Annotated in this window: 52 protein-coding genes (2 of these 52 cut by a window edge); 22 read left to right on the top strand and 30 right to left on the bottom strand. The window is 68.6% G+C overall.

What is annotated here, in order from left to right:
• The 4 genes from EV657_RS10935 to EV657_RS10920 all read left to right on the top strand — a co-directional run.
• On the top strand, positions 1–289 hold the 3' end of the coding sequence (locus EV657_RS10935; RefSeq protein WP_075783854.1) for a branched-chain amino acid ABC transporter permease. 788 nt of this gene lie to the left of the window's left edge; only the last 289 of its 1,077 coding nucleotides appear in the window; its start codon lies beyond the left edge, outside the window; it ends in the stop codon at positions 287–289.
• Between the two features lie 64 nt (positions 290–353).
• Positions 354–1,634, top strand: a complete 1,281-nt coding sequence (locus EV657_RS10930) for an ABC transporter substrate-binding protein (protein ID WP_075783855.1) — start codon at positions 354–356, stop codon at positions 1,632–1,634.
• A gap of 58 nt (positions 1,635–1,692) precedes the next feature.
• The gene (locus EV657_RS10925; protein WP_075783856.1) at positions 1,693–2,517 is read left to right on the top strand and encodes an ABC transporter ATP-binding protein; all 825 of its coding nucleotides are present in this window, start codon (positions 1,693–1,695) and stop codon (positions 2,515–2,517) included.
• A gap of 64 nt (positions 2,518–2,581) precedes the next feature.
• The gene (locus tag EV657_RS10920; RefSeq protein ID WP_134077890.1) at positions 2,582–3,805 is read left to right on the top strand and encodes a phenylacetate--CoA ligase family protein; all 1,224 of its coding nucleotides are present in this window, start codon (positions 2,582–2,584) and stop codon (positions 3,803–3,805) included.
• Positions 3,806–3,971: 166 nt separating this feature from the next.
• On the opposite strand, the gene EV657_RS10915 is transcribed toward EV657_RS10920, so the two are convergent.
• Complete coding sequence (locus EV657_RS10915; RefSeq protein WP_075783858.1) at positions 3,972–4,307, bottom strand: TIGR02300 family protein; 336 nt, start codon at positions 4,305–4,307, stop codon at positions 3,972–3,974.
• A 119-nt stretch (positions 4,308–4,426) separates the two neighbouring features.
• Between EV657_RS10915 and EV657_RS10910 the strand changes: the two genes are divergently transcribed.
• The 4 genes from EV657_RS10910 (at position 4,427) to EV657_RS10895 (ending at position 7,151) form a co-directional block, all read left to right on the top strand.
• A complete protein-coding gene (locus EV657_RS10910; RefSeq protein WP_165828088.1) occupies positions 4,427–5,113 on the top strand; it encodes a M48 family metallopeptidase in 687 nt (228 codons plus the stop codon).
• 33 nt (positions 5,114–5,146) lie between these two features.
• The gene (locus EV657_RS10905; RefSeq protein ID WP_134077889.1) at positions 5,147–5,797 is read left to right on the top strand and encodes a GntR family transcriptional regulator; all 651 of its coding nucleotides are present in this window, start codon (positions 5,147–5,149) and stop codon (positions 5,795–5,797) included.
• A gap of 110 nt (positions 5,798–5,907) precedes the next feature.
• Entirely contained in the window at positions 5,908–6,783 is an 876-nt protein-coding gene (gene serB, locus EV657_RS10900) for a phosphoserine phosphatase SerB (protein WP_134077888.1), read from the top strand.
• A gap of 80 nt (positions 6,784–6,863) precedes the next feature.
• Positions 6,864–7,151, top strand: a complete 288-nt coding sequence (locus EV657_RS10895) for a hypothetical protein (RefSeq protein ID WP_134077887.1) — start codon at positions 6,864–6,866, stop codon at positions 7,149–7,151.
• 30 nt (positions 7,152–7,181) lie between these two features.
• Here EV657_RS10895 and arfB read toward each other — a convergent pair whose 3' ends face one another.
• From arfB to EV657_RS10865, 6 genes are all read right to left on the bottom strand, one after another.
• A complete protein-coding gene (gene arfB / locus EV657_RS10890; RefSeq protein WP_108028290.1) occupies positions 7,182–7,604 on the bottom strand; it encodes an alternative ribosome rescue aminoacyl-tRNA hydrolase ArfB in 423 nt (140 codons plus the stop codon).
• A gap of 304 nt (positions 7,605–7,908) precedes the next feature.
• Entirely contained in the window at positions 7,909–8,529 is a 621-nt protein-coding gene (locus tag EV657_RS10885) for a queuosine precursor transporter (protein WP_134077886.1), read from the bottom strand.
• Positions 8,530–8,598: 69 nt separating this feature from the next.
• On the bottom strand, positions 8,599–9,516 hold the full coding sequence (locus tag EV657_RS10880; protein ID WP_134077885.1) for an esterase-like activity of phytase family protein: 918 nt from the start codon (positions 9,514–9,516) through the stop codon (positions 8,599–8,601).
• Positions 9,489–10,400 (bottom strand): penicillin-insensitive murein endopeptidase, encoded by a 912-nt coding sequence (gene mepA / locus EV657_RS10875; RefSeq protein ID WP_075783866.1) that lies wholly within the window; start codon positions 10,398–10,400, stop codon positions 9,489–9,491. The genes EV657_RS10880 and mepA overlap by 28 nt, the downstream gene beginning before the upstream one ends.
• Positions 10,385–11,749, bottom strand: coding sequence for an MFS transporter (locus EV657_RS10870; RefSeq protein WP_243837555.1), 1,365 nt, complete (start codon positions 11,747–11,749; stop codon positions 10,385–10,387). Before EV657_RS10870 ends, mepA begins: the two co-directional genes overlap by 16 nt.
• Before the next feature lie 87 nt (positions 11,750–11,836).
• Complete coding sequence (locus tag EV657_RS10865; RefSeq protein ID WP_134077884.1) at positions 11,837–12,370, bottom strand: acyl-CoA thioesterase; 534 nt, start codon at positions 12,368–12,370, stop codon at positions 11,837–11,839.
• Positions 12,371–12,522: 152 nt separating this feature from the next.
• On the opposite strand from EV657_RS10865, the gene EV657_RS10860 reads away from it, so the two are divergent.
• The 3 genes from EV657_RS10860 to yaaA all read left to right on the top strand — a co-directional run bounded on the left by EV657_RS10860 (position 12,523) and on the right by yaaA (position 15,816).
• On the top strand, positions 12,523–12,810 hold the full coding sequence (locus EV657_RS10860; RefSeq protein ID WP_075783868.1) for a YggT family protein: 288 nt from the start codon (positions 12,523–12,525) through the stop codon (positions 12,808–12,810).
• A 126-nt stretch (positions 12,811–12,936) separates the two neighbouring features.
• Positions 12,937–14,979, top strand: a complete 2,043-nt coding sequence (recQ, locus tag EV657_RS10855; protein WP_208323255.1) for a DNA helicase RecQ — start codon at positions 12,937–12,939, stop codon at positions 14,977–14,979.
• A gap of 60 nt (positions 14,980–15,039) precedes the next feature.
• Positions 15,040–15,816 (top strand): peroxide stress protein YaaA, encoded by a 777-nt coding sequence (gene yaaA / locus EV657_RS10850; RefSeq protein WP_134077882.1) that lies wholly within the window; start codon positions 15,040–15,042, stop codon positions 15,814–15,816.
• 13 nt (positions 15,817–15,829) lie between these two features.
• On the opposite strand, the gene EV657_RS10845 is transcribed toward yaaA, so the two are convergent.
• On the bottom strand, positions 15,830–18,400 hold the full coding sequence (locus tag EV657_RS10845; protein ID WP_134077881.1) for a response regulator: 2,571 nt from the start codon (positions 18,398–18,400) through the stop codon (positions 15,830–15,832).
• A gap of 137 nt (positions 18,401–18,537) precedes the next feature.
• Here EV657_RS10845 and EV657_RS10840 point away from each other — a divergent pair, with 137 nt between their 5' ends.
• Both EV657_RS10840 and pbpC read left to right on the top strand, forming a co-directional pair.
• Entirely contained in the window at positions 18,538–24,045 is a 5,508-nt protein-coding gene (locus EV657_RS10840; protein WP_134077880.1) for an alpha-2-macroglobulin family protein, read from the top strand.
• Positions 24,042–26,075 (top strand): penicillin-binding protein 1C, encoded by a 2,034-nt coding sequence (gene pbpC, locus EV657_RS10835; RefSeq protein ID WP_134077879.1) that lies wholly within the window; start codon positions 24,042–24,044, stop codon positions 26,073–26,075. Before EV657_RS10840 ends, pbpC begins: the two co-directional genes overlap by 4 nt.
• Positions 26,076–26,172: 97 nt before the next feature.
• On the opposite strand, the gene bktB is transcribed toward pbpC, so the two are convergent.
• Entirely contained in the window at positions 26,173–27,348 is a 1,176-nt protein-coding gene (gene bktB, locus EV657_RS10830) for a beta-ketothiolase BktB (protein WP_134077878.1), read from the bottom strand.
• A 328-nt stretch (positions 27,349–27,676) separates the two neighbouring features.
• Between bktB and EV657_RS10825 the strand changes: the two genes are divergently transcribed.
• Both EV657_RS10825 and EV657_RS10820 read left to right on the top strand, forming a co-directional pair.
• Entirely contained in the window at positions 27,677–29,227 is a 1,551-nt protein-coding gene (locus tag EV657_RS10825) for an FAD-dependent monooxygenase (RefSeq protein ID WP_134077877.1), read from the top strand.
• On the top strand, positions 29,224–29,412 hold the full coding sequence (locus EV657_RS10820; RefSeq protein ID WP_113669149.1) for a DUF2783 domain-containing protein: 189 nt from the start codon (positions 29,224–29,226) through the stop codon (positions 29,410–29,412). Before EV657_RS10825 ends, EV657_RS10820 begins: the two co-directional genes overlap by 4 nt.
• 80 nt (positions 29,413–29,492) lie before the next feature.
• On the opposite strand, the gene dxs is transcribed toward EV657_RS10820, so the two are convergent.
• The 14 genes from dxs to EV657_RS10755 form a co-directional block, all read right to left on the bottom strand.
• The gene (gene dxs / locus EV657_RS10815; RefSeq protein WP_134077876.1) at positions 29,493–31,415 is read right to left on the bottom strand and encodes a 1-deoxy-D-xylulose-5-phosphate synthase; all 1,923 of its coding nucleotides are present in this window, start codon (positions 31,413–31,415) and stop codon (positions 29,493–29,495) included.
• A gap of 182 nt (positions 31,416–31,597) precedes the next feature.
• Positions 31,598–32,665, bottom strand: a complete 1,068-nt coding sequence (gene pufC, locus EV657_RS10810; RefSeq protein ID WP_075783877.1) for a photosynthetic reaction center cytochrome PufC — start codon at positions 32,663–32,665, stop codon at positions 31,598–31,600.
• 2 nt (positions 32,666–32,667) lie between these two features.
• On the bottom strand, positions 32,668–33,636 hold the full coding sequence (gene pufM, locus EV657_RS10805) for a photosynthetic reaction center subunit M (RefSeq protein WP_075783878.1): 969 nt from the start codon (positions 33,634–33,636) through the stop codon (positions 32,668–32,670).
• A gap of 2 nt (positions 33,637–33,638) precedes the next feature.
• A complete protein-coding gene (gene pufL / locus EV657_RS10800; RefSeq protein ID WP_075783879.1) occupies positions 33,639–34,493 on the bottom strand; it encodes a photosynthetic reaction center subunit L in 855 nt (284 codons plus the stop codon).
• Between the two features lie 145 nt (positions 34,494–34,638).
• Positions 34,639–34,803: a light-harvesting antenna LH1, alpha subunit gene (gene pufA / locus EV657_RS10795; RefSeq protein WP_042458393.1), complete on the bottom strand. Its 165-nt coding sequence runs from the start codon at positions 34,801–34,803 to the stop codon at positions 34,639–34,641.
• Between the two features lie 16 nt (positions 34,804–34,819).
• Entirely contained in the window at positions 34,820–34,966 is a 147-nt protein-coding gene (gene pufB / locus EV657_RS10790) for a light-harvesting antenna LH1, beta subunit (RefSeq protein ID WP_042458389.1), read from the bottom strand.
• Between the two features lie 122 nt (positions 34,967–35,088).
• The gene (gene pufQ / locus EV657_RS10785) at positions 35,089–35,310 is read right to left on the bottom strand and encodes a cytochrome PufQ (protein WP_075783880.1); all 222 of its coding nucleotides are present in this window, start codon (positions 35,308–35,310) and stop codon (positions 35,089–35,091) included.
• Complete coding sequence (gene bchZ / locus EV657_RS10780) at positions 35,307–36,791, bottom strand: chlorophyllide a reductase subunit Z (RefSeq protein ID WP_112316501.1); 1,485 nt, start codon at positions 36,789–36,791, stop codon at positions 35,307–35,309. The genes pufQ and bchZ overlap by 4 nt, the downstream gene beginning before the upstream one ends.
• On the bottom strand, positions 36,791–38,371 hold the full coding sequence (bchY, locus tag EV657_RS10775; protein WP_134077875.1) for a chlorophyllide a reductase subunit Y: 1,581 nt from the start codon (positions 38,369–38,371) through the stop codon (positions 36,791–36,793). The genes bchZ and bchY overlap by 1 nt, the downstream gene beginning before the upstream one ends.
• The gene (locus tag EV657_RS21560) at positions 38,368–38,520 is read right to left on the bottom strand and encodes a hypothetical protein (RefSeq protein ID WP_166673692.1); all 153 of its coding nucleotides are present in this window, start codon (positions 38,518–38,520) and stop codon (positions 38,368–38,370) included. The genes bchY and EV657_RS21560 overlap by 4 nt, the downstream gene beginning before the upstream one ends.
• A complete protein-coding gene (locus tag EV657_RS10770; protein ID WP_134077874.1) occupies positions 38,513–39,514 on the bottom strand; it encodes a chlorophyllide a reductase iron protein subunit X in 1,002 nt (333 codons plus the stop codon). Before EV657_RS10770 ends, EV657_RS21560 begins: the two co-directional genes overlap by 8 nt.
• The gene (gene bchC, locus EV657_RS10765; RefSeq protein WP_075783884.1) at positions 39,504–40,451 is read right to left on the bottom strand and encodes a chlorophyll synthesis pathway protein BchC; all 948 of its coding nucleotides are present in this window, start codon (positions 40,449–40,451) and stop codon (positions 39,504–39,506) included. Before bchC ends, EV657_RS10770 begins: the two co-directional genes overlap by 11 nt.
• Positions 40,452–40,571: 120 nt before the next feature.
• A complete protein-coding gene (locus tag EV657_RS10760) occupies positions 40,572–41,717 on the bottom strand; it encodes a methyltransferase (RefSeq protein ID WP_134077873.1) in 1,146 nt (381 codons plus the stop codon).
• Positions 41,714–42,583 (bottom strand): polyprenyl synthetase family protein, encoded by an 870-nt coding sequence (locus EV657_RS10755; RefSeq protein ID WP_075783886.1) that lies wholly within the window; start codon positions 42,581–42,583, stop codon positions 41,714–41,716. Before EV657_RS10755 ends, EV657_RS10760 begins: the two co-directional genes overlap by 4 nt.
• 126 nt (positions 42,584–42,709) lie before the next feature.
• Here EV657_RS10755 and crtD point away from each other — a divergent pair, with 126 nt between their 5' ends.
• Both crtD and crtC read left to right on the top strand, forming a co-directional pair.
• Positions 42,710–44,245, top strand: coding sequence for a 1-hydroxycarotenoid 3,4-desaturase CrtD (gene crtD, locus EV657_RS10750; protein WP_113669144.1), 1,536 nt, complete (start codon positions 42,710–42,712; stop codon positions 44,243–44,245).
• Positions 44,242–45,117, top strand: a complete 876-nt coding sequence (gene crtC, locus EV657_RS10745) for a carotenoid 1,2-hydratase (RefSeq protein WP_113669230.1) — start codon at positions 44,242–44,244, stop codon at positions 45,115–45,117. Before crtD ends, crtC begins: the two co-directional genes overlap by 4 nt.
• A gap of 54 nt (positions 45,118–45,171) precedes the next feature.
• On the opposite strand, the gene EV657_RS10740 is transcribed toward crtC, so the two are convergent.
• From EV657_RS10740 to EV657_RS10715, 6 genes are all read right to left on the bottom strand, one after another.
• On the bottom strand, positions 45,172–45,354 hold the full coding sequence (locus EV657_RS10740) for a Trm112 family protein (protein WP_075783888.1): 183 nt from the start codon (positions 45,352–45,354) through the stop codon (positions 45,172–45,174).
• Positions 45,351–45,995 carry an LON peptidase substrate-binding domain-containing protein gene (locus EV657_RS10735; protein ID WP_166673691.1) on the bottom strand — a complete coding sequence of 215 codons (645 nt, stop codon included), beginning with the start codon at positions 45,993–45,995 and terminating at the stop codon, positions 45,351–45,353. The genes EV657_RS10740 and EV657_RS10735 overlap by 4 nt, the downstream gene beginning before the upstream one ends.
• A gap of 27 nt (positions 45,996–46,022) precedes the next feature.
• A complete protein-coding gene (gene trxA / locus EV657_RS10730) occupies positions 46,023–46,937 on the bottom strand; it encodes a thioredoxin (protein ID WP_113669142.1) in 915 nt (304 codons plus the stop codon).
• A 73-nt stretch (positions 46,938–47,010) separates the two neighbouring features.
• On the bottom strand, positions 47,011–47,799 hold the full coding sequence (locus EV657_RS10725; RefSeq protein ID WP_075783891.1) for an exodeoxyribonuclease III: 789 nt from the start codon (positions 47,797–47,799) through the stop codon (positions 47,011–47,013).
• A 93-nt stretch (positions 47,800–47,892) separates the two neighbouring features.
• Positions 47,893–48,705 carry a hypothetical protein gene (locus EV657_RS10720; RefSeq protein ID WP_134077871.1) on the bottom strand — a complete coding sequence of 271 codons (813 nt, stop codon included), beginning with the start codon at positions 48,703–48,705 and terminating at the stop codon, positions 47,893–47,895.
• A gap of 61 nt (positions 48,706–48,766) precedes the next feature.
• Positions 48,767–49,453, bottom strand: a complete 687-nt coding sequence (locus EV657_RS10715) for a response regulator transcription factor (protein WP_134077870.1) — start codon at positions 49,451–49,453, stop codon at positions 48,767–48,769.
• A gap of 154 nt (positions 49,454–49,607) precedes the next feature.
• On the opposite strand from EV657_RS10715, the gene ribA reads away from it, so the two are divergent.
• The 5 genes from ribA (at position 49,608) to EV657_RS10690 (ending at position 54,391) form a co-directional block, all read left to right on the top strand.
• A complete protein-coding gene (gene ribA, locus EV657_RS10710; RefSeq protein WP_134077869.1) occupies positions 49,608–50,687 on the top strand; it encodes a GTP cyclohydrolase II in 1,080 nt (359 codons plus the stop codon).
• 399 nt (positions 50,688–51,086) lie between these two features.
• The gene (locus EV657_RS10705) at positions 51,087–51,548 is read left to right on the top strand and encodes an SAM-dependent methyltransferase (protein WP_113669139.1); all 462 of its coding nucleotides are present in this window, start codon (positions 51,087–51,089) and stop codon (positions 51,546–51,548) included.
• Positions 51,545–52,585, top strand: coding sequence for an iron ABC transporter substrate-binding protein (locus EV657_RS10700; RefSeq protein ID WP_243837554.1), 1,041 nt, complete (start codon positions 51,545–51,547; stop codon positions 52,583–52,585). The genes EV657_RS10705 and EV657_RS10700 overlap by 4 nt, the downstream gene beginning before the upstream one ends.
• Positions 52,578–53,570, top strand: a complete 993-nt coding sequence (locus EV657_RS10695; protein ID WP_279587388.1) for a FecCD family ABC transporter permease — start codon at positions 52,578–52,580, stop codon at positions 53,568–53,570. The genes EV657_RS10700 and EV657_RS10695 overlap by 8 nt, the downstream gene beginning before the upstream one ends.
• Positions 53,558–54,391 (top strand): ABC transporter ATP-binding protein, encoded by an 834-nt coding sequence (locus tag EV657_RS10690; RefSeq protein ID WP_134077868.1) that lies wholly within the window; start codon positions 53,558–53,560, stop codon positions 54,389–54,391. Before EV657_RS10695 ends, EV657_RS10690 begins: the two co-directional genes overlap by 13 nt.
• On the opposite strand, the gene EV657_RS10685 is transcribed toward EV657_RS10690, so the two are convergent.
• Positions 54,379–55,639, bottom strand: partial view of a TonB-dependent receptor plug domain-containing protein gene (locus EV657_RS10685; RefSeq protein ID WP_134077867.1) — the 3' portion only. It continues 827 nt past the right edge of the window; only the last 1,261 of its 2,088 coding nucleotides appear in the window; the start codon falls outside the window, past its right edge; it ends in the stop codon at positions 54,379–54,381. The two genes, EV657_RS10690 and EV657_RS10685, sit on opposite strands and share 13 nt — an antisense overlap.

The following is a 55,639-nucleotide window of genomic DNA, read 5'->3' as shown; positions in this document are numbered from 1 at the left end:
GGCCTTCGGCATACAGAAGAGCTTTCTCATCCTCTTCATGATCATCATCGGCGGGCTCGGCTCGATCTTCGGCAGCTTCGCGGGCGCGGCCTTCCTGGTGCTGCTGCCGGTTCTGCTGAAGAACGTGCTGGTGGGCACGCTGGGATGGCCCACCGATCTGACCGCCCATGTCCAGCTGATGATCGTGGGGGCGCTGATCATCGGCTTTCTGATCGCCGAGCCGCACGGGCTGGCGCAGCTCTGGCGGATCGGAAAGGAAAAGCTGAGGCTCTGGCCATTCCCGCATTGACGGGCACGACACGCGCGACCGACCGGGCCAACCCGGCACGCATTTTCAAGGGAGGAACGACGACATGACGACACGACTGGCACCGCTTGCGCTTTGCGCGGCCCTGGCCGCGGGCCCTGCCCTGGCCGATCTGGTCTTCCCCGATCTCAGCTACCGCACCGGCCCCTTCGCGGCGGGCGGCATTCCCTTCTCGGACGGCTATCAGGACTACTTCACCCTGATGAACGAACGCGACGGCGGCATCGGCGGGGTCAAGGCCCGGGTGCCCGAATGCGAGACCGCCTACAACACCGAGAAGGGGGTCGAGTGCTACGAGGCCACCAAGGGCGACGGCGCGCTGATCTACCAGCCGCTGTCCACCGGCATCACCTATCAGCTGATCCCGAAGGTCGAGGCCGATCACATTCCGCTGCACACCATGGGCTATGGCCGCACCTCGGCCGCCAATGGCAAGGTCTTCGAATGGGTGTTCAACTATCCCGCCAATTACTGGGACGGGGCCTCGGTCGTCATCAAGTACCTGATGGACGAGAACGGCGGCAGCCTCGAGGGCAAGAAGATCACGCTGCTGTATCACAACTCGGCCTATGGCAAGGAACCGATCCCGACGCTGGAGGCGCTGTCGAAGAAGCACGGCTTCAAGCTGACGCTGATCCCGGTCGACAGCCCCGGCCAGGAACAGAAGTCGCAATGGCTGCAGATCCGGCGCGAACGGCCCGATGTCGTGGTGATGTGGGGCTGGGGCGTGATGAACCAGGTCGCGATCCAGGAGGCCGCCAACATCGGCTTCCCGATGGACCATTTCATCGGCAACTGGTGGGCCGGGGCCGAACATGACGTGACCCCCGCGGGCATGGCCGCCGACGGCTACAAGGCGCTGAACATGAACCGGGTGGTCGATTACCCGGTCTTCGCCGATATCCGCACCCATGTCGTCGACAAGGGGCTGGCGGCGGGCGACGGGTCCAATGTGGGCTCGGTGCTTTATACGCGTGGCATGTATGCGGCGATGCTGGCGGTCGAGGCGGCGAAAACCGCGCAGGAAATGACCGGCACCGCCCAGATCGACGCGGCGATGATGCGCGACGGGATGGAGCATCTGGAGATGACCGCCGCCAGGATGGACGCGCTGGGCATGCCGGGGATCGGCCCGGAATTCTCCGTGAGCTGCGCCGATCACGGCGGGTCGGGCATGGCCATCGTCCAGCAGTGGAACGCGGGCGACAAGAAATGGGTGCCGCTGACCGATTTCATCGCCCCCGATGCCGAGGTGATCGCGCCGCTGGTCGAGGCGGATTCCGCGGCCTTCGCGGCCGAGAACGGCATCGCGCCGCGCTGCGACTAAGCCCTGTCCGCCCCCGGCCGCGACCCGGCCGGGGGCTTGGCCCACAAGGAAAACGCCGATGTTCGATGCCGCGCCGCAGGGCGAGACCCTGCTTGAGGTCAACAATATCGAGGTGATCTACAACCACGTCATCCTGGTGCTGAAGGGGGTGTCGCTGTCGGTGCCGCAGGGCGGCATCACGGCGCTTCTGGGCGGCAACGGCGCGGGCAAGACCACGACGCTGAAGGCCATCTCGAACCTGCTCAGGTCGGAACGCGGCGAGGTCACCAAGGGCTCGATCCTCTATCGCGGGACGCGCGTGCAGGACCTGAACCCCGCCGATCTGGTCAAGGCGGGCGTGATCCAGGTGATGGAGGGGCGGCACTGCTTCGAGCATCTGACGGTCGAGGAAAACCTGCTGACCGGCGCCTACACGCGCACCGACGGCCGCGCCGCGATCCAGGCAGACCTGGAGATGGTCTATGGCTATTTCCCGCGCCTGAGGGAAAGGCGGAAAAGCCAGGCGGGCTATACCTCGGGCGGCGAGCAGCAGATGGTCGCCATCGGCCGGGCGCTGATGAGCCGGCCGCAGATGATCCTGCTGGACGAGCCCTCGATGGGGCTGGCGCCGCAGCTGGTCGAACAGATCTTCGAGATCGTGAAATCGGTCAACGAGAACGAGGGCGTGACCTTCCTTCTGGCCGAGCAGAACACCAACGTGGCACTGCGCTATGCCCATTACGGCTATATCCTCGAATCCGGCCGCATCGTGATGGACGGCCCGGCGGCGGATCTGCGCGAGAACCCGGACGTCAAGGAATTCTATCTCGGGATGTCAGATCAGGGCCGCAAGAGCTTTCGTGACGTACGGTCGTATCGTCGCCGCAAGCGCTGGCTGAGTTGACGAAAAGGCACTCGTCGGGCCACGCTGCCCTCGCAGACCGGAAAGAGTGACCGAAGGAGTGCTTATGTCCGTCCATTTCGACGATCTCGAAACCCGCTCGGCGGACGCGCGGGCCGCTTCGCTGGCCGAGTGCCTGCCGACGCTGATCGCGGCCGCGCGCGCGCTGCCCGGCTATGCCGCGACGCTGGCCGAGGTGAACCCGCTGACCGTGACCTCGCGCGAGGCGCTGGCGGCGCTGCCGGTCCTGCGCAAGTCCGAGCTGGTGGCCGCGCAATCGGCCGAGGCCCCCCTGGGCGGCTACACCGCCTGGGGCCAGCATCAGTTCGACCATATCTTCCAGTCGCCGGGTCCGATCTACGAACCGGGCTGCGTCAGCACCAACTGGTGGCGGCTGGGGCGCTTCCTCTATGCCGCCGGGATCGGCGAGGGCGACATCGTCCAGAACTGCTTTGGCTATCATCTGACCCCCGCCGGGATGATGTTCGAGAACGGCGCGCGGGCGGTCGGCGCGGCGGTCCTGCCCGCGGGGACCGGCCAGACCGATCTGCAGGTGCGCGCCGCCCATGACGTGGGCGTGACCGCCTATGCCGGCACCCCCGATTTCCTCAAGGTGCTGCTCGATCGGGCGGACGAGCTGGGCATGGACCTCTCGCGCATCCAGCGCGCCGTCGTGTCGGGCGGGGCGCTGTTCCCGTCGCTGCGCCAGGAATATGCGGATCGCGGCATCGCCTGCCTGCAATGCTATGCGACCGCCGATCTGGGCAATGTCGCCTATGAAAGCCCGGCGATGGAGGGGATGATCGTCGACGAGGGCGTGATCGTCGAGATCGTGCGCCCCGGCACCGGCGATCCCGTGCCCGAGGGCGAGGTGGGCGAGGTCGTGGTGACCGCGCTGAACCCCGACTATCCGCTGGTGCGGTTCGCGACCGGCGATCTGTCGGCGGTGCTGCCGGGCCTCTCGCCCTGCGGCCGCACCAACATGCGCATCAAGGGCTGGATGGGCCGGGCCGACCAGACCACCAAGATCAAGGGCATGTTCGTGCGCCCCGAGCAGGTCGCCGATCTGGTCGCGCGTCATCCCGACGTCGCGAAAGCGCGGGTCGTGGCGGGGCGCGCGGGCGAGAAGGACATGATGACGGTGCGGATCGAGACCGAGGCGACCGACCCCGCGCCCTACGCGGCCTCGGTGGCCGCCGTGCTCAAGCTGAAGGCAGAGATCGAGCTGGTCGCGCCGGGAAGCCTTCCGAATGACGGGCTGGTGATCGAGGATACCCGGAAATACGACTGACCGCCCGGCGCCTCGGGAGGCCCCTCAGGTCCGGCGGCGCAGGGATTTCGGGGGCGGAATGGTCCGGTGCAGGCAATGCCTGCCGGACGGTTCCGTCGCCCGGCCCGCGGCCCCTGCCCGTTCCGGCGGGCCGGGCGGGGCCCCGCAGGGCCGCCCGGCCGAAGGATCAGGTCTCGTCGTCGTCCTCGGAGGACATGTCGGCGATATCGTCGAGCGAGACGTTGTCGTCGTCGTCGTCCTCGAGCACATCGTCGCCCAGATCGACATCGGTGCTGTCGTCCTCGTCATCGATGATGTCGTCATCGGTGTCGATGTCTTCATCGCGCGCCTTGGCGGGCGCGGCCTTTTCGGCGATCAGCGTGCGGTGCTTGCCGGTGGTCAGGCTTTCCGCGGAAAAGCTGTGACCGCAGGAGGGGCAGGTCATCGGGTCGCGCTGAAGATCGTAAAATCGGGTAGAGCAGTGCGGGCAAACGCGCTTAACGCCCCATTCTTCCTTGGGCATGGGCATCCTCTCACAGGGGTCACGGCTTTGCGGTTGCAGCCACGTGCCATAAGTCCCCCCACGTGTCAAAGCCCTTTTCGGCTGATATGCTCGCAGGAAAAGACGAGGCAGAGATGAGCATCACCCGCATTCCCGGCGATCCGCCGCTCGAGGTCACGCTGCGCCGTTCGGCGCGGGCGCGGCGCTATTCCCTGCGCGTCTCGCAGCTTGACGGACGGGTGACGCTGACCCTGCCGCAGCGCGCGCCCGAGGCCGACGGGCTGGCCTTCGTCCGCGAGAAGGAAGCCTGGATCCGCCGGCACCTGTCGGCGCGGCCCGAGGATCAGGTGGTGCGCGCGGGCGGCACGGTGCCCTACGAGGGCCGCGCGCTGGCGCTGGTGCCCGGCAGCGGCCGGGCGCCGCGGCTGCACGAGGGGACGCTGGCCGTGCCCGGCCCCGCGGCCGAGGTGCCCGCCCGGGTGCAGGCCTTCCTGAAGACCCGGGCGCGGGCGCGTCTGGCGGCGGCGGCCGACGGCTATACCGCCGCGCTGGGGCTGTCCTACCGGCGGCTCACGCTTCGCGACGCCCGGTCGCGCTGGGGGTCCTGTTCCTCGCGGGGCGATCTGATGTTCGCCTGGCGGCTGATCATGGCCCCGCCCGAGGTGCTGGACTATGTCGCGGCCCATGAGGTGGCGCATCTGGTCGAGATGAACCACTCGCCCGCCTTCTGGGCCGTGGTCGCGCGGCTGATGCCGGGCTATGAAGCGCCCCGCGCCTGGCTGAGGGCCAATGGCGCGGCGCTTCACCGTGTGCGTTTCGGCGATTGACGCCCGGCCCCGCGCGGCAGCACTATCGCCCCCATGCTGATCCAGACCCGCCCCGGCGAGACCGTCTCTGCGGCCCATGAGCGTCTTTACCGCACGCTCCGGACCCAGATCATGCATGGCGAACTGGCCCCCGGCGCGCCCCTGACGCTGAGGGGGATCGGCAAGAGCTTTGGCGTGTCGATGACCCCTGCCCGCGAGGCGGTGCGGCGGCTCGTGGCCGAGGGCGCGCTGACGCTGTCCTCGTCGGGCCGGGTCTCGACACCCGAGCTGTCGAACGAGCGGCTGGAGGAACTGGCCTCGCTGCGCGGGTTGCTGGAACCCGAACTGGCCAGCCGCGCCCTGCCCCGCGCGCATTTCGCGCTGATCGAGCGGATGCAGAAGATCAATGCCGAAATCGGCGAGGTCGTCGCACGGGGCGATGCGGTCGCCTATATCCAGAAGAACCTGGAATTTCACCGCGCGCTTTACCTGCGCGCCCAGGCCCCCGCGATGCTGGCCATCGCCGAGACGGTCTGGCTGCAGCTTGGCCCGACGATGCGGTCGTTCTACGGACGCCTCGGCCGGACCGAGCCGCCGCAGCATCACCGGATGATCCTCGCCGCGCTTCGGGTCGGGGACGAACCCGCGCTGCAGCTGGCGGTGCGCACCGACGTGACCCAGGGGCTGAAGTTCCTCGCGACCTGATCGGCGATGCCGGGTGCGCCCCCGCCGCTCTGGCGCACGACCCGGAGCTGGGCTATTCCGGCCCGCGACCGCGCTTTTGCGGCGCCCAGCAGCCGATCGGAACCTGCCCCATGCCTGTCGTCACGCTTCTGACCAACCCCGCGCGCGCGTCCCTCGACCGCGGCACCGTCGAATCGCTTCGGGATGCCTGGGGCGGCGGCGAGGCGATCTGGCTGGCCCCCGGCATTGCCGCCGAGTTTGCCGTCGCGGCGCTGCCCGGCAATTTCCGCGAGGTCTGGGCCGACCTGCAGGGGCTGGGGATCGACCTTGTGGCCCAGCCCGCCGAGGGCCGCCGCAAGCGGCTGCTGATCGCGGACATGGATTCGACCATGATCCAGCAGGAATGCATCGACGAACTGGCCGCCGAGGCGGGGGTCGGGCCGCGCGTGGCCGAGATCACCGCGCGGGCGATGAATGGCGAGCTCGATTTCCACGGCGCGCTGCGCGAACGGGTCGGGTTGCTCAAGGGGCTCGATGCGCGCGTCATCGACAAGGTGCTGGCCGAGCGGATCACCTTCATGCCGGGCGGCCATGTGCTGGTCGCCACGATGAAGGCCAACGGCGCTTATGCGCTGCTGGTTTCGGGCGGCTTCACCAATTTCGCTTCGAAGGTCGGAGCCGCGCTCGGTTTCGACGAGTACCGCGCCAACACACTGCTGATCGAGGACGGGCACCTGACCGGCACCGTGGCCGAGCCGATTCTGGGGCGCGAGGCCAAGGTCGAGGCGCTGCGCGAGGTCACGGCCCGGCTTGGGATCGGGCTGGAGGACGCGCTGGCCGTCGGCGACGGGGCGAACGATCTGGGCATGCTGGGGCTGGCGGGCGCGGGCGTCGCGCTGCATGCCAAGCCCTCGGTCGCGGCCCAATGCGAGCTTCGGGTCAATCACGGCGACCTGACCGCGCTGCTGTACCTGCAGGGCTACGCCCGGGACGAGTTCGTTTCCTAACTCCCTCGGACCGTCCAATACCAACTCCGGCATAAGCCATCCGAATCCGGCTAGAAAGGCATAGGAAGAGGAGGCCAAGAATGAGAATTCACGCTGGACTTATAGCCCTGATCTTCCTTCAGGCACTGCCTGCGCCGGCAGACGACCAGGAAGACGACCTCGGCGCGCTCATCGCGTTTGCCCGAACCAGTCCTCTGACCGACGGAGGGTGCTGGCTGGAGATGCAGAACGTATTCGGACACTGGGAGAAGCTTGCCCTCATTTTCGGAGTCGCGGACCCCGGCGACGCCGCCGCGTGCGCTGAAATCGCAAGCCGGGCGGCAGAGACCAATCCGGCCCGGAAGTACCGGTGCAATCCGGTAGACTGAGACCAAGCCGCATCACAGCCGGGACGTAGCTCAGTCGTCCGGTGCAATGGTACCGCGCAGCGCCTTGACCGCGCCGCGTTCCTTCTTGGCCGCAAGCCGCCGACGTTGCGACCCCAGCGTGGGCCGGGTCGGCACCCGCCGTTTGGGCTTTTCCAGCGCCTTCCGGATCAGCTCGGCCAGCCGCTCGCGGGCAATCTCGCGGTTGCGGGCTTGGCTGCGGGTCTCTTCGACCCGGATCAGCACCGCGCCATCCTGGGTCCAGCGCCGCCCCGCCAGCCGTTTCAGACGCGCCTTGACCGGGCCGGGCAGGTTCGGAGACCGCTCGGCCTCGAATCTCAGATCGACCGCGGTCGAGACCTTGTTGACGTTCTGCCCGCCGGGGCCGGAGGAGCGCGAGAACACCTCGGTCAGTTCCCAGTCCGCAAGGGCGACAGTATCGGTGATGCGCAGCATGGGGGGACCCTATCGCGGTGGTCGCAGGACGCAAGAGCATGACGGCCCCGGCCTGCCCCATCATGGGCCGAGAGGACGAAACGGAAAGGGCCGTTCTTGCGAACGGCCCCGAGAGCTACGGAGATGGCCCGGTTAGAGCGTGGGCCCAATCAGAAGATTTCAGTCTCAGGGATTGCCCTCAGACCACGGCCCCCCTGACTGTTCCAAGACCCTTCTCCAATATCACTCTAGACACTGGACCACCTCCTTTCTGCTGTTGCCGTTGAGTTCAGCCTGCCACAGATCTGGTATAAGTCCAGTTAATTCACGCAAGCTGTGCGGTCATACGCCTAACAATTAAGCGAAATGGCACAAGCGCGATCAAGGCGAGGGCAAGTTTCACGCACCAATCCGCCAGCGCCAGCGAAACCCACAGCGGCACCTGCGGTCCGACCCCCAGAAGCGGCAGCATCTCACCCGCCCAGGACACGTCATTGGCGGGCTCCAGCATGCTGAGCGTTCCGGAAAACGCGACGCTGAAGAAGACCAGCGTATCGACGCTCGACCCGATCAGGGTCGAGGCCAGCGGCGCCCGCCACCAGCGGCCCGCGCGCAGCCGGTCGAACACCGCCACGTCCAGCAGTTGCGCGCAGAGGAAGGCCAGGCCTGACCCCATGACGATGCGCAGGGTGACGATCGGGCCGAACTCGCCCTGGATCTGGGTGCCGATGAAGGAGCAGATCACCCCCACCACGAAGCCCGCCAGGACCACGCGGCGGGCGGCGGCCACGCCATAGACGCGGTTCATCACGTCGGTCACGAGAAAGGCCAGCGGATAGGTGAAGGCGCCCAGCGTCAGCCATTGGCCGAACAGCACCTGGACGAGGATATTCGAGGCCACGACGATGGCGGCCATGGCAAGGATGCCGGGAAGAAGACGGGTCATGCTGCGGGTTCCGTTTTGGCAAGGTCGCGGAGACTTGGTCCGCGCGGGACGCCCGGCGGACGCGGTTTCCTACAGCCCCGCCGCGCCGCTGACAACCCGGTATTCGACGAACTGGTTGCGCTGGATCGCCAGCCCGTTGTCGTCGCTGACCAGGCTCAGCCGGATCGCCCCGGCCTTGTCGCGCCAGACCGCCAGCCCTTCCAGATTGCCGTGCCGGCCCGACCCGGTTTCCAGCAGGACGCTGTCTTCGGTCGCGCCGTCGGGTCCCAGCGCGATGCGCCGGACCCGGCTGCGAAAGCCGAACGGCCCGTCGAAGGCGCGTTCCAGAAGATAAAGCTGCCCGTCGGGGCCGAAATCCGCGCCTGAGGGGTGAAACCGCCCCTGTGGCAGCAAGCTGGCGGCGCGGGTCCAGCCCCGGGCGTCATGGCGGTGGACCGGGATCGCGCCGTCCTCCGTCCAGCGTTCGGGAATGGCGTAAAGCGCGCCGTCCGGGCCCAGCGCCAGCGCCTCGATCCCGCCATTCTCGGGATAGGCGGCGGCGTCGGGCGGCGGGTCCAGCGCCTCGGGGCGCACCGCGCCCGGCGCCCAGCGCAGGATCCGGTGATCGCCCTCGAAGGCCACGTAAAGCGTGCCGTCTGGCGCCAGGGCCAGCGCCTCGGCATCGGTCTCGGCCCGTCCTTCCAGCGGGCGCCCGTCCGGGCCGGTCAGGGGATGCGGCGCCGAGACCCGCAGTGCGACGGGGATCTCGTCCCTGCGGGCGATGGTGACATCCAGCCGCCAGCCCCGGTCGGCGACCAGACGGCTGCTTGTGCCATCGGCCGAAAGCTCGAGCCCCGAAAGCCCCTGCGTCGCGGCGGTCTTGGCGATGGCCAGCTCGGCGACCAGTTCGGCCCGCGTTCCGGGGGCGGCGCGCGGCGACAGGGCCGTCGCGCCCAAGGCCAGAAGACCGGCGGCGAGGCTCAGTCCGAGGCCAGCACGGCGCGGCATTCGCGGGGCAGGTCGGTCATGGTGAACTCGCGCGCGCCCCGCTTTCTGGGCTGGGGCTTGGCCGGTTGCGCGGGCCGGGCCGCCTTCTTCGGCGGATCGAGATAGTCGGTCACCCACCATGTCAGCGTCTCGTCGCAGCCATCCCCGCCCTTCGACAGCTCCGCTACCGTGGGCCGCTGGGTCTCGCAACTGCGCGCGCCGGGCGGACATTTCAAACGCACGTGAAAATGCGTGTCATGCCCGTAAAGCGGGCGGATCTTCTGCAGCCAGGCGCGGTCGGCCCGGGTCGCATGCTTGCACATCTCGATCTTGACCGGGGCGGTGACGAAGATCCGGTCGACCGCCGGGTCCATCGCCGCGGCACGCAAAAGTGCTGCATGCGCGGCGGTATAGTTGCCGTTCACCCGGCGCTGGTCGGCAGAGCGCACCGAGATCGACGAGATCGATTCCCGCTCGGCCCGGGTCAGGGTCAGCCGCCTGGGCGGCAACATCCAGATATCGGCGTCGAGCCCGATCTGATGCGAGGCATGCCCGCTGGTCATCGGACCGCCCCGGGGCTGGCTGATATCGCCGACATAGATGCCCTTCCAGCCGATGGCGGCAGCGTGGCCACCCAGCCGCTGGATGAAGGCGATCATTTCGGGCTGGCCCCAGTTGCGGTTGCGCGACAGCCGCATCGCCTGCCAGGTCGGGCCGGTCTCGGGCAGCTGCACCATACCGGCGCCGCAGCCCCTGGCGTAGGTGCCGATGGGCGCGGGCGCCTGCCGCGAGGCGCGTTTCTCGGCCCCGAACAGCGAGGCCGCCGTCGGCGCCGCCGAGACCGGCAGAGCGGTCGCAACCGCCAGTGCCAGCGCCAGGATCTTTCCGCTCAGGGTGTTGGCCATCGATCCGCCCGTTCGCCCTCTGCCCGGACGAAGCCTAGCAGACCGAGCCCCAGCAGGAAAAGCACAACCAGGGGGATAATGCCCGCGGGCTGCGAGCCGGTCAGGTCGGTCACCAGCCCGATCGACATCGGCGCCAGAAAGGCGGTGGCCTTGCCCGATAGCGCGTAAAGCCCGAAGCTTTCGGTCATCCGCGCCGGATTGGCCTGACGCACCATCATCGTGCGGCTCGCGCTTTGCAGCGCGCCGCCCGCCGCGCCGATCACCGCGCCGACCAGGTAATAGGCCAGATCGGGCAGGGTCGAGCCCGGCGCCACCGGCAGCCACAGAACCGTCGTCCGCGAGATCGAGATCGCCAGCACCGCCGCCGCGATCAGCGCGACAAGGCAGACGAGGATCACCGGTTTCGGCCCGAAGCGGCGGTCGGCCTTGCCGCCCAGCCAGGCGACGAGGGCCGCGGTCACCACGGCGAGGATGCCGAACAGGCCCACATCGACCACAGACCAGCCCAGCACGCCCGCCGCGTAGATGCCGCCAAAGACATACATCCCGTTCAGCGCGTCGCGGTAGACCATCGAGGACAGCAGATAGGCCGACAGGCTTGGCGTCTTCGGCAGACGTCGCAGCGTCGCCGAAAGCTCGGGCCCGACCTGGCCCAGCGCCTGGCGCAGCGTCGCGCGGCGCGGGCTTTGCGGCAGGCGCACCCAGAGAAAGAACGGAATCATCGAGACCGCATACCAGATCGCCACGAAGGGCCCGACGAACCGGGTGCCCTCGCGCGTTTCCGGGTCGAGCCCGAAGGCCGGCGCGCGCCCGAGCAGGGTCCGTCCGGCCTCGTTCTCGGCAAAGAAGGCCAGCGTGAGCACCAGCGCGATCAGCCCGCCGACATAGCCGAAGGCCCAGCCCGATCCCGAGATCCGCCCCAGCTCGTCGCGCGGCCCCAGATCGGGCAGCATGGCATTGACGAAGATCGCCGAGAATTCCATGCCGACCAGCCCGAGCCCGAAGAAGCACAGGATCAAAGGCAGGCTGAACCCCGTCGGATCGGCAAACCAGAGCCCGGCCGCGCCCAACACATAGAAGACCGAGAACAGCGCGATCCAGGGCATCCGGTGCCCGTTCAGGTCGGCGACCGCGCCCAGACAGGGGGCCAGCAGGGCGACGATCAGCCCGGCCGCGCCGACCCCGTAGCCCCAGGCCGCCTGCGCCGCCGAGCCGTCGCCCAGCAGATCCTTGACATAGGGCGCGAAGATGAAGGTCAGCAGAAGCGTCGCATAGGGCTGGCTGGCCCAGTCGTAAAACCACCAGCCCCAGATCCGCCGCTGTGCCATCCTGCCATCGATCGCCGCCATCTTGCCCCGCCATCCCGCAACCCGCTCATCTGACAGGGTTTCCGGGTCAGGCGCAATCGGTCTTCTCGGGGCGGAGGCCGGGTCCGGTCAGTCGGCCATCGGCGGCCAGGGACGTTCGGCCTCGGCCGCGATCCAAGCCTGCACCCAGTCCGGCAGGGGCGGCGGAGCGACCTCGCGTCCCATCGCCGCCATCATCCGTGCCGTCGGCACGATGCCGTTCCGGTCGGTGACCGCCGCGCGATACAGCGCGTGGTTGGCACAGTCGCCGTTTCGCCACATGCCCTGTTCGATATAGAGGAACTTGTCATCCCACCCGACGCAGCGGCTGCGGATCTCGAAGGTGTCGAACATCTTCACCCGGCGGCGGTAGCGCACCGAGACCCCGGCCATGGTCAGCGACCAGCGCTCGCGCCTGAGCACAGCGATCAGCCCGACCCGCTGCGCCAGCGGCAGCCGCCCCAGATCCAGCAGCGTGAGCGTCCGCCCGTTGTTCAACTCCATCCACATGTCCAGATCCCAGGGCCAGCAGACATGGCGCGAGACATGGATGCCGGTCAGCGGCAGCGGCTCGGCATTGCGGTGCAGGTAGAGTTCCTTGAACAGGCGGAAGAAGGGGTACATCGGCAGGCTCCGTCGCGCATGAGGCAACCCTGCCTCGCGCGGCACGGGGCTGCGGTCAAGGGACTCGCGGCGGAAAGCGTGACGGAAAGCCCGTTGCGCATGGGCGCCTCTCCGCCTACCTCTTGGGCAACCGCCCCAGGAAAGGCCTGCCCATGCTGTCTCTGTTCCAGATCCTCCTGCTGATCCTCGACATCGTCTGGTTCATCATCATCGTCCAGATCATCATGTCCTGGCTGATCAGCTTCAACGTGCTCAACGTCTACCAGCCGCTGGTGCGCCAGATCTGGTCAGGCCTGAACCGGCTGCTCGAGCCGCTCTATTCGCCGGTGCGCCGCATCCTGCCCAATACCGGCGGGCTCGATCTGGCGCCGCTGATCGTGCTGATCGCGATCTATGCGCTGCGGATCATCATCGCCAACAACATGATGGCCTTCGTCTGATCGCCTGAGGCCATCCGGAGCGCGGGCCGGGGCACCGGCGGCGCCGCGCCCCGAGGGTTGTTCACCCCGTCTTAGTATGGGATGGTCCATGGTACCGAGCAGTTTTCCTAAAATACCATGGAAACCATGGACCGCCCCCACGCCCTTTTGCAGTCGATCTTCGGCTTCGACGCCTTCCGTCCCGGCCAGCAGGACATCGTCGAGGCCGTGGCCTCGGGCCGCAACACGCTTGCGATCATGCCCACCGGGGGCGGCAAGTCGCTGTGCTTCCAGCTTCCGGCGCTGCTGCGCGATGGCGTGACCGTGGTGATCTCGCCGCTGATCGCGCTGATGCGCGACCAGGTGCGCGGGCTGACCGAGGCCGGGGTGCCGGCCGGTGCGCTGACCTCGGGCAATACCGACGAGGAAACCCGCGCGGTATTCGACGCGCTCGAGGCCGGGCGGCTGAAGCTTCTGTACATGGCGCCCGAACGGCTGGCCGCGGGCGGCACCGCCAACATGCTGCGCCGGATCGGCGTCGGGCTGATCGCGGTCGACGAGGCGCATTGCGTCAGCCAGTGGGGCCATGATTTCCGCCCCGACTACCTGCGGATCGGCGAGCTCAGGCGGGCGCTGAACGTGCCGCTGGCGGCCTTCACCGCCACCGCCGATGCCGAGACCCGGGCCGAGATCGTCACCCGGCTGTTCGACGGCGAGGCACCGGAAACCTTCCTGCGCGGTTTCGACCGCCCGAATATCCGGCTGGCCTTCAGCCCCAAGGACCAGCCCCGCCGCCAGATCCTGGCCTATGCCGCCGCCCGCAAGGGCCAGTCGGGCATCGTCTATTGCGCGACGCGGGCCAAGACCGAAAGCCTCGCCGCCGCGCTGGAACAGGCGGGCCACAGCGCCTGTTCCTATCACGGGGGCATGGAGGCCCAGGACCGCCGCGCGGTCGAGGCGCGGTTCCAGACCGAGGACGGGCTGATCGTGGTCGCAACCGTCGCCTTCGGGATGGGGATCGACAAGCCCGATATCCGCTGGGTCGCCCATGCCGACCTGCCCAAGTCGATCGAGGCCTACTACCAGGAAATCGGCCGCGCGGGCCGCGACGGAGCCCCGGCCGAGACGCTGACGCTGTATGGCCCCGACGACATCCGCCTGCGCCGGACCCAGATCGACGAAAGCCCGGCGCCGCCCGAACGCCGCGCCGCCGATCATGCCCGGCTGAACGCGCTGCTGGGGCTGGCCGAGGCGCTCGATTGCCGCCGCCAGACGCTTCTGGGCTATTTCGGCGAAGAGGCCGTGCCCTGCGGGCATTGCGATCTCTGCGACCACCCGCCCGAGCGGTTCGACGCCACCGAGGCCGTGCGCAAGGCGCTGTCGGCGATGCTGCGGACAGGCGAGTATTTCGGGACCGGCCATCTGATCGACATCCTGACCGGGGCCGCGACCGACAAGATCCGCGAGCGCGGCCATGACAAGCTGCCAACCTACGGCGTCGGGCGCGAATTCGACAAGCGCGGCTGGCAGGCCGTGTTTCGCCAGATGATGGGCCGCGATCTGGTCCGCCCCGACCCCGAGCGCCATGGCGCGCTGCGGATGATGGAGGCCGCGCGCCCGATCCTGAAGGGCGAGGCGACGATCGAGCTGCGCCGCGACACCATCGCCGCGGCCGCCGCCGCCCGGCCCGCCGTCAAGATGCTGGTCAGCGAGGAGGACGCGCCGCTGCTGTCGGCGCTGAAGGCCAAGCGCCGGGCGCTGGCCGAGGCCGCAGGCGTGCCCGCCTATATCATCTTCACCGACCGAACCCTGATCGAGATGGCCGAGACCCGCCCCGCCAGCCTCGACGCCATGGCGCGGATCTCGGGCGTCGGCGCCACCAAGCTGGAACGCCACGGCGCCGAGTTCCTGAAGGTCATCACCGGCGCCGAGGCCGACCTGCCCCACCCCGCCCGGCGCAAGCTGGCGGGCGGCGGCGCGGCCTCGCTTTACGACCGGCTGATGGCCGCGCAGAACAGGCTCGCCCGGGGCGAGGATGGCTGCGAAAAGCCGCTGAGCTGCACCGCCTCGCAGGTGGCCAAGCTGGCCGAGATCCGGCCCTCGGACATGGGCACGCTGACCCGGCTTCTGGGCGAACGCCGGGCCGACCGCTTCGGGGCGGCCTTCCTCGACGTGCTGGCCGAGGGCTGAGGCGCCTTTACCCCGGCCGCAGGGCTGCTATCAGTCGCCCGAACGTGCAGGAGGTTCCCGATGCTTGTGGTGATTTCGCCCGCCAAACGGCTTGACGAAAAGCCCGGTCCCGAGATGGCCGAGACGACGCGGCCCGAGTTTCAGGCCGAAGCCACCCATCTGGCCGGGGTGGCGGCGCGGCTGTCGCCCGAGGATCTGCGCGGGCTCATGCATATCAGCGACAGCTTCGCCTGCCTCAATGCCGCGCGGTTCGCGGGCTTTCAGGCCGAACCCGCCCCCGAGGCGGTGAAACCCGCCGTCCATCTTTTCGACGGCGACACCTATGCCGGGCTCGATGCCGGATCGCTTGATCCCGAAGACCTGCGCTATGCCCAAGGCCATCTGCGCATCCTGTCGGGGCTGTACGGGCTGTTGCGTCCGCTCGACGCGATCCAGCCGCACCGGCTGGAAATGGGCAGCCGGCTGGCGACCGAGAAAGGCGCCTGCCTGTACGACTTCTGGGGCGACCGGGTCGCCGAGGCGCTGAACCGCGCGGCAGAGGCGGCAGGCACGGACTTTCTGGTGAACTGCGCCAGCAAGGAGTATTTCACCGCCGCCGACCGGGCCGCACTAAGGCCCAAGGTCGTCACGCCGGTCTTTTTCGAGGAGCGCCCCTCGGGGCCGAAGATCGTCAGCTTCTACGCCAAGAAGGCACGGGGCGCGATGGCGCGGTTCATCGTCGAACGCCGCCTGACCGATCCCGAGGGCCTGAAGGACTTCGACGCGGGCGGCTACCGGTTCCGGCCCGAAGTTTCGGACGACAGCACGCTCGTGTTCCTGCGGGACGGCGACTCCTGACGGAACGCCCGGCTCACGCCCCCCCCGCCGCCGCACCCGGCAGGATCGGCAGGCGGCCGTCGGGGCGGTAGGCCTCCAGCGTCTCGACGATCTCGGCCTTGCGCAAGGGCTTGGTCAGGCAGCCGTCAAGCCCGGCCTCGAGGATTTCGAGAACATCGCCGCTGAGCGCATGGGCGGTCAGCGCAATCACCGGCACCGGCGCGACCCCGGTTCCGGCCTCGAGCGCGCGGATCCGGCGCGTGGCCTCCTTGCCGTCGCAGCCCGGCATCGAGATGTCCATCAGGATCAGGTCCGGTCGCGCCTCGGCGAAGGCGTCGACCGCCTCGTTCCCGTCCTTGGCAAAGCGGATCTCGAGCGCGAGCCCGCCCAGCATCTTTTCCAGAACCAGCCGGTTCGTGCGGTTGTCCTCGGCCGCGAGCACCCGCATCGGGAGGGCGCCGCCGGGTGCCGGGTCACCGGTCGAGGGGTCCGGCGCGGGCAGCGCGGCGGGGGCGGCCGCGGCCGGTCCGGGCGGCGCGAGCTTCGCCACCGCCTCGAAAAGCGCGCGCCGCAGCAGCGGCTTTTGCAGGATCAGGTCGATCCCGCTCGACTGCGGGTCGTCGGTCGCCCGCATTCGCATCGGGTTCGAGGACAGCATCAGGATCGGCCCGGCATAGCCTCCGTCGCGCAGCGCCCGCGCGAAGGACATGCCGTCCATCCCGGGCATGCGGTGATCGGTGATGACAAGATCGAAGCCCTGAGCGTCCTGAAGCGCGAGTTCGCCGCAGATGTGGCAGACGACCTCCAGCCCCAGCTGGGCCAGCTGGCGTTCGAGGATGGTACGGTTCACCTCCTGGTCGTCGACCACCAGCACCCGACGCGCGCCGATGGCGGGCGCGACCGGCAGGTCGTCGGCCTCTTCGCAGACCGGAAGCGTCAGGCGGATGCCGAAACAGGCCCCCTCGCCTTTTTCCGAGACCAGCCAGATCTCGCCCTCCATCATGCCCACCAGCCGCTTGGTGATGGCCAGGCCCAGCCCGGTCCCCTCGAACTTGCGGTTTTCCTGGTCGTCGACCTGGTTGAACTCGCCGAAGATATGCTCTTGCAGATCGGGAGAGATGCCGATGCCTGTATCCTCGACGGTCAGGTGGATCTGGTAGCTGCCGGGCGCATCCTCGATGCCAACGACACGCACCAGCACATGGCCTTCCTCGGTGAACTTGACCGCGTTGCCGACGAGGTTGGTGAGGATCTGCCGCACCCGCACCCCGTCGCCCACAAAGCGCGTGGGCAGGAAGATGTCGTAGTCGATCAGCATGTCCAGCCGCTTGTCGCGCGCAGGCGCCTGCAGCAGCATCACCACCTCGTGGATGGTCCGTTCCAGATCGAAGGGTTCGGGATGCAGGGTCAGCTTGTCGGCCTCGATCTTGGAATAATCGAGCACGTCGTTCAAAAGCCCCAGAAGCGCCTCGCCCGACTCGCGGATGGTATGGGCGTAAAGCCGCTGTTCTTCGGACATGTCGGTTTCGCACAACAGTTCGGCCATGCCGACCACCCCGTTCATCGGGGTCCGCAACTCGTGGCTCATGTTGGCGAGGAAGGCCGACTTGGCGCGGTTCGCGGCCTCGGCGGCGACGCGGGCGTGATCCAGCGCCTCTTGCTGGCGCTTCTGTTCGGTGATGTCGACCCGAAGCCCGACGATCCCGCCATCGGGGGTGCGCTGTTCGAGAATGCGCAGCCAGCGCCCGTCGGCCAGCCGCTGTTCGACCGGGGCTCCGGGCTTCTGGTGGTTGGTCATCCGTTCGGTCAGCCACTCTTCCTCGCGGCCCAGGGCCTCGGGGTACTGGCCATGCGCCAGCCCGTGACGCAGCACATCCTCGAATTTGGCCCCCGGGACCATGGCCTTGGCGCTTTCGGCATAGAACTCGCGGTAGCGGTCGTTGCACATCACCAGCCGGTCTTCGTAGTCGTACAGCACGAAGGCGTCGGGGATCGCCTCGACCGAGGCCCACATCCGCATCATGTCGGTGATGTTGATCGCCAGACAGACCATATCGCCCGAAGGCGTGCGGCGGTCGATCAGTTTCATGTATTCGCCGGTCCAGAGCCGGACGACCCGTGAGGGCACCGGATCGAGATGCCAGCGCGACAGCAGATCCTCGGCGAATGCCTGCGGACGTTCGTCGCCGATGTCGAACAGGCCCTCCTCGACCGCAAGACGGATGATCTCGTCATAACGGGCACCGGGCGCAACCGCCTCGAGCCCCTCGAACAGCTCGAAGAAGGCATTGTTGGCGATCACCAGCCGGTCGTCGGCATCGAACAGCGAAAAGCCGTCCTTGACGGTTTCGAGCGAATCCCAGAGCCGCTGCTTGGCCACGGTGAAGGCCTTCGAGACCTCGGCCAGTTCGTTCATGACCTTGTTGTTGCGGCCGCGCAGTTCCTCGGCGGTCTGGCGGGTCTGGACGATCTCTTCCGACAGGGCACGCGCATGCAGCGCCAGGCGGCGGTTCGCTTCGAACAGCTCGCGGCTTTTCTGTTCCAGCAGGCGTTCTGCTGCCAGACGGGCGCGCCGTTCCTTGGCCAGCTTGTCATGCAGATCCATTCCGGACCCCTGGGACTCGTTTCTCCGGTATTGGGCGCTTCACGGTGAACAGCCGATTAACGCGGCCGGGAATCCTTGCCAAATACGCGCGTGACGTGTCAGCATCCCGGCAATTTCAGCCTGACGAGGAGGCCTCGATGGCCCGTTCAGCCGCCCTTCTGGCCCTTGCCCTCAGCGCTCTTGCGATCCTGACGACCGGCGCGGCCACCCAGTCCTCGGCCCAGTCCTCGGCCCAGTCCTCGGCCCAGTCCGAGGGCGGCCCGCTGCCCGAGCGGCGCGCGGTGCTGTGGCGCGACATGGACTTTCCCGGCGGCGATCTTCGGACCCTTCTCGACACCAGCCTGCCGGGCTGCCTGCGCGCCTGCCTGAGCGATGCGCGCTGCACAGCCTTCACCTTCAACGCCCGCGCCGGCGCCTGTTTCCCCAAGTCCCGGGCCGACGCGCCCACGCCCTATTCCGGGGCCGTCTCGGCCCGGATCGCTGCGACCGACCCGGCGGTTCTCGCCGCAGCCCCGGCCCGCGCGGCCGAGCTTGGGTTCCTGCGCGACAGCGATCTGGCCGAGGCCCGCGAGCAGGCCGAGAAGCTGCCGCAGGACCATCCGGTCGACGGCGCCACCCTGGAGGAACTGCGCCGCGCGGCCGCCTCTGCGCGCGCCGCGAACCGCCCGGCCGAAGCCCGCCGCCAGCTGGGCGCCGCGGTCGCGCTGGGCGACGATGCCGCCGCCTGGACGGATTACGCCGCCGCCTCGGCCGCGCTGTCGCCCGAGGACAGCGGCGCCCGGCGCCGCGCCCGCGGCGACGCCCTTTCGGCGGCGGTCAACGCCTATCTGCGCGGTGGCGCCCCGGCGCTCCGCGCCCGCGCACTGGAGGTGATGGCGACGGCGCTCGAGGATCTCGGCCGTGGCCGCGACATGATCCCGGCGCTGCGACTGGCACAGACGCTCGCGCCCCGGGACGAGCTGTCCGCGCGCCTTGACGAGGCCATCGGCAAATACGGCTTCCGGATCACCGATACCGTGGTCGAAAGCGATGCCGCCCGGCCCCGGATCTGCGCCGAATTCTCAGAGGATCTGGTCAAGGCCCGGATCGACTACGCCCCCTTCGTGCAATTGCCCGACCCGGGCCTGGCCGTCACCGCCGAGGACCGGCGGCTGTGCGTCGAGGGGCTGAGCCATGGCGAACGCTACCGGCTGACCTTCCGCGCCGGTCTGCCCGCCGCAAGCGGCGAGACGCTGGCAAAGCCCGTGACGCTGACCCAGTATGTGCGCGACCGCAGCCCCTCGGTCCGGTTCCCAGGCCGCGCCTATGTCCTGCCGAAGACGGGCGGCACCGCGCTGCCCGTCGTCACCGTCAATTCGGACCGGCTTGGCCTGACGCTTTACCGGATGTCCGACCGGAACCTGCTGCGGTCGGTGCAGAGCGGCTATTTCGGCGAGGCGCTGTCGCCCTGGGAGGAGGAGACGGTCTCGACCGATCTGGCCGAAAAGGTCTGGTCGGGCCTGGCCGAGGTCGGGCGCGATCTCAACCGCGACGTGACCACCCGGCTGCCGCTCGATGAGGCTCTGGCGGGCCAGCCCGCCGGGATCTATGCGCTGACTGCCGCGATCCCGGGCGAGGACCCATATGACGTGCCCGCCGCGACCCAGTGGTTCGTGCTGTCCGACCTGGGGCTTGCCAGCATGAGCGGCACCGACGGGCTGCATGTCTTCGTGCGCGCGCTTGGCAGTGCCGAACCGAAGTCCGGGATCAAGGTCTCGCTGCTGTCCCGCGCGAACGAGGTTCTGGGCACCGCCATGACCGACGCGCAGGGCTATGCGCGGTTCGAACCGGGGCTCACGCGCGGACGCGCGGGCGCCGCGCCTGCCATGCTGACCGCCGAGGATGGGGCCGCCGAGGATGGGGCCGCCGACATCGCCTTCCTGTCGCTGACCGATCCCGAATTCGATCTGTCGGACCGGGGCGTCGAGGGCCGCGAGCCCACCCCGCCCATCGACGTCTTCCTGACCACCGATCGCGGCGCCTACCGCACCGGCGAGACCGTGCATGCAACCGCGCTGGCGCGCGACGACCGGGCCGAGGCCATCGCCGATCTGCCGCTGACCGCGATCCTGACGCGCCCCGACGGGCTGGAACATGCCCGCCAGCTGTCGCCGGGCGGCATCGCGGGCGGCCATGTCTTCGATCTGGACATCGCCGGGACCGCACCGCGCGGCACCTGGACGCTCGACCTTTACGCCGATCCCGAGGCGCCCGCGCTGGCCTCGTCCAAGATCCTGGTCGAGGATTTCCTGCCCGAACGCATCGATTTCGACCTCGGCCTGCCCGAGGCGCCCATCGACCCCGCCGCCCCGCCGCTGCTGTCGGTCGAGGCGCGCTATCTCTTTGGCGCGCCGGGGGCCGATCTGCCGATCGAGGGCGAGGTACGCCTGGCCGCCGTCTCGGGTCTGCCCGCCTATCCGGGCTTCGTCTTCGGCCGCTACGACGCCTCGGTCGCACCCGCGATGGCCGCAATCGAGGGCGCGGGCCGCACCGATGCGGCCGGTCAGGCCCGGATCGGGCTGTCGCTGCCCCCCCTCAGGACCGAGGGCCAGCCGGTCGAGGCCCGGATCACCCTGCGCCTGTCCGAAGGCTCGGGGCGCCCGGTCGAACGCAGCCTCACCCGCCCCGTCGTGCCGTCCGGCCCGATGGTCGGGATCAGGCCGCGCTTTGACGGCGACCTGCCCGAAGGCGCCGAGGCCGGGTTCGACCTGATCGTGCTGGGGGCTGACGGCCAGCCCGGGGACTCGGTGCTGCACTGGGTGCTGAACAGGGTCGAGACCCGCTATCAGTGGTACCGGGTCGATGGCGACTGGGCCTGGGAACCGATCACCACGCGCGAGCGCATCGCCGACGGCGAGGCCCGGCTCGAGAACGGCCGCGCCTCGGTCGAGGTGCCGGTGCGCTGGGGCCGCTACGAACTGGTGGCAGAACGCCGCGACGGCGCCTGGGCCGAGGCCGCGGTCGCCTTCGAGGCCGGCTGGTACGCGCCCGCCGATGCCAGCACCACGCCCGACATGCTGGAGCTGTCTCTGGACAAGCCCGCCTATCGCCCCGGCGAGACCGCGACGCTGAGGATCGTGCCGCGCGAGGCAGGCAAGGGGCTGGTCACCGTGATGTCGAACCGGCTGATCGACATGGTGCCGGTCGATCTGACCGAGGGCGAGAACGTCGTCCGCCTGCCGGTGACCGATGACTGGGGCGCGGGCGCCTATGTCGCCGCGACCCTGATCCGGCCGATGGACCTGCCTGCGGGCCATAACCCGGCCCGGGCGCTGGGGCTGGCTCATGCCGCCGTCGACCCCGGCCCGCATCGCCTCGCGGCCGACTTCGAGGTCCCGGCCGAGGCCGAGCCGCGCCAGCCGCTCGACATCGCGCTGAAGGTCGACGGCATCGCCCCGGGCGAAACCGCCTATGCCACCATCGCGGCCGTCGATCTGGGCATCCTGAACGTCACGGCCTTTGCCAGCCCCGACCCGGACAGCCATTATTTCGGGCAGAGAAAGCTGGGGATGGGGCTGCGCGACGTCTATGGGCGGCTCATCGACGGGCTGAACGGCGCCATGGGCACGGTGCGCTCGGGCGGCGACGGCACGGCCGGGATGCGCCGTCAGGCGCCGCCGCCGACCGAGGAACTGGTCGCGCTGTTCTCGGGGCCGGTGACGGTTGGCGCGGACGGCGTTGCCCGTGCCCGGCTCGACATCCCCGCCTTCAACGGCACGCTGCGGCTGATGGCGGTCGCCTGGTCGCCGACCGGGATCGGCCAGGCCGAGGCCGATATCCTGATCCGCGATCCGGTGGTGGTGACCGCCAGCCTGCCGCGATTCCTTGCGCCCGGCGATGAAAGCCGCCTGCTGCTGGAGCTGGTCCATGCCGAAGGCCCGGCCGGGCGGATGCCGCTGAGCGTCACAGCCGAGGGCGTCACCCTCGATCCGGCCGCGATCCCCGAGGCGGTCGAGCTGGCCGAGGGCGGCAAGACCGCGCTGTCGATCCCGATCACGGCGGGCATGCCGGGGGTTCACCATGTCGAGGTCGCCCTGACCACGCCCGATGGCAAGGTGCTGAGCCGGACCCTGACGCTGCCGGTCGAGGTCACCGACCCAGAAGTCGTGCGGACCTCGCGCTTTACCCTCGCCGACGGGCAGAGCTTCACCGCCGATGACGCGTTGTTCGCCGACATGCTGCCCGGGACCGGGCGCGCGACGCTGGCGCTTGGTCCGATCGCGCGGCTCGATGCGGCGGGGCTGCTGGCCGGCCTCGACCGCTATCCCTATGGCTGCACCGAACAGGTGACGTCGAAGGCGCTGCCGCTGCTCTATCTCGACCAGGTGGCCGAGGCGCTGGGGCTTGGCACCCGCGAGCGGCTGGCCGAACGGCTGGATCAGGCGGTGACCGAGGTGCTGGCCAACCAGTCGCCCTCGGGCGGGTTCGGGCTCTGGGCTCCGGGTGCGGGCGATTTCTGGCTCGACGCCTATGTCACCGATTTCCTGTCGCGCGCCCGCGCGCAAGGGGTGACGGTGCCCGACCGGGCTTTCGGAATGGCGCTCGACAACCTACAGAACCGGGTCAATTACGCACCCGATTTCGACGATGGCGGCGAGGATATCGCCTATGCGCTGATGGTGCTGGCGCGCGAGGGCAAGGCCGCGATGGCCGACCTGCGCTATTATGCCGACACCAGGGCCGGGGCCTTCGCGACACCGCTGGCTGCCGGGCAGCTTGGCGCGGCGCTGGCCGCCTATGGCGACCCGACGCGGGCCGATCTGATGTTCGCCCGCGCCGCCCGGATGATGGCCGGGCGGATGGGCCGGGCCGAGCCCCCGGTCTGGCGCATCGACTACGGCACCGACCTGCGCGACGCGGCGGGGCTTCTGACGCTGGCCCTCGCCGCCGGCAGCACCGCTGTCGACCGCGACGCGCTGACCCGCTATCTGGCGGAGACCGACCGGCCGCTCTCGACCCAGGAGGCAAGCTGGATGCTGCTGGCCACCCATGAGCTGATCGACCGTCCCGGCGCCGAGGGCTTCACGCTGAACGGCGCGCCCCTGACCGGACCGCTGGTGCGGCTTCTGGCCCCCGGCGAGGGTCCGGCGGTGCTGGGCAATGACAGTGGCCGCGCCGAGACCCTGACCGTCACCAGCTTCGGCGTGCCCGAGGTGCCGGACCCCGCGGGCGGCAACGGCTATGCCATCTCGCGGCAGCACTACACGCTGGAGGGCGATGCGGTCACGCTTGACGCCGTGCCGCAGGGCACCCGGATCGTGACGGTGCTGGAGGTGACGCCGTTCTCGGCCGATCAGGCCCGGCTGATGGTCTCGGACCCGATCCCGGCGGGCTTCGAGATCGACAACCCGAACCTGCTGCGGGCGGGCGACATCCGGGCGCTGGACTGGCTTGGCACCACCGCCGGTGTCCAGCACAGCGAGGCAAGACAGGACCGGTTTCTTGCCGCCATCGACTGGGGGTCGGCCGATCCGTTCCGGCTGGCCTATATCCTGCGCGCCACCGCGCCCGGGACCTATCGCGCCCCTGCGGCCAGCGTCGAGGACATGTATCGTCCCGACCGCCGCGCCTGGACCGATGCGGGTCGCGCCAGCGTCACGCCATGAGGGCGCTTCTGCCCGCGCTGGCGGCGGTGCTGTTCCTCGGCGCCGCCGCACGCGATGCGGTCGACGCCTGGATCGACGCGACCGTGCTGCCGCCGCTGGCCACTGAGACTTCGGTCGAGGTGCTGGACCGGCACGGCACGCTGCTGCGCGCCTATACCGTCGAGGACGGACGCTGGCGGCTGGCGGCCAGTCCCGACCGGGTCGATCCGCTTTATCTGAAGATGCTCGTCACCTATGAGGACCGCCGGTTCCGGTCCCATCCCGGCATCGACGCGCGCGCGCTTTTGCGGGCGGCGGGCCAGGCGCTGGCGCAGGGCCGGATCGTCTCGGGCGGCTCGACGCTGTCGATGCAGACCGCGCGGTTGCTGGAAGACAGCGGCACCGGGCGCTGGGCGGGCAAGCTCCGGCAGATGCGGGTGGCGCTGGCGCTGGAACGGCGGATCGGCAAGGACGGCATCCTCGCGCTTTATCTGGCCCGCGCCCCCTTCGGCGGCAATCTCGAAGGCATCGCGGCGGGCAGCCTCGCCTGGTTCGGCAAACCGCCCGCGCGCCTGAGCCCGGCCGAGGCGGCGCTGCTGGTGGCGCTGCCGCAATCGCCCGAAACCCGCCGCCCCGACCGCGCGGCCAACGCCGCCCGGGCCGCCCGCGACCGGGTGCTGACGCGGATGGCAGAGGCGGGCGTTCTGGACGCCGAAACCGCCGCCCGCGCCGCCCGAAGCCCGGTGCCCACGACCCGCCGCGCCTTTCCCGAGCTTGCGCCCCATCTGGCCGACCGCGCCCGCGCCGCCGAGCCGGGGACGCGCCTCCATCGCCTGACCCTCGATGCGGGCCTGCAGGCGCGGCTGGAAACGCTTGTCCGGGGCACCGTCCGCCCGATGGGCGACCGGCTCTCGGCCGCGCTGATCGTGGCCGACCACCGGACCGGCGAGATCCTGGCCGAGATCGGCAGCCCCGATTACACCGACACCGCCCGCGACGGCTTCGTCGACATGGCGGTGGCGACACGCTCGCCCGGCTCGACGCTCAAGCCGCTGATCTACGGCCTCGCCTTCGCCGAGGGGCTCGCCCATCCCGAAACCCTGATCGAGGATCGCCCGACCGCCTTCGGCCCCTACCGCCCGTCGAATTTCGACGGCCGCTACCGCGGCACCCTGCCGGTCCGTGCCGCCCTTCAGGCCTCGCTCAACATCCCCGCCGTGGCGCTGACCGAGGCACTCGGCCCGGCCCGGCTGCTGGCCCGGCTGAAACGCGCGGGCGCCGCGCCGCGCCTGCCCGACGGCCCGCCCGGACTTGCCATCGCGCTGGGCGGGCTCGGCCTGACGCTCGAAGACCTGGCCCGGCTCTATGCCGCCCTGGCCGAGGGCGGCCGCCCGGTGCCGCTTTACTGGCGCATCGGCGCTGCGCCCGCCGCCGACGGCCCGCCGGTGCTGACCCCCGAGGCCGCCTGGCAGGTCGCCGACATCCTGCGCGGCGTACCCGCGCCCGCCAGCGCACCGCAAGGCCGGATCGCCTTCAAGACCGGCACCTCCTACGGCCATCGCGATGCCTGGGCGGTGGGCTTCGACGGGCGCCATGTGGTGGCGATCTGGATCGGCCGCCCCGACGGGACCCCGGTGCCGGGCGCCTTCGGCGCCGACCGCGCGGCGCCGCTGCTGTTCGACGCCTTCGCCCGGCTCGGCCCGCCCGAGGCGCTGCCCCCGCCCCCGCCCGGCACGCTGATCGCGGCCAACAGCGCCCTGCCCGCACCGCTCCGCCGCTTCTTCCGGCCGGGCGAGAGCCCCGGCACCGACCCGCTGCGCCTGGCCTTCCCGCCCGACGGCGCCGATCTGGCGCTCGACGGCGCGCCCCTGGCGGTCAAGATCGAGGGCGGCACGCCGCCCTTCACCCTGCTGGCCGATGGCCGCCCCCTCGCCACCGGCCTGCGCCACCGGACCGCCGCCCTGCCCGCGCCGGGGCCGGGCTTTGTGACGCTCTCGGCCATCGACGCCGCCGGGCACGCCGCCCGCGCCCGCCTGCACCTGACCGACTGACAGCCCCTGTTTTCTTCTTGGCAAAAATACCCGAACCGGGGCGTCCGGCAGGGGCGCGCCGCAGTGAAGGAATGGCCCCGAAGGGGCCTCCGCCGGATCAGATCCGCTCCAGCGCCAGCGCAATCCCCTGACCGCCGCCGATGCACATGGTCACCAGCGCACGGCGGCCTCCGGTCCGTTCCAGCTCGTAGATCGCCTTCACCGTCAGGATCGCGCCGGTCGCCCCGACCGGATGGCCCAGCGCGATGGCCCCGCCATTGGGGTTCACCCTGGCCGGGTCGAGCCCCAGCATCCGGCTGACCGCCAGCGCCTGCGCGGCGAAAGCCTCGTTGCTTTCGATCACGTCGAACGCGTCCGGCGCCAGCCCGGTCCGCGCACACAGCGCCTCGACCGCGGGCACCGGCCCGATCCCCATCACCTCGGGCGCCACGCCCGCATGGGCATAGCCGACGATCCGGGCCAGCGGCACCAGATCGGCCGCCTCGGCGGCCGCCTCGCGTGCCAGCACCAGCGCCGCGGCGCCGTCATTGATGCCGCTCGCATTGCCCGCCGTCACGCTGCCGTCCTTGCGGAAGGCGGGCCTAAGCGCCGCCAGCGCCTCGGGGCTCGTGGCCTTGGGATGCTCATCGACCTTGAAGGCCGCGGTCTCGCGCCGCCTCTGCACGTCGACCGGCACGATCTGGGCGTCGAACCGGCCCTCGGCAATGGCCCAGGCCGCGCGCTCCTGGCTCTGCATCGCGAAGGCGTCCTGATCGGCCCGCGACACGCCATGGGCCTCGGCCACGTTCTCGGCGGTCACCCCCATGTGGCCGGTCCCGAACGGGCAGGTCAGCGCCCCCAGCATCATGTCCGCGGCGGGCGTGTCACCCATCTTCCGGCCCCAGCGCGCATCCGGCAGGATATGGGGGGCGCGGCTCATGCTTTCGGCCCCGCCCGCCAGCCCGAAATCGGCCTCGTTCAGCATCAGCGCCTGCACCACCGACACGATGGCCTGCGCCCCCGACCCGCACAGCCGGTTGACGTTCATCGCAGGCACCGTGTCGGGCACGCCTGCCTCCATCGCCGCGACCCGGCTGAGATACATGTCGCGCGGCTCGGTATTGATGACATGCCCGAAGGCCACATGCCCGACCCGGTCGGCCGGAAGCTTCGCCCGCGCCAGCGCGGCTTTGGCCACCGTCGCCCCCAGCGCAATCGGCGGCACGCCCGCAAGGCTGCCCCCGAAGGTGCCGATCGCGGTCCGCGCGGCCCCCAGGATCACAATTCCGGTCATTCTCGGCCTCCTCCCCTCATCGGCCGGTGCGGCGGGCTCTCTGCCCCGCGGCGCACCGGCCCCGCAGCCAGCCTGACCGCAGCGGGGCTGTAAATCTAGTGTGAAAAAACCGGTTGCAGTGACCAGTCGAGTAGCAGAGGTTAACGCCCGAACAGCGGATAAGAACAAGAACCGGTGTGGGAGACTGCGATGAGGAGAGGGGCCGTCCGCGGCGACCTGAGGGTCGCGCCGGAAGCGTCGCGTTCTTTCGCCTCCCGATCCGGAAAATCCGCCGACGCGTCGGCATCCCGGGCCTGTCCCTGCCCGGGCCGCCGGTGGAGGATGCGTGATGCCCTATGACTACAAGCCGCTTCCCTATTCCGCGCCGCCCGGGCTGAGCGGGCCCGAACCGCGTCACCGCGTCGTGGTGGTCGGCGCGGGGCCGGTCGGGCTGGCGATGGCGCTGGATCTTGCGCGGCTCGGCATCGCCTCGGTGGTGCTCGAGGACAAATCCTCGGTCACGATCGGCTCGCGCGCCATCGTCTGGTCCGAGCGCAGCCTGCAGCTTTTCGCGCGGCTCGGCATCGTCGATCAGGTGATGGCCCGCGCCGTGCCCTGGAGCATCGCTCGAATTAGCCATGGCGACGAAGAGATCTTCAGCTTCGACATGGCCGGGACGGCGGCTGGCCGCTTCCCGCCCTTCGCCAATCTGCAGCAATACCATATCGAGGACATCCTGATCGCGCGCGCGCTGGCCGAGCCGCTGATCGACCTGCGCTTCCGCAACCGGCTGACCGGCGTCGACCCGGACGGGACCGGTGTCGAGCTTTCGGTCAAGACGCCCGACGGCCCCTACAGGCTTTCGGCCGATTATCTGCTGGCCTGCGACGGCGCCCGGTCGCTGACGCGCGCGCTGATGGATCTGGATTTCGAGGGAGAATTCTACGAGGAGCGCTTTCTCGTCGCCGATATCGAGATGGAGGCCGATTTCCCAGCCGAGCGCTGGTTCTGGTTCGACCCCTCGTTCCATTCCGGCCAGTCGGCGATGCTGATGCCCCAGGCCGACAATGTCTATCGTATCGACCTGCAACTGGGGCGCCTGGCCAATGCCGGGGAAGAGGCGCGGCCGGACCGGGTGATCCCGCGCATTCAGGCGGTGGTGGGGCCCGATTTCGATCTGGAATGGGTGTCGATCTACACCTTCCAAAGCCGTCGGCTGGCCGAGTTCGTCCATGGCCGGGTGATCTTTCTGGGCGATGCCGCGCATCTGGTGCCGCCCTTCTCGGCCCGGGGCGCCAATGGCGGGCTGCGGGATGTCGAGAACCTGGGCTGGAAGCTGGCCGCCGTGCTGGAAGGCCGGGCCGACGAGCGGCTGCTGGACAGCTACAACCGCGAGCGGGTCCAGGCCGCCGACGAGAACCTGCGCGATTCCGCCCGGGCCGCAAGCTTCATCTCGCCCGCCCCGGGGGTCGAGCGGCTGTTTCGCGATCAGGTGCTGGCGCTGGCCCGCGAAACCGCCTTTGCCCGAGAATGGGTCAATGCCGGACGTCTGGCCGTGCCCTGCATCTATGCGACCGGCGCGCCCGACGACCTGCTCTTGCCCGACGAGGCCCGGCCCGGCGCCGCAGCGCCCGAGGCGCGGATCGGCAATGGCTGGCTGCTGGACCAGATCGGCCCCGGGCCGACGCTGCTGGCGATCAACTGCGCGGCCCCCGACGGGCTGCAGATTCCGACGCTGTCGGTGCGGGCCGATCCCACGCTTCGGACCCGCTATCTGGGCGATGCCGAGCGGGCGCTGTATCTGATCCGGCCCGATCTGGTGGTGGCCGCGCGCTGGGTGACGGCCGAGTCCCGGGCGGTTTCGGCCGCCATCCGGGCGATGTGGGAGGGACGGGAATGAAACTGATCACCGCCCCGAACCTGCCCGACCATGACGGCTTCTTGGCCGAGCTTCTGGCCGCCCATCGCGGCCTGTCCGACGCCGAAAGCCAGGCGCTGAACGCGCGGCTGATCCTGATTCTCGCCAATCATGTCGGCGACCGCGAAACCCTGACCGAGGCGCTGGACCTCGCCCGGGGCCGCTGAGGGCCGAGCCACGGTTCCCGACAGAGGAAGGGCCCCGCCCGGTTTCCCGGACGAGGCCCCTTCGCGGAGAGGTTGACGCCTTACGCGCTGGCCTGCCCGAACTGGCCGGGCGCGACACCCAGCGCCTGCAGCGCGGTCGCGGCGATGTCCTGCGCGGTCAGCTGCGCCTCGGCATACATCTCGGCCGGGCTGCCCTGTTCGATGAAGGCATCGGGCAGCGTCATGGTCCGGATCGCCAGCCCGCGATCCAGCCGGCCGGTCCGGGCCAGCCAGTGCAGGACAAGTGCGCCGAAGCCGCCCTCGGCGCCGTGCTCGACGGTGATCAGCGCCTCGTGCTCTTTCGCCAGCCGGGCGATCAGATCGGTATCGAGGGGCTTGGCGAAGCGGGCATCGGCGACGGTGACCGAGACGCCCCGCGCCTCGAGCGCATCGGCGGCCGCGAGGCAGTCGACCAGCGGCGCCCCGAAGGACAGAAGCGCGACCTTGCTGCCCTCGCGCACGACGCGGCCCTTGCCGATCTCGAGGACCTGCCCGCGGTCGGGCATCTCGACGCCCATGCCCTCGCCGCGCGGATAGCGGAACGAGATCGGACCCTCGTCATAGGCCGCGGCGGTCGCGACCATGTGGCGAAGCTCGGCCTCGTCGCCCGCGCCCATCACCACCATGCCCGGCAGGTTCGACAGGAAGGCCACGTCGAAGGCGCCCGCATGGGTCGAGCCGTCGGCGCCCACAAGCCCCGCGCGATCGACGCAGAACCGGACCGGCAGTTTCTGCAGCACCACGTCATGGACGATCTGGTCATAGCCCCGCTGCAGGAAGGTCGAATAGATGGCGACGAAGGGCTTCAGGCCCGAAGCCGCCATGCCGCCCGCGAAGGTCACCGCGTGCTGTTCGGCGATGCCGACATCGAAGACCCGTTTCGGGAAGCGATCCTGCAGGATGTCGAGCCCGGTGCCCGAGGGCATCGCGGCGGTGACGCCGACGATCTTGGCATCCCGCGCGGCCTCGTCGGTCAGGGTCTGGCCGAAGACCTTGGTGTAGGAGGGCGCGTTGCTGGAGCTTTTCTTCTGCGCGCCCGAGGCGACGTCGAATTTCGACACGCCATGGCCGCGGTCGGCCGAGCGTTCGGCCGGCTGATAGCCCTTGCCCTTGACCGTGCAGACATGGATCAGGACCGGCCCCGAGGCCCGCGCCCGGGCGGCGCGCAGCACCGTCAGCAGCTGGCCCATGTCATGGCCGTCGATCGGGCCGATATAGTCGAAGCCCAGTTCCTCGAAGAGCGTGCCGCCGCCGGGGAAGCCGGTGACCAGCTGACGCGCGCGGCGCGCGCCTTCGCGGATCGGGCCGGGAAGGGCGGCCTCGAAATCCTCGGCCATGTCCTTGAGCTTGCCCAGCGGCGTCTCGTGATAGAGCCCCGAGAGATATTTCGACATCGCGCCCACGGGCGGGGCGATGGACATCTCGTTGTCGTTCAGGATCACGAAGAGGCGGCGCTTTTCATGGCCCGCATTGTTCAGCGCCTCGTAGGCCATGCCCGCGCTGATCGAGCCGTCGCCGATCACCGCGATGGCGTCGCCCGTGGGCTGGCCCATGTCGCGGCCGACGGCAAAGCCGAGCGCGGCCGAGATCGAGGTCGAGGAATGGCCCGCGCCGAAGGCATCGTATTCGCTTTCCGTGCGCTTGCAGAAGCCCGCGAGCCCGCCGCCCTGGCGCAGCGTGTGCATCCGGTCGCGGCGCCCGGTCAGGATCTTGTGCGGATAGCACTGGTGGCTGACATCCCAGACCAGCTTGTCGAAGGGCGTGTTGAAGACCGCGTGCAGCGCGACCGTCAGTTCGACGACCCCCAGCGACGAGCCCAGATGCCCGCCGGTCTGGGCGACCACCGAGATCACCTCTTCGCGAAGGTCCCGCGCCAGCAGCGTCAGGTCGGTCTGGCTCATGCCCTTGAGATCGGCCGGACCGGCGACACGGTCCAGGATCGGGGTCGGAGGCTTGACTGTCATTGGTCGTCTCCCGCGCGTTTCCAGTTTGAAAAAAGCGCCGTGTGGTCTGTTCCCCACACGGCGCCAGTGTCCTGTGTCTGACAGGAAGGGAACCGGGGTGTGGAGGCCCCGAATACCGGGCCCCGCCAGGGACCCGATGAGGGGAAGGGGCGGCTCTCGCGCGCCGCCCCCTCGAAGTCAGATCATTCCGCCGGAGTGGCCAGTTCGGGCCATTCGGCAACCATGTTCTTGCCGTTCAGCGGGCTGATGACGCCCATGTGGCAGGTCATGCAGTCGATCTTGGCCGATTCATGCCCCAGGATCTCCGAGCGGGGCTCGTAATAGGTCTGGTTCATGTCGATCGTCATTTGCTGCGCCAGCGTCGTCACCGACCATTGCGGCGTCACCTGGGTCGGGTCGTAGAAGGCCCGGGTGTTGTGGCAGTAGACGCAGCCGACGTTCAGCGCGTTGGCCTGATGGTTCATCAGGCTGTAGGTGCGCTCGGCATCTTGCCAGGTCGGGTCGCCCGGTTGCTGGTCGACGCGGCTTTCAGTGTCGGTGACCTTGATGGTCTCGCCGTCAAGCAGCAGTTTCTCCAGCGCATCGACCGGCAGCGAGGTGAACTGGCTGTCGGTGTATTTGCGGCCCACCATCAGGCGGTTCTGCACACCGGACCAGCTTTCCATGGCGCTGTTGACGTTGCCGGACTTCATCCACGAGCCGGGAGGGGTCGGCTGACCCCGGTGGCAGGTGTAGCAGTTCACGCCCTTGCCTTCGGAGGCAAGGTTATGCGTGTCCCAGGAGTCGTTGAGATACTGGGTCGCCTCGATGCAGTTCTCGGTGATCGCCAGCGTGGTCTGATCGACCTCGCCATTGTCGTAAAGCACCACATCCATGCCGACCCAGGCGCTCATCGCCTTGGTGAGCTGGTCGAAGTTGGCCTGGTCCATGTCGCCGAAGGCGATCACGCTGTCGCCGTAGGCCTCGGCCGCGGTCGGGGTGCCTTCCGGCGCCTCGACCCGGTCGAAGACCTGATACTCGGCCTCGTAGACATCGAACTGCGGGTTGTCCTTGACGAACTTGGACACCGCCATGCCGATGCCGCGGGGGCCGGTCTGCTGGTCGATGGTGGCATTGGGGTTGCCGAAGGCCACGATGATCGCAGCCACGGCCACAGCACCGCCGACAGTCCCCACGAGGATCCCCGGCCCCATCAGGTCGGTCGGGTTCTCCTCACTCCATTTGAAGAACCATTTCGGGAACTTAAGCATGATCAGCCTCCTTGCCCGACATAGGCGTCAATGCCGTAGGGCTGGGTGTACTCCGTGACGAAGTTGTGCTCCTGGGCCCAGATATACCAGTTGTCGACGACAGTGCCCGTGAGCAGGATGCCGATCCCGCCGGTCAGCGGGGTCAGAACCGCGAACCACCAGGCCCAACGGTGAATGCCTTCCATGGTGGCGTTGAAGCCCATGGTCCAGCGCCAGAACAGGGCGGCACGCTCGGACGCGGTCCCGCGGTCGTAGATCTGCTCCAGCTCGCGGTCGCCGCCGAAGCGGGTCACGGCAAGGATGGTGCCGCCATGCATCGCGAAGAGCAGGGCAGAGCCGTAGAGGAACGCGATCGAGAGCGCGTGGAACGGGTTGTAGTAGAGGTTGCCGTACCGGATCGAGAAGGCGGTGGTCCAGTCGAGGTGCGGGAAGATGCCGTAGGGCACCATTTCCGACCAGGAGCCCATCAGGATCGGGCGGAAGAAGCCCAGCACCATGAACAGCCAGATCGCCGACAGGAACGCCCAGGCAATATGCTTGCCCATCTTGTGTTCCACGGCCAGCATGTAGGTCCGTGCCCACCAGGCCCAAACCGCGATCAGCAGGAAGAAGCTGGCGATCATGTACCAGCCGCCTTCCTTCAGCGGCGGGATTCGCAGGCCGTATTCCGGCGAGGGCGGTTCAAGCGCCAGCCAGAAGCCCTGACGCAGGAACTGCACCAGCGACCAGTCGACCTGGGCCAGCATGTTGAGCCCGATGATGAGGAACGCGAAGGCGCCCGCGATCACCGAGATCACACCGGTGTAGCCCAGATAGATCGGGCCGAGTTGCGCGTTGCCGAGCCAACCGAGGATGGAGAAGTGGCCGGTACCTGCGGCCCGCTCTTCCATCATGTTGTTCTCGTTGTCCATGCCCCAGTCGCCGGGACCCTGGACCTGCACCTGGGTGAAGATGTTCTGATATTCAGCCATGGTTACATGCTCCCCTGGACAGCCGGAATGGCTTCGGGCCAGATCGGCAGGTTGCTCCACCAAGTCCACCATTCGGGCCAGCCCTCGGTCCAGAGCGGACCGGAGATGATGATGCAGACCGCCGAGAAGAAGACCGCGTTGATGGCCAGAAGCCAGCCGGCGCGGTGGATCCCGAGCGTCCCGATCGAATACCCGATGAGGTCGCGGAAGAAGCTGTCTTCGTGATCCGGCGTCTTCGCCTCTTCACCCTTTTCGGGGTTGCAGGCCGACAGGATCAGACCACCATGCAGCGCGAGCGCCAGACAGGTGGCGAAGAACAGCGACACGCCCAGCATGTGGAACGGGTTATAGTGGAAGTGCAGATAGTGGTAGCCGGTGTTCGACACCCAGTCGAGATGGGTGAAGATGCCATAGGGGAACGCGTGCCCCCAGGCGCCCATCAACATCGGGCGGAACACTTGCAGCGTCACATAGGCAAAGATCGCCACGCTGAAGGCGATCGGAATATGGTAGCCGATGCCGAGCTTGCGGCAGATCTCCACTTCGCGCAGAGCCCAGCTCACGAACGCGCCGATAGCGCAGAGCGTGATGAATTGCCAAAGCCCGCCCTCGGCGAGCGGCGCGATGCTGAGCCCGTAGCTGAGATCCGGCGGCGCGATGTGGATCTTCAGCGGGTTGAATGTCCCCTGAAGCGCGGCGCCCCAGAAGATCATGGCGGTTCCGAGGGTGGCGAAGAAGATCGTCGTCACTCCGAAGAAGCCCACAAAGAAAGGCCCCACCCAAAAGTCGAACAGATCGCCACCGATGAGCGTCCCTCCACGGACGCGATACTTTCTCTCAAAACTGAGCAGTGCCATCGTCTGTCTCCGCAAATGGCGGCCGTGTCCGTCCGGGCCTCAGCCGTCCTTGTTCTTGAGATTGCCGCGGGCGGGAGATCGGGGCTCCCGCCCGCAGCGTTTGGTGTTACTTCCGACTGCTCACATCCGGAAGCCGCTGGGGCGCTTACGCGCCGGCGGCTTTCTCGGCGGCAATGGTCAGCCAGTTGAAGTAGTCCGTGCTGAGCAGGACGAGGTGAATCATCACAGCCAGCAGGAACAGGAAGACGCCCTGCGCAACGAGCACGCGACGGGGGTCGAAGATCATCCAGATCTTGTAGAATTTAGCCATTTCTCAGGTCCTCTTCTCAGAGCCACGGGCGCCAGATGTACACTGCCAGGTGAGCCAGCACGGCGACGGCCGAGAACAGCCAAAGCCCGCTCATGTAGACAGCGTGAATTTCTTGCGCCTGCTCGTCGGTCAGACCGGTGAACGACACGTCAGATTCAGCCATTAACTTTCCTCCGGATCGTCAGACTGATGCCGCGCACCCCGGCGGCCGGGTCCCGACAAGGTTTTATCCCTGCCGGCTATTCGCCCAACCGGGGGGTGGGCGAATTTCGGAACTCCACCTTTTCAGGCAGAGAAAATCATGGGGGTGATGATCCGCGCCTGGCTCCAGGCGCGGGCGATCGGCCCCTTGGTCTTCAGGTCGCCCTGCCGGACCATCGCCAGGAAGGAGGCGATGAAGGCCAGCGGCAGCGCGGCGATGAAGATAATTGCGAAATAGACCATGAACTCCGCTTTCGGCGGGCGATGGGCACGTACCAGGTGGACGTCGGAAGTCTGGTCAGTCATTTCGACTCTCCTTTCGAAGAAGGGCGGGCGAAGCCGGCGGGCGCAAGCGCCTCGACGGTCTCGAGAACAACGCGCTCGGCCCCTTGCTCAAGCGCAGCCTTCTCGGCGGCGTCGCGCAGGGATTTCGCGGCAGAGATGCGGGTCAGCACCGGGTGCTCGGCCACGATACGGTCGAGCAGCGCCTGGGCATCCTGGTCCCAGGGGAAGTCGCGGCGAAGCCGGGTCGGCGTTGCGGAGGCCGAGTCCATCTCGGTCCCGAGCGGAAGGATATGGAAGAGCGCGTCGAACAAGGAATTGCACACTTCCTGAACCAGATACGTCGCACCGGCGTACCCCATAAAGGGGGTGCCCGTCGCGCGCCGGATCGCCGCACCGGGGAACCCGGCGGGGATGAAGGCGGGCTTGGGGCCGTGACCGGCGGACAGCTCGGCAAGATAGATCTTCTCGTTGATCGAGCCGAAGACGACCAGCGGCCGTTTCTGCCCCATCAGCGCGCGAACCTCGGCATTGTTGGTCTTTGCACCGCGCTTGCGGGCCACCGCAAAGGCGCAGGGCAGGCCCAGATCGGCCTCCAGGAAGTGCCGGACCCCGCGCGCGTAGGTCTCGTTCGCGACGATGGCGAAGCTTGCCGTGGCAAAGAAGTCCTGCGTGACAGACCGCCACAGGTCCCAGACCGGCTTGATCGTCGAGTGCTTTTCGCGCGCGATGAAGGGCTCGGGGTCGAGCCCCAGCATCTCGCCCAGCTTGCGCAGGAACTTCGTCGTCGAATCGATGCCGATGGGCGCCTGCAGATAGGGCTTGCCCAGAACCTCGGCGAGACCCCGGCCGAACTCGCGATACATCACGACGTTCACGTCGGCATTCACCAGGTTGCGCATCTCGGCCACATGGGCGCCGAGCGGCATCACCATGTTGACCTCGGCGCCGATGCCCTCGACCAGACGCCGGATCTCGGCCAGGTCCGAAGGCATGTTGAAGACGCCATACATCGGCCCGAGGATGTTCACGCGGGGCTTTGCGCCCTCTTCGCGCGGCTTCTCGGGCGGCATCCGGCCCTTGGTCATGCCGAATTCGGTGAAGATCCAGGTCATCGCCCGGTCCGCCGCTTCCCATTGATCCTCGTCGATGGTGCGCGGCAGGAAGCGCTGGATATTGGTGCCCTGGGGCGTGACGCCGCCGCCGATCATCTCGGCGATGGACCCGGTGACGACCACCGCGGGAAGCGCGGGATCGAGCGTCTTCCAGGCGCGTTTCATCGCGCCCTCGGTGCCCTCGCGGCCCAGCTCTTCCTCACCGAGGCCGGTGACGACGATGGGCAGCTCATGCGGGGGCAGCGCGTCGGTATAGTGAAGGACGGAGGTGACCGGCAGATTCTCGCAGCCGACCGGCCCGTCGATCACCACTTGCAGGCCCTTGGTGGCACAGAACGCATAGACTGCGCCCCAGTACCCCCCTGCCCTGTCGTGATCCAAGACCAGCATCAGATCATCTCCTGCGCCTTCTCGGCGCGACGTTTCTTGTCCAGTTTCTTCTGATGGAGAGCGCGGAACTCGGGGTGGAGATTCGGATCTCCTTCCCACACACCCGCAGTGTCTCCCTCGCCGACACCTTCGAAGAATTCCTTCATCGACGCCATGCGTCCCTTGTTCGCAATGGCCGCGTTTACCACTTGCGCAAGGCTGCCAGCGCCCGCCGGACCCATCAGCGGACGGGCCGAGATGAGATTCGTGAAGTAGAGCGACGGGATGCCCCGCTCTTTGGCGTGCTGCACCACGGGCGTGGTGCCGACGGCCAGATCGGGCTTGATCGCGTCGACCGCCGCCTTGTCGTCTTCCAGAGACGCCCGGAACACGACCTTGACGCCCTTCGATTCCAGCCAGTCGCGGTCGACCTCGGCCTGCTTTGTTTTCGGGCAAGCCGTTCCGACATAAGGAATATTCGCGCCGGACTCGATCAGCAGACGCGCCACCAGCAGCTCCGATCCCTCATAGCCCGACAGCGTGATCGTGCCCTTGACCGGGGCACCCGCCAGCGCGCCCTTGATGGCGGGCAGGAACATGTTCTGGGCCTTCGCGACCTTCTCGGCCGACAGCCCGAAGGCGTCGCCGATTCCGGCCAGCCAGGCGGCTGTGCCATCATGTCCCACCGGGGCCGACCCAACTATCGGGCGACCGGCCGCGTCGAATTCACGCATCGCGGAAGTGTAGAACGGATGGATCGCCGCCACCGCGCCGCAATCGAGCGCGGCGTAAAGCTCGCGCCATTCGCGGGCGGGCACGACCGGGCCGCACGCGAGCCCCAGCGGATCGAGCATCTGCCCGATCACGATGGGATCGGCCGGGAACATCTCGCCCAGAAGGGTCACGGTCGGACGATCCGAGACGCCGCCTTCGGGGGCAGCAACGGGACCGGCCTCGATTTCCTTGCGGGCATAGTTCAGCATCGCCCCGGCCAGAACGTCCTTGGCCTCGGCATGGGTCGGCACGCCGAATCCCGGCACGTCGATGCCGACGATTCGCACTCCGTTGATCTCGTCGGGCAGAAGCCGGAGCGGCACGCCCGAGGCGGTCGGCACGCAAAGGTTGGTCACCACCACCGCGTCATAGCGGTCGGGATCGGCCAGTTCATGCACCGCGTCGCGGATATCCTCGAAGAGCTTGCCGGTGACGAGCGTTTCCGAGCTGAACGGCACATAGCCGATGGACCGCCGCGCCCCGTAGAAATGGGACACGAAGGACAGCCCGTAGACGCAGCAGGCCGAGCCCGACAGCACGGTCGCGACGCGCCGCATGCGCAGCCCGACGCGCAGGCTGCCGAAGGCCGGGCACATGCTTTGCGGGCGGTCGTGCGGGCCTTGCGGATAGTCCTTGGCATATTGGTCGAGAATGTCGGAGGCGCCCGCCGCGCGGGCCGCCTTCTCCATCTCGGCCGCTCCGGCATGGCAGCCCATGCCGTCGCCCAAACGAGGATCGGCTCCTTCAGGAGCGTTTCCGGGCTCCCGGGGCGTGCCCTCGATCACCTCTGCGGTGTGGGCTTCGTCATATCTGACCTCTTCGGTCATGCGTCCTCCAGTTCGCGCGAGGGCGCGGCCGCCTCTGCGGCGGGCGCCTCCTGGATCTCTGCGATTTCAGCGAATTCGCGGTCCTCGTCGTGATGCGAGAGGGCCTCAAGCACGTTGTCCCAGCGGGACATCTGGTTGAGATCAAACATCGTCATAGACCACTTCGAGGGATTTCTTGGGCTTGGCGTTCTTGCCCCGCATGTCGGTATCGGTCGCCGGGGTCAGCTCGAAATCGGCGCCCACATCCTCGGGCGCGAAAAGACCCAGCAGACCGTCATTGTCGAGCGGCTTCGGCCGGATCGGCGGAGCGCCCGCGACGGCTTCGGCCAGCGCGCCGAAAAGCTCGCCCCAGGGGCCGTCATTGGTGCCGACGATCTGGTAATTGGCCGATTTCCGGCGCAGATCCTCGTCCTGCGGGATCGCGGCCAGCACGGGGATATCCACCGCCTTGGCAAAGGCCTGCGCCTCGCCGGTGCCGTCATCCTTGTTGATGACCAGCCCCGCGACGCCCACGTTGCCGCCGAGCTTACGGAAATATTCGACCGCCGAGCAGACGTTGTTGGCGACGTACAGCGATTGCAGGTCGTTCGAGCCGACCAGGATCACCTTCTGCGCCATGTCACGGGCAATCGGCAGGCCGAAACCGCCGCAGACCACGTCGCCCAGGAAATCGAGCAACACATAGTCGAAATCCCAGTCGTGAAAGCCCAGCTTTTCCAGCAGCTCGAAGCCGTGGATGATTCCGCGCCCGCCGCAGCCACGGCCGACCTCGGGCCCGCCCAGTTCCATCGCGAAGACGCCGTTGCGCTTGAAGCAGACATCGCCGATGGCGACCTCTTCACCCGCGAGCTTTTTCTTGGTCGAGGTTTCGATGATGGTCGGGCAGGCCTTGCCGCCGAACAGCAGCGACGTGGTGTCCGATTTGGGATCGCAGCCGATCAACAGGACGCGCTTGCCCTGTTCGGCCATCATGTTGCTGAGGTTCGCCAGCGTGAAGGACTTACCGATGCCGCCCTTGCCGTAGATCGCGATGATCTGCGTCTTCTTGGTCGGCTCGGTTACGGGGATTTCGTCCAGCGGCTCGTTGGCTTCGTCACGCAGGCGCTGGTCGATGTCTTTGATATTCGGGACGTCAAGCGTCATGAACGGCTCCCCAGTTCAGGATCATTTTCAGACAGGCAGGATCGTTGAAGGCGGTTTCATAGGCTTCTGCGGCCTCTTCCGCCGGAACGCTGTGGGTAATGAGCCCCCCCAGCGACAACGCGCCCGATTCCACGAGCTGGCGCGTTGCAATCAGGTCCTCGCGTTCCCATTCGGCGGCGATGCGCAGCCGGGCCTCCTTCATGAAGGCCGCCGGGAAAGCGAAGGAAATCGGGTCGGTATAGAACCCGGCCAGAACCACCTCGCCGCCCTTGGCGATGCGGGTGATCAGCGTATCGAGCAGCGATCCCACGCCCGAGGCGTCGTAGATCGTGCGATAGTCGCGGCGCGGGTCGTTATCGGGGTGCAGCACCTCGTAGCCCATGGCGCCGCCCTGCCGGTCGGGATTGATTTCCCAGACGGTGGGCGCGGGGGCTCCGGCGGCGATGGTCAGCCGCGCCAGCAGGCGGCCAAGCACGCCATGGCCGACGATCAGTTCGGGCATCTTCTTGTCGACGCCCGCCAGCGCATGGCGCGCGGTCGCGGCCAGCGCCAGCAACGCACCTTCCGCCCCGAGGCCCGGGTCGATCCGGGTCACGCGGCTGGCATCGGTGACCAGGCGCCGGGCCGATCCGCCGAACAGGCCGCGCGCGCCCTCATAGCAGTTGGCGCCGGGGACGAAGATATGTTCGCCCACCTTGAAATTGGTCTCGGACCCGGCCTCGATCACTTCGCCCGCGGCCTCGTAGCCCGGGACCAGCGGATAGCCCATCCCCGGGAAGGGCGGCATGTTGCCGGTATAGAAGAGTTTCTCGGTGCCGGTGGAGATGCCGGAATGGGAAATCTCCACCACCAGGTCCTTCGGTCCGGGCGCCGTCAGGCCGAGTTTCCCGAGGCCGATTTCCCGGGGCCCCCGGAGGATGACCGCCGTCGTCTCCATGGACGTTTCCCTTCCTGACGCTTGCCCGCTTGAACGGGACTCACTCATTGGTGATTGGCTCTTGTCAGTTTATTTAGACAGGTCCAAGTGTCAACTTTTTTAGACAGCCCGGCCCGAGCATTATGTCGCCCCGGGCTTTCGCCCCACCACAACCGACGTGATATAGGAACGGCGAGTCCGGGGCATCTCAACCCCTTGGAATCCTGCCTCTTTCATCATTTCCGCCAGGCGTTCCGGGGACCGCGCACGGCCGGTTCCCATCGCCATGCAGTAGAATGCGAAATAAGCGTCGCCCGACCGGTTGGGATGCGCGCCGCCCGCCATCGGCTCGGATACGATCAGCCGCCCGCCGGGCGGAAGGGCGTCATGGATCTTGCGCATCAGCGCCCTGACCGTCTCGTCGGCATGGTCGTAGCAGACCCGCACCAGCGACACCGCATCCGCGCCCTCGGGCAGCGGATCGTCGCGGAAGCTGCCGCCCCGCACCGTCACCCGGCCGGCCATGCCCAGCGCCCGGAACCGCTCTTCGGCGGCGGGCACCACGGCGGGCAGGTCGAACAGCGTCATCTTCAGATCGGGGCAGGCCGCCCCCACCGAAGCGAGGAAGGCGCCGGTGCCGCCGCCCACATCCATCAGCCGCGTGACCCCGTCGAACCGGATCGCGCGCAGGGTCTCTTCGGCGACCAGCGCCTGGCTGTCGGCCATGAGTTTCGAATAGCGCTGGGCGGTCTCGGGGTTTTCCGCAGCCCCCGCGCCAAAGACATAGGGCCAGAATCGCGCCAGTTCGGTCTCTTTCTCGCCGCGCAGCACCGCAAGCGGGTCCTGCATGTCGCGATAGAAGACGTCGTGATGGCGGATCATGTCGACCACGCCCGGCGCGCCCATCAGCGCGGCGCCCAGCGCCGACAGCTGATAGCCGGGCCCCACCCGGTCGAAGAGGCCAAGCGCCGTGCCCGCCTGCATCAGCGCCTCCATCCGGTCGACCGGAATCGCCGCGCGATGGGCCAGCGCCGCAAGGCTTTGCGCCTCGTCGCAGGTGGCGTCCAGCAGATCAAGCTCGACCACGGTCCACAGAACCTGGCTGTAGACGAAGCCCGAGACCAGATCGAACATCCGCTCGCCCTCGCGGCGGACATGGCCCCGCGTCAGGAAAAAGCGGCTGGCCCAGCTCTGAAAGCCGCGGTCCGCGATCTTGCGGTTGCGCCAGCGACGCCAGTTGACCCCGCTGCGGCGCGCGGGTCCGGTTCCCGAAACGGCGTCGGTCATTCTGCGGGCAGACGCGCGGGTTCGGGGATCAGCCGTTCGGCCATGTGGCGCACCATCGCCGCCAGATCGGCCTCGCCCGGACAGGAGGGAATCGAGGCGATGGCGCCCGACAGGATATCGCGGAAGCGCTGCACCGCGCCCTCGACGCCCAGCTCGGTCACGGCGCTGGGGCGGCCATGGGCCTCGTCCTGACCTGCGGGCTTGCCCATCGCTTCGGCATCGAGCAGCGCGTCCTTCAGATCGTCGGCCACCTGGAAGGCCTCGCCGATGCGGTCGCCCAGCTCTTCCCAAGGCTCGGCCGGCTGGCCTGCCGCCACCGCGCCCATGCTGGTCGCGGCGATGAACAGCGCCCCGGTCTTGGCCCGGTGATAGGCGGAAAGGTCGATCTGATCCTCGCTTTCCCAGCCCTGCCCGGCGCAGATGCCATAAGGCATGCCGGTGCGCTGGCCCAGGATGCGGATCAGTTCGACCGCGCGGGCACAGTCGTGATGGGCAGCGCGCGCGATCACCTCGAAGCCCGCCACGATCAGGCTGTCGCCGGTCAGCAGTGCCAGCGGCTGGCCATAGGCCTTGTGCAGCGCGGGCTTGCCGCGGCGGATATCGGCATCGTCGAAACAGGGCATGTCGTCATGCACGAGGCTCGCGCAGTGGATCAGCTCGATGGAAATGGCTGCGGCATCGGCCAGCGCCGGGCGGTCGTCGCCGCAGGCGCGCGCCACATTGAGGCAGATCGTCGGACGAATGCGGGCGCCGCCGGGCGTCAGGGCATATTCGAAGGCCGATGCCAGTTTGCCGGGCGCGGCCCCTGCCTGCCCCTCGGCAATCGCCTGCCGCATCGCGGCCTCGATTCGCGCCGAAATGTCCATGAACGGCTCCCCAATGTCGGCCCGCCGCCCCCAAACGCAGCTGTCAGGACGGCGAGACATTCACGATTGTAAATCAGGGTGGACAGTCTATGGTCCCGAGTCAACATTCCTTGAGGTGGATCAAAAATGGCCGGATCGCCGGGAAAAGTCGTCGTGATCGGGGCGGGGATGGGCGGGCTTTCGGCCGCGATCCGGCTGGCCCATGCGGGTCTTGAGGTCGAGGTCGTCGACCGTGCGCCGGTGCCCGGCGGCAAGATGCGCACCTTTGACAGCGATGCGGGTCCGGTCGATGCCGGCCCCACGGTGATGACCCTGCGCCCGGTCTTCGAAGAGCTGTTCGACAGTGTCGGCGCGCGGCTGTCCGATTACGTAACCCTGCACCGCGAAGAGGTGCTGGCGCGGCACTGGTGGCCCGACGGCTCGACGCTCGATCTTTTCGCCTCACGCGAGCAAAGCGCCGATGCGGTGGGCCGGTTCGCGGGCACGCGGGCGGAAAAGGAGTTCCGCGCCTTCTGTCGCCGGTCCGAGCGGCTTTTTCACGCCTTCGACGCACCGATGATGCGCGCGGCCGAGCCCTCGCAAGGGGCGCTGACCCGGCATGTGGCAACCCATCCCTGGCTGGCGCTGGACATGGCGCCGCATCGCAGCCTCGCGCAGGCGCTCGGCAAGGCGTTTTCCGACCGGCGGCTCGCCCAGCTTTTCGGGCGCTACGCGACCTATGTCGGCGGCTCGCCATTCCAGTCGCCCGCGCTGCTGTCGCTGATCTGGCATGCCGAGGAACAGGGCGTCTGGCGGGTCGAGGGCGGCATGCACCGGCTGGCCCGCGCGCTGGAACAGCTGGCCCATGACAAGGGCGTGCGCTTCACCTTCGGCCACCGCGCCACCCGGGTCGAGATACAGCAGGGCGCGGCGGCCGCGGTGCATCTGGACAGCGGCGCCCGGCTTCCGGCCGATGTGGTGGTGTTCAACGGCGATCCGGCGGCACTTGCGGCCGGGCTTCTGGGCGAGGGCCTACGCGAGACCGTAGCCCCCGACGCGGTCCGCCCGCGCAGCCTGTCGGCCTATGTGTGGTCCTATGCCGCGGAACCCCACGGCCCCGAGATGGTTCACCACAACGTCTTCTTCTGCGACGACGCGCATGCCGAATTCGATCCTATCGCCCGGGGCGAGATGCCCGAGGACCCGACTCTTTACATCTGCGCCCAGGACCGCGGCACCGGCCGCAGCCCCGAGGGGCTCGAACGGTTCGAGATCATCATGAATGGCCCGCCCGCGGCAGACGGGGCGGACCCGACCGACGAGGAGAAAGAGACGTGCCGGACACGCACCTTCCAGACACTGGCCCGGTTCGGGCTGACCTTCGACCCGAGGCCGGGGGTTCAGGCGCTGACGACGCCGCGCCAGTTCGCGAAGCTGTTTCCGGCCTCGGACGGTTCCCTCTACGGGCGGAGCCCGCACGGACTGACGGCAGCGCTGAAGCGGCCGACGGCGCGGACGACGGTCGCGGGGCTCTATCTGGCGGGGGGCGGGACGCATCCCGGCGCGGGCATCCCGATGGCAACCCTCTCCGGACGGCACGCGGCCGAGGCGATCTTGACGGACCGTGCTTCGCCCTCGACGTCCCCGCGAACGGCTATGCGTGGTGGTATGTCGACGGCCTGAGTCATGACGGCGAGCGGTCGATTTCGATCATCTCGTTCATCGGCTCGGTCTTCTCGCCGTGGTACCGCTGGTCGGGCCGGAAGAGCCCCGAGAACCATTGTTGCATCAACGTCGCGACCTACGGGCCGGGCGGACGCTGGACCATGACCGACCGGGGCCGCGCCGCCCTACAGCAGACGAGAAACACCTTCCAGGTGGGGCCGTCGAAGCTGACCTGGGCCGGCGGCAAGCTGATCTTCGACATCGACGAGATGACCTGGCCGCATATGGGCCGGCTGAAGGGCCGGGTGACGGTGACGCCTTCGGCCGTGACCGGGGTCGAGCTGCCGCTCAAGGCCGATGGCACCCATATCTGGCGGCCGTTCGGCCCGTCGTCCGAGATCGAGGTCGACCTGAACCAGCCGGGCTGGCAATGGACCGGGCACGGCTATTTCGACGCGAATTTCGGCACCGCGGCACTTGAGGACGATTTCAGCTACTGGACCTGGGGGCGGTTCCCGACCAAGGCGAACGGCGCCTGGTGCTTTTACGATGCCTCGGTGCGGGACGGATCGGAACTGGCGCTGGGCGTCCATTTCGACGCGAACGGCCGCGCCGAGGTGGTCGAGGCCCCGCCCCGCACCCGGTTTGCCCGGTCGAAATGGCTGGTCCGGCGCGAAACCCGGGCCGATCCGGGCTACACGCCCCGGCAGGTGCACGACATGCTGGATGCGCCCTTCTACTGCCGGTCGGCGATCCGCACAAAGGTGTTCGGCGAAGAGATGGTGGGCGTGCACGAGGCGCTCGATCTGGACCGTTTCGCCAGCCCGCTGATCAAGCCGATGCTGGCCGTCAAGGTCCCGCGAAAGCCTGGATGGCCCAGCCCGCGATAGGGCCCGGGCGCGATTTTTCGCAGAAAAATCGGGGTCCAGACCCGGCGTGGCCGCTCAGTCGAGCCGCCGCGCCTCGTCGACCAGCATGATCGGAATCCCGCCGCGGATCGGAAAGGCCAGCCCGGCCGATTTCGACACCAGCTCCTGGCGGTCCGGATCATAGGCCAGCGGCCCGTGGGTCACCGGGCAGACCAGCGATTCGAGCATCTTCCGGTCGGCTTGGGTCACGTCGTTCATTGCATCTTCTCCTCGTCGTTGCCGCTTCGTAGGGCAAATTCGATGAGGGTCACAAGGGTTTCGCGCCGCGTCGAAAGTGACGGCGCCTCCAGCAGCGCCTGCTTGTCCTCGGGCGCGAAGGGGCAGAGCATCGACAGAGAGCTGATCAGCAACTCGTCCTCGGCCTCGCGCAGGCTGTCCCAGTCGGTCGAAAGACCGCGGCTGGCGAAGAACCGGCCGAGCAAGTTGAGAAAGGCCTCGCGGTCAAAGCCCGGATCGTCCTCCCCCGGCCCGAGATCGCGGCCGAACCCGTCCCAGGCCACTTCGGCGCGGATATAGGGCGTGAACCCGGCCTGATCGCGCGTCATCCGGAACCGCGAGATCCCGGACAGCGTGATCAGGTAGCGCCCGTCCTCGGTCTCGGAAAATGCCGTCACGCGCCCGGCGCAGCCGATCGCATGCAGCTTGCGCTCGTCCGAGCCGGGCACCTCGCGCGGCTGCACCATGCCGATCAGCCGATGCGGGGTCTTCAGCGTATCGTCAAGCATCGCCAGATAGCGCGGCTCGAAGATATGCAGGGGGAGCCGCGCCCGTGGCAGCAACAGCGCCCCTGGCAACGGGAAAACGGGAATGGTTTCGGGCAGGTCGACCGCTGAGAACATGCCCGAGAAGCTAGGCCGCGCCATCCGTCAGGCAAATATCATCGACGACAGTTTTCGGCGGCCTTTCAGGACGATGGGGTCCTGCGGCTTCAGCGCGTCGAAGATGGTGAAAAGCTGGGCTTTCGCGGCTCCGTCATTCCACTCGCGGTCGCGGCGGAACAGCTCCAGCAGTTCGTCCACCGCCGCCTCGACCTCGCCACCGGCATGCAGGGCCTTGGCCAGCTCGAATCGTGCCTGATGGTTGTCGGGGTCGTGATCGACCGCTGCCCGCAGCTCGGCCACCGGCCCGGCCTCGGCCGCCTGACGCGCCAGCGCGACCTGGGCGCGCGCGGCCTCGATCTCGGGCGCGCGGGCGATCTCGGGCTGCACCGCCTGCAGGAACTGTTCCGCCTGGTCGATCTCGCCCAGCGCCAGATGCGCGCGGGCGAGCCCGGCATAGGCGGGCGCGTTCTTCGGGTCCTCGCCGAGGATCGCGGCAAAGGTCTGCGCGGCCTCGACTGCGGCCCCTTCGGCCAGAAGCTCTTCGGCCGCGGCGACCGCTTCGGCCAGCCCGCCATCGCCCGCGATCGCCGCCACCCGGTCGACGAAAGCCTGCACCTCGGACCCGGGCAGAGCGCCCTGGAAGCCGTCGACCGGCTGGCCCTGATAGAAGGCATAGACCGTCGGGATCGACTGGATGCGAAGCTGCGCCGCGATGGTCTGGTTGCGGTCGACATCGACCTTGGCCATCCGCACCTTCCCGCCCGCCGCGGTCACCGCCTGTTCCAGCATCGGCCCCAGCGTCTTGCAGGGGCCGCACCAGGTTGCCCAGAAATCGACGATTACCGGCACCTCATGCGAGGCGTCGATCACGTCCGCCATGAAGGTCGCCTCGGTGACGTCCTTGATCAGGGCCTCAGAGGCCCCGCCCGTCCCAGCAGCCTTGCCACCCAGTTCCAGCATTGTCTCCGTCTCCGTCCGTCAGAGCGTTTCGCAATATATGAGGCGGTCCGCCGCAAAACCCAAGGGCGAAGGCCTAGAGATCGAACCGCGCCAGGACCGGCACGTGATCCGAGGGCTGGTCCCAGCCCCGCACCGGGCGCAGGATGCGGCTGTCCCCGGCCGCGCCCGCGATGTCGGGGGTCGCCCAGACATGGTCAAGCCGCCGCCCCTTGTCGGCCGCGTCCCAGTCGCGCGCCCGGTAGGACCACCAGGAATAAAGCTTGCCCTCGGGGATATGGGCGCGGGTCACGTCGACCCAGCCGCCCGCCTCTTGCGCCGCGGCCAGATGGTCGACCTCCACGGGCGTGTGGCTGACGATCTTCAGAAGCTGCTTGTGCGACCAGACATCGTCCTCGCCCGGCGCGATGTTGAGATCGCCGACCAGGATCGACCGTTCCGGGCGGCTGGCCCGGAAGGCGTCCCGCATTTCGGTGAGAAAGTCGAGCTTCTGGCCGAATTTCTCGTTGGCCGCGCGGTCGGGCACATCGCCGCCCGCAGGCACGTAGAAATTGTGCAGCAGAACGCCGTTTTCCAGCCGCGCCGCGACATGGCGGGCCTGACCGAGCCCTGCGAAATCGACCGATCCCGCATCCTCGAGCGGCAGCTTCGACAGGATCGCGACGCCGTTATAGCCCTTCTGCCCGCGCGCCACGACATGGGTGTAGCCGAGCGGCGCGAAGACCTCGAGCGGCAGCTTCTCGACCGGACACTTGCATTCCTGCAGGCAAAGGATGTCGGGCGCCTGCTCTTCCATCAGACGGGCGACCAGCGGGGCACGCAGCCGCACCGAATTGATGTTCCAGGTGGCAAGCGTGAAGGGCATCGGGGTCTCCTTGTCCGGACGGGCTTTGCGCGGGCGACGCGCCGGGCGCGACCCTAGACGGCAGCGCCCCGGGGCTCAAGCCGAAGCCTGCGCCTAGTCAGGGTCGCCGTTCTCGATCAGGACATAGGCCGAGGCGCCGGGCAGATAGCGCTGATGGGCGCAGCCCGCCTCGGTGCAGAAATCGCGATGGAGCCGCAGCCCCTCGCGGCAGGAGACATAGCCGAAATCGACCGACACCTCGGGATAATCGGACCCCGGCAGCGGCCGCTCGCGCACCGCCCCGGCCCCGATCTCGGTCCCGTCGCGACCCAGCGCCCGGCATTCGCGGTCGGTCCGCGCCTGCAGGGTCTCGTCAAGCGCGCGCCGCATTGCCGCCGGGTCTGGCCGCGCCGCATGGGGCGGCGGACAGCCTGCCAGCGCGGAATCGAGCGCCTGGGCCGCGCCGCTCAGGCGGAAATCGACCGGCGCGCCCTGATAATCGTACAGCACCAGCGTCGAACCGCTGCGCATCGCCGTCAGGAACTCGGCATCGGGGCGGGCCAGCGCAAGGCCCGCCTGCCCGGTCCAGGCAATCAGGAAATGCCGCTCGCCGATCTTGGCGGGACGTTCGAAACTGCCATCAGGCAAGGTGGTCCCGTCGGCCAGCACCCCCATTACCGGCTGTCCCTCGGGGCCGCAGGCGACCGCCAGTTCGGAAGACCCCTCGAACCCGACCTGATAGGCGCTGGGCACCTGCCAGGACTGCCAGCCGGGAAGCACGGACCAGTAGCCGGGAATGTCGGTCGCGGCCTCCGCGGCCGGACCGATCTGGCAAAGGGCATACAGAATGCCGAAAAAACAGGTCCATTGCCCCGACATGGCGCAAGAATTGCGCAACCTGCGCGCGGCCACAAGACCAAAAGCCACCGCTCCGGATGCGACAGGGGCGCCGACAGGGGCGCCGACAGGCACGCCGACCGGCCGGTCCTCAGGCAAACAGGCGGTAGCCGCCGGATTCGGTCACCAGCAACCGGGCATTGGACGGATCGGGCTCGATCTTCTGGCGCAGCCGGTAGATATGGGTTTCCAGCGTATGCGTCGTCACCCCCGCATTGTAGCCCCAGACCTCGTGCAGCAGCACATCGCGCGCCACCACGCCTTCCGAGGCGCGGTAAAGGAATTTCAGGATGTTGGTTTCCTTTTCGGTCAGGCGGATCTTGCGGTCGTCTTCGGTGATCAGCATCTTCATCGCGGGTTTGAAGGTATAGGGCCCCAGCTGGAACACCGCGTCCTCGGACTGTTCGTGCTGGCGCAGTTGCGCCCGGATACGGGCCAGCAGCACCGGAAACTTGAAGGGTTTGGTCACATAGTCGTTCGCGCCCGAATCGAGCCCCAGGATGGTGTCGGCATCGGTGTCATGGCCGGTCAGCATCAGGATCGGGCATTTGACCCCCTGCTTGCGCATCAGGCGGCACAATTCCCGCCCGTCGGTATCGGGCAGCCCCACATCGAGAATCACCAGATCGTAGATCGCCGCGCGCGCCTTCTCCATCGCCTCGACCCCGCTTCCGGCCTCGAAGACGTCAAAATCCTCCGTCATCACCAGCTGTTCGCTCAGCGCCTCGCGCAGGTCGGTCTCGTCGTCCACCAGAAGGATCTTTTTCAGAGTGCTCATCGGGTCCTCCGCAATCTCTTGGGCTCAGATGTCGCCGCCGTCGGATGGCTCAAGATTTGCGACAGGGTTCTCACGCAAGCGTGTGGCCGGGAAGGGAATTGTTTCAAATCCCCCGGAACTGTGGCTTAACCCGCCCGAAGGAAAGGAATGGCTCATGCGTCTTGGCCCCGGCAGCACCGAACGACTGGCCCGCGCCCGCGGCGATCTGAGGATGGGGGTCCCGGTCGTGGTCGGCCCGCTGGTCGTCGTCGCAGCCGAAACCCTGACGCCCGGGCGGCTGGACGCGCTGCGCGCGCTTGGCGGCAGGCCGGTTCTGGCGATCACCGCGCGCCGGGCCGAGACGCTCAAGGCGCGGCCCTATGACGGCGATCTGGCCCGGCTGCTGCTGCCGACCGAAGTCGGCACCGACTGGGTGCGCGCCGTGGCCGACCCGGCCGACGATCTCTCGAACCCGATGCTCGGCCCCTTCGCCTCGGCCCGGGGCGGCGACGCCGAGGCCCATCGCGCGGCCATCGCGCTGGCGAAATCGGCCCGGCTGCTGCCCGCGGTGCTGGCCGTCGAGGTGACCGCGCCCGACACCCTTGCCGGGGCCGAGGGACTGACCCGCGTCACCCTCGACGAGGCGGCGCTGGCCCGCGCCGAAGGCACCGCGCTGGCCGAGGTGGTCTCGGCCCGGGTGCCGCTTGAGGTGTCGAAGGCGGGACGGCTGCATGTCTTCCGCCCGGCCGATGGCAGCGAGGAACATTACGCGGTCGAGATCGGCACCCCGCCCCGTGGCGAACCGGTTCTGGCCCGGCTGCATTCGGCCTGTTTCACCGGCGATCTGCTGGGCAGTCTCAAATGCGATTGCGGCGCACAGCTTAGAACAGCGCTGGCGCAGATGGGGAAAGAGGGCGCGGGCGTGCTTTTGTACCTCAATCAGGAAGGACGCGGCATCGGGCTTGCCAACAAGATGCGGGCCTATTCGCTGCAGGATCAGGGCTTCGACACGGTCGAGGCCAATCACCGGCTGGGTTTCGAGGATGACGAGCGCGATTTCCGGATCGGCGCGGCGATCCTGCGCGAGATGGGGTTTTCGGCGGTGCGGTTGATGACCAACAACCCGACCAAGATCGAGATGATGCGCGCGCGCGGGATCGCGGTGACCGAACGTGTGCCGCTGAAGGTCGGTCACACGCCCGAGAATGCCCGCTATCTTGCCGTCAAGGCCGAGAAATCCGGACATCTGATGTGACCGGCGCCCCGCGGCGGCGGCAAAGACCCCCGGCCGGGTGAGGCCGCGCGGTCGTCCCGTCACAGGGCAAAGGCCGCGAAAAGCGCCACTGCTGCGGAGCGCATCCGCCGGGCCCTGCCGGTATGCGCCTCGGGTGGCCGGATGCCCAAAAATCAAGCAAACCCGCCGCCCCGGCCTGACAGGCCCCCGGACGCCGCAAAAGCGCCCTTGACCCTGCCGCCTTGCGCTTCGCTATATAGCCACACAACATATCGAATGGCGGGCCGTGTCGTTGGCAGGGCGGGCCTCGCCCGAACCGGCAGGACAGGCGGCAGGAGAGCGAAGCACGATGACGCAGAAAGACCATGACGGAATGGGCGGGGTCTTGTCGGCCCCCGTCGCCCGGGGGGAGCAACGTCCATGACCCTGATCGCCCCCGATCTCTTGCGCCCGCATGAGGAATGCGTAGCGGTGCCCGAGGCTTTCGATGCCGGTCTGTGGTTCATCGGCCGGATCCGCACGCCCTGGACGCAGCGGGCCGACTGCCCGAGGCGCGGCGATCCGGCGGGTGGCCCCGATTGCCGGATCGAGCTGGACGCCCGCTGGCTCTCGGCGCTGGACGGCGTCGCGGGCAAGGACCGGATGCAGGTCCTGTACTGGATGCACCTGTCGCGGCGCGATATCGTGCGGCAGAATCCCTTCTTCGGCGACGGCTCTCTTGGAACCTTCGCCCTGCGCTCGCCGCTTCGCCCGAACCCCATCGCCTCGTCACTTGTCCGGCTGTTGCACGTCGCGGGAAACGTCCTGACCGTGCGTGGCCTCGACTGCATCGACGGCACACCGCTGGTCGATCTCAAACCCGAATTCGGCATCCTGCCATGATGCGCCTTCGCCTGACCGCGCTGATGGCCGGGGCGCTTGCCCTGGCGGCGGCGGCACTGGCCGCCGAAACGCGCACGATCACCGACGCCACCGGCCGCCAGATCGAGGTGCCGGCCGACCCCAGGCGGGTCTTCGCGGCGGGCCCGCCGGCGGCGACGCTGCTTTACGCGCTGAAACCCGATGCCATGGTCGGCTGGCCGCGCGCGCCGGGCGCCGAGGACCTGCCTTTCCTGCGGCCCGAGACACGCGATCTGCCCGCGCTGGGCCGACTGACCGGCAAGGGCGACACGGTGAACCTCGAGGTCCTGTTGTCGGCCCGGCCCGACCTGATCGTCGATTACGGCACGGTGACCGCCACCTATCGCGACCTGGCCCGGCGGGTGCAGGCGCAGACCGGCACCCCCTATGCCCTGATCGACGGGTCCTTGCCGACGATCCCCGCCACCCTGCGCACGCTTGGCGACCTGCTGGCCGAGCCCGAGCGGGGCGAGACCCTGGCCGCCTATGCCGAGGCGACCTTCGCCGAGATCGACGCGATCCTGGCGGCCATTCCCGAGGACCGGCGCCCGAGCGTCTATCTGGCACGCGGCCCCGAGGGGATCGAGACGGCCGCGCGGGGCTCGATCAACGCCGAGATCATTGACCGCGTCGGTGGCCGGAACGTCGTTGCGGCCGGACCGGACGGCCTCGCCACGGTGTCGCCCGAACAGGTGCAGGCCTGCGCGCCCGAGGTGATCGTGACCATCGACGCGGATTTCGCGGCGCATGTCGGCACGATGCCCGAATGGCAGGGAATTCCGGCGGTGCGCGACGGGCGGGTCTATCTGGCACCGTCTGCGCCCTTCGGCTTCATCGACAGCCCGCCCTCAGTCAACCGTCTGATCGGGCTGAAATGGCTGGCAGACAAGCTGTATCCCGAAGAGGCCCGCATCGACATCGAGGCCGAGGTGGCCCGGTTCTACACGCTGTTTTACGGCGTGACGCCCGACCGGGCGGCGCTGGACGGGCTTCTGGGCGCCGGGCATCCGGGTGAGTGAGCGCGCGGCACCGCCGCTGCTGGCGCTGGGTCTGGCCGGCGCGCTGGCGGCAGGGGCGATGCTGGGGCCTTACCCGCTGTCGCCCGTCGATGTGGCCGACACGCTGATCGGCCGGCCGCCCGATCCGCAGGCGGCCATCGTGCTGTGGAACATCCGTCTGCCGCGGGTCGTGGCGGCGGCCCTGATCGGGGCCGCGCTGGCGGCGGCGGGCGCGGCCTATCAGACGGTCTTTCGCAACCCGCTGGTGGCGCCCGACATCCTGGGCGTGTCGCAGGGCGCGGGGCTGGGGGCGGTGCTGGGCATCCTGCTGGGGTTGCCGGTGCTGGCGATCCAGCTGATGGGCTTCGCCTTCGGGATCGGCACCATCGGGCTGGTCATGGCCATCGCGCTGGCGCTGCGCGGCCTGGGGCAGGTGCTGGTGGTCGTGCTGTGCGGCATGGCGGTCGCGGCCCTTGCCGGGGCGGGGATCTCGCTGGTCAAGCTGATGGCCGATCCCGACGACCAGTTGCCCGCGATCACCTTCTGGCTGATGGGCAGCCTTGCGGGGATCAAGCAGGCCGATGTCGCCGCGGCCCTGCCCGCGATCGTCGCGGGCCTTCTTCCGCTGATCGCGCTGCGCTGGCGGATCGGCCTGCTGGCGCTGGGCGATGACGAGGCGCGCACGCTGGGGGTCGAGGCCGGGCGGCTGCGGCTTCTGGTGATCCTGTCGGCGACGCTGGTGACCGCGGCGGCGGTATCGGTCGCGGGCGTGATCGGCTGGGTCGGGCTGATGGTGCCGCACATGGCGCGGCTGATCACCGGCCCGCGCTTCGACCGGCTGCTGCCGGTGGCGCTGGCGATGGGGGCCGCGCTGATGGTGCTGGTCGACGCGGCGGCCCGGAGCATCGCCCAGCAGGAGGTGCCGCTGGGCATTCTCACGGCGGTTCTCGGCGGGCCGCTGTTCCTGTGGCTGCTGGCACGGGGGGGACGGACATGGGCCGAGTGACGCCGCTGGTCGAGGCGCGCGGGCTGGCCGTGGGGCATGGCGGTCGGGTGCTCCTCGAAGAGGTGGGGCTTGGCCTTCACCGCGGGCGCATCCTTTGCCTTCTCGGGCCGAACGGGGTCGGCAAGACCACGCTTTTCCGCACGCTGCTGGGCCTGATGCCGCCGCTGGGAGGCGCGGTTTTTCTGGGCGGGCACCCGCTTTCGGACCTGAGCCGGGCCGAGATCGCCCAGCGGCTGGCCTATGTGCCCCAGACCCTGACGACACCCTTTGCCTGGCGCGCCCTCGATCTGGTCCTGATGGGGGCGGCGGCGCGGCTTGGCCCCTTCGCGCGGCCGGGTAGGGCCGAGATCGCGCGCGCCGAAGCGGCACTGGCCCTTCTGGGGATCGACGATCTCGGCCCGGTCGAGATCACGCGGCTGTCGGGCGGACAGCGGCAGATGGTGCTGATCGCCCGCGCCATCGCCCAGGGCGCCGAGGCCGTCGCGATGGACGAACCCACCGCCAGCCTCGATTTCGCCAACCGCATCCGCGTGGGCAAGGCGATCCAGGGGCTGGCCGCGCGCGGGATCGGCGTGCTGCTTTGCACCCATGACCCCGATCAGGCCGCCGATCTGGGCGACGAGGCGGTTCTGATCGAACCCGGCGGAATTCTGGCGGCGGGGCCTGCCGCAGAGGTCATGACCGCCGCGCGGATGACCCGTCTTTACGACATCCCGGTCCGCCGCGACGCCCTGCCCGGGGGCCGGCTGCATTTTTCCGGCCCCTCCGGGCGCGAGGACCAAGGCCCCGTCACCGGGGCCGCCGCCGGTCAGAACGTGTAGGCCGTGGTCAGGTAGAACGTCCGGCCTGCCTCGGGAAAGCCCTCGACCAGCTCGTAATTCTTGTCGAGGGCGTTCCGGACCCCGAAAACGATGCTGGCGCGGTCGCTGGCCTTCCACTCCATGTCGAGGCTGACCAGACCGAACCCGGCGTTCCGGGTATAGGACACGTCGGTCGGATCGGCCGGCTGGATCGCGCTGTCGGAAAGCCGCGAGCTGGACAGTTCCAGCGACGGCGCGATCGAGAAGCTGCCGGTCGCCTGCCAGTCGAGCCGCAGATAGGCGCTGTGGCGCGGCGTGTCCGTGGCCTTCAGGCCGGGGCGGACCGGGTCGGTGATGTCGCGGTCGAGATAGGTGTAGTTGGCCGACAGGGCCAGACTGCCGGTCAGGTCGGTGCGGGCGCCGATCTCGAAGCCCGCATAGGTCCCGTCGCCGACATTCTGGTTCTGCGACAGGCCGACCCCGACGTTCAGCGACTGGATCGTGTCGTCGATCTCGCTGTAGAACAGCGCGGTCTCGACCGCGACCGGCCCCAGATCGCCGCGATAGCCGACCTCGGCGGTCAGCGCGCGCTCGGCATCGAGGTCAGGGTTCGGCACGGCGGTTCCGAAGCGGGTGCTGTAGCGCTCGAAGAGGGTCGGAAAGCGGGTCCGCGACGACAGGCTGGCATGGTATTCGCCGCCCGCCCCGGGCGTCCAGATCGCCGCCAACTGCCAGTTCACGGCGTTCGACGACCCGACCGGATCGCCGTAATCGGTGCGGGTGCGGCTTGCCGACAGAACCTCGGCCCTATCGAAGCTGAGCCCGCCCACGAGGCTCAGATCCTCGCGCATCTGAAAGCGGTCCTCGAGGGCGAAGGACAGGGTCCGTTCCCGGCTGGTCTCGGTCGGGTCGGGGATACTGTTGATGTCGGGGCGCGACAGCTGGATGTCGCGGTGCCGGTCATAGCGGTAGTGAAACGCCGATGTCAGCGTGTTCCGCTTGCCGATATCCGAGCCAAGCTCGAGGGTCCCGCCCCAGGCGGTGTCGTCATAGGTGCTGTCGAAGGCCCGCCCGACGGTCTGGCTGCTATGGGTGTAGTCGTCATAGGCCGACAGCACATTGTCGAACTGGTGGTGGAAGAGCTTGGTCTTCAGCCAGGCGCCGCCCCCCAGGTCGGTGGTCGAATAGAAGGTCAGCCCCTCGAGATCCCATTCCGGCCATTCCCAGTCGCGCTGATAGCTGGCGCCGACCGGCAGCGGCGCGGGCGTG

Source organism: Rhodovulum visakhapatnamense (assembly GCF_004365965.1).
Classification (GTDB): domain Bacteria; phylum Pseudomonadota; class Alphaproteobacteria; order Rhodobacterales; family Rhodobacteraceae; genus Rhodovulum; species Rhodovulum visakhapatnamense.
This window is presented reverse-complemented; position numbering and strand designations above follow the sequence as displayed.

What these genes read in the sequence shown, in the direction of transcription:
- EV657_RS10925 (WP_075783856.1), top strand. Translation starts at nt 1,693, where the DNA reads ATGTTCGATGCCGCGCCGCAGGGCGAGACCCTGCTTGAGGTCAACAAT.
- EV657_RS10920 (WP_134077890.1), top strand. Translation starts at nt 2,582, where the DNA reads ATGTCCGTCCATTTCGACGATCTCGAAACCCGCTCGGCGGACGCGCGG.
- bchC (WP_075783884.1), bottom strand. Translation starts at nt 40,451, where the DNA reads ATGGAGACGACGGCGGTCATCCTCCGGGGGCCCCGGGAAATCGGCCTC.
- pufL (WP_075783879.1), bottom strand. Translation starts at nt 34,493, where the DNA reads ATGGCACTGCTCAGTTTTGAGAGAAAGTATCGCGTCCGTGGAGGGACG.
- trxA (WP_113669142.1), bottom strand. Translation starts at nt 46,937, where the DNA reads ATGCTGGAACTGGGTGGCAAGGCTGCTGGGACGGGCGGGGCCTCTGAG.
- EV657_RS10705 (WP_113669139.1), top strand. Translation starts at nt 51,087, where the DNA reads ATGACCCTGATCGCCCCCGATCTCTTGCGCCCGCATGAGGAATGCGTA.
- EV657_RS10700 (WP_243837554.1), top strand. Translation starts at nt 51,545, where the DNA reads ATGATGCGCCTTCGCCTGACCGCGCTGATGGCCGGGGCGCTTGCCCTG.
- EV657_RS10715 (WP_134077870.1), bottom strand. Translation starts at nt 49,453, where the DNA reads ATGAGCACTCTGAAAAAGATCCTTCTGGTGGACGACGAGACCGACCTG.
- pufC (WP_075783877.1), bottom strand. Translation starts at nt 32,665, where the DNA reads ATGCTTAAGTTCCCGAAATGGTTCTTCAAATGGAGTGAGGAGAACCCG.
- ribA (WP_134077869.1), top strand. Translation starts at nt 49,608, where the DNA reads ATGCGTCTTGGCCCCGGCAGCACCGAACGACTGGCCCGCGCCCGCGGC.
- crtD (WP_113669144.1), top strand. Translation starts at nt 42,710, where the DNA reads ATGGCCGGATCGCCGGGAAAAGTCGTCGTGATCGGGGCGGGGATGGGC.
- pbpC (WP_134077879.1), top strand. Translation starts at nt 24,042, where the DNA reads ATGAGGGCGCTTCTGCCCGCGCTGGCGGCGGTGCTGTTCCTCGGCGCC.
- EV657_RS10770 (WP_134077874.1), bottom strand. Translation starts at nt 39,514, where the DNA reads ATGACGCTTGACGTCCCGAATATCAAAGACATCGACCAGCGCCTGCGT.
- EV657_RS10840 (WP_134077880.1), top strand. Translation starts at nt 18,538, where the DNA reads ATGGCCCGTTCAGCCGCCCTTCTGGCCCTTGCCCTCAGCGCTCTTGCG.
- EV657_RS10880 (WP_134077885.1), bottom strand. Translation starts at nt 9,516, where the DNA reads ATGCCGCGCCGTGCTGGCCTCGGACTGAGCCTCGCCGCCGGTCTTCTG.
- arfB (WP_108028290.1), bottom strand. Translation starts at nt 7,604, where the DNA reads ATGCTGCGCATCACCGATACTGTCGCCCTTGCGGACTGGGAACTGACC.
- EV657_RS10905 (WP_134077889.1), top strand. Translation starts at nt 5,147, where the DNA reads ATGCTGATCCAGACCCGCCCCGGCGAGACCGTCTCTGCGGCCCATGAG.
- bchZ (WP_112316501.1), bottom strand. Translation starts at nt 36,791, where the DNA reads ATGCTGGTCTTGGATCACGACAGGGCAGGGGGGTACTGGGGCGCAGTC.
- pufQ (WP_075783880.1), bottom strand. Translation starts at nt 35,310, where the DNA reads ATGACTGACCAGACTTCCGACGTCCACCTGGTACGTGCCCATCGCCCG.
- EV657_RS21560 (WP_166673692.1), bottom strand. Translation starts at nt 38,520, where the DNA reads ATGTTTGATCTCAACCAGATGTCCCGCTGGGACAACGTGCTTGAGGCC.
- EV657_RS10690 (WP_134077868.1), top strand. Translation starts at nt 53,558, where the DNA reads ATGGGCCGAGTGACGCCGCTGGTCGAGGCGCGCGGGCTGGCCGTGGGG.
- EV657_RS10825 (WP_134077877.1), top strand. Translation starts at nt 27,677, where the DNA reads ATGCCCTATGACTACAAGCCGCTTCCCTATTCCGCGCCGCCCGGGCTG.
- EV657_RS10740 (WP_075783888.1), bottom strand. Translation starts at nt 45,354, where the DNA reads ATGAACGACGTGACCCAAGCCGACCGGAAGATGCTCGAATCGCTGGTC.
- pufM (WP_075783878.1), bottom strand. Translation starts at nt 33,636, where the DNA reads ATGGCTGAATATCAGAACATCTTCACCCAGGTGCAGGTCCAGGGTCCC.
- dxs (WP_134077876.1), bottom strand. Translation starts at nt 31,415, where the DNA reads ATGACAGTCAAGCCTCCGACCCCGATCCTGGACCGTGTCGCCGGTCCG.
- EV657_RS10930 (WP_075783855.1), top strand. Translation starts at nt 354, where the DNA reads ATGACGACACGACTGGCACCGCTTGCGCTTTGCGCGGCCCTGGCCGCG.
- EV657_RS10755 (WP_075783886.1), bottom strand. Translation starts at nt 42,583, where the DNA reads ATGGACATTTCGGCGCGAATCGAGGCCGCGATGCGGCAGGCGATTGCC.
- EV657_RS10725 (WP_075783891.1), bottom strand. Translation starts at nt 47,799, where the DNA reads ATGCCCTTCACGCTTGCCACCTGGAACATCAATTCGGTGCGGCTGCGT.
- EV657_RS10870 (WP_243837555.1), bottom strand. Translation starts at nt 11,749, where the DNA reads ATGGCGGCGATCGATGGCAGGATGGCACAGCGGCGGATCTGGGGCTGG.
- EV657_RS10885 (WP_134077886.1), bottom strand. Translation starts at nt 8,529, where the DNA reads ATGACCCGTCTTCTTCCCGGCATCCTTGCCATGGCCGCCATCGTCGTG.
- recQ (WP_208323255.1), top strand. Translation starts at nt 12,937, where the DNA reads ATGGACCGCCCCCACGCCCTTTTGCAGTCGATCTTCGGCTTCGACGCC.
- pufB (WP_042458389.1), bottom strand. Translation starts at nt 34,966, where the DNA reads ATGGCTGAATCTGACGTGTCGTTCACCGGTCTGACCGACGAGCAGGCG.
- serB (WP_134077888.1), top strand. Translation starts at nt 5,908, where the DNA reads ATGCCTGTCGTCACGCTTCTGACCAACCCCGCGCGCGCGTCCCTCGAC.
- EV657_RS10735 (WP_166673691.1), bottom strand. Translation starts at nt 45,995, where the DNA reads ATGTTCTCAGCGGTCGACCTGCCCGAAACCATTCCCGTTTTCCCGTTG.
- bktB (WP_134077878.1), bottom strand. Translation starts at nt 27,348, where the DNA reads ATGACCGGAATTGTGATCCTGGGGGCCGCGCGGACCGCGATCGGCACC.
- EV657_RS10845 (WP_134077881.1), bottom strand. Translation starts at nt 18,400, where the DNA reads ATGGATCTGCATGACAAGCTGGCCAAGGAACGGCGCGCCCGTCTGGCA.
- EV657_RS10895 (WP_134077887.1), top strand. Translation starts at nt 6,864, where the DNA reads ATGAGAATTCACGCTGGACTTATAGCCCTGATCTTCCTTCAGGCACTG.
- EV657_RS10760 (WP_134077873.1), bottom strand. Translation starts at nt 41,717, where the DNA reads ATGACCGACGCCGTTTCGGGAACCGGACCCGCGCGCCGCAGCGGGGTC.
- yaaA (WP_134077882.1), top strand. Translation starts at nt 15,040, where the DNA reads ATGCTTGTGGTGATTTCGCCCGCCAAACGGCTTGACGAAAAGCCCGGT.
- mepA (WP_075783866.1), bottom strand. Translation starts at nt 10,400, where the DNA reads ATGGCCAACACCCTGAGCGGAAAGATCCTGGCGCTGGCACTGGCGGTT.
- pufA (WP_042458393.1), bottom strand. Translation starts at nt 34,803, where the DNA reads ATGGCTAAATTCTACAAGATCTGGATGATCTTCGACCCCCGTCGCGTG.
- EV657_RS10865 (WP_134077884.1), bottom strand. Translation starts at nt 12,370, where the DNA reads ATGTACCCCTTCTTCCGCCTGTTCAAGGAACTCTACCTGCACCGCAAT.
- EV657_RS10915 (WP_075783858.1), bottom strand. Translation starts at nt 4,307, where the DNA reads ATGCCCAAGGAAGAATGGGGCGTTAAGCGCGTTTGCCCGCACTGCTCT.
- bchY (WP_134077875.1), bottom strand. Translation starts at nt 38,371, where the DNA reads ATGACCGAAGAGGTCAGATATGACGAAGCCCACACCGCAGAGGTGATC.
- EV657_RS10820 (WP_113669149.1), top strand. Translation starts at nt 29,224, where the DNA reads ATGAAACTGATCACCGCCCCGAACCTGCCCGACCATGACGGCTTCTTG.
- EV657_RS10860 (WP_075783868.1), top strand. Translation starts at nt 12,523, where the DNA reads ATGCTGTCTCTGTTCCAGATCCTCCTGCTGATCCTCGACATCGTCTGG.